Genomic DNA, 57,671 nt, shown 5'->3' on the forward strand with positions numbered 1-57,671 from the left:
TGCCAACTTGTAATCAATTTCTTCGTTTGCCATCATAAAATAAACTATGTCTTACTACTTTTATTGTAGCCTGACACAGTTTACTTTACACTCTCAGATTAATATCAATTCTAATATACACATACAGAATTCACTAAAATAAACAAAATATACCACTAAATGATTGGAGGATATCAATTTTCTTGTCGTTTATCATATCAGGAAAGGATATCTTCCATTTTAATTTGAAAATAAGAACAGCACTAAAAAACATTTCTATTATCATGAAACATAATAAAGATATTAACTTATTTAGAAGCATCCTGATAAGTTTGGTGATTCTTGTACATATCGTAAACTTCGGCCACATATATCCATCTGTAAAGAGTTCTATCTTATCGTTCTTGATGCCTGCCTTCATAATGCTAACTGGCTATTTAGTGAATATCAACAAATCAATAAAAGATTTTGCCCAATACATATTGAAAATATGGTTACCATATATGTTTTTTGTCATTGGCTATGCTATTCTATCACTACATCTTCCCGTTAGCGACGGAATAAAAATACTAGACACACCTACTATGTTGAATATTCTCTTCATAAAATCTATTGGCCCTTATTGGTTTTTTCATGTCATGATGGTTTGCGGAATCATATATTACAGTATATTCCGCCTTTTCCATAACTCCAACACCATAACCAAATATTCTTTATTTGCAACAGCAATCATCTTGATTTCATTTCTAACTCCATTTTTAAATATCAAAGCTGCTATTTATTATTTTATCGGAGTAGGAATAAAGCATTTTATTGGAGACTTCTCTCTAATATACAGAAAGAGTCTATGGCCGATTATTCCTTTTAGTCTATTGATTACAAGAACGGATTATCATGATTGGGGAACGATATCTGTTTTAGTATGCGTGATTTCATTCTTCTGTTTCTCATCCTTTTTCATTTCATTTCTAAAAGAAGGAAAAGTCAAGTCGCTATTAGAATATATAGGAAGGAACACATTCCCTATTTATGTCTTCCATCCTATATTTACGATGCTATCTAAATTTTTATTACCAGTTTTCAGATTAGACTCTACAGGAATTATCCATGCCATATCTACGGTAGTGATTGGTATCATAGGAAGTCTTTGCATGGCGAGATGTCTAGATTTACTTCATATATCCTACTTATTAGGAAGAAAAAAGATATTAAGATAGATGCGGTTAACTTCGTTGGCTGACGCAGTTAACTTCGTATCCCTACGCGAATAACTTCGTAAGCGTATGCAGTTAACTGCGTCAGCCAACGAAGTTAACTGCATAAATCGCATATATTTTACTCAACAACAATCGGCTTATATTTAGGTACCAAGGCCTTCATAATACTCCAACCTAAAAGATAGGCTACAGAACATATACTAAACACGATCATATATGCTGCCGGTTTTCCGTTAAAGCCCATAAAAGTAAAAGCATCTCCCTGTGCAGCTGCCCAAGTAAAGAATGCACCAGAACCGCGATTGATCGCAAAAGAGCCTAGACCACCTGCCATTGCTCCTATACCCGTGATTGAGGCGATGGTGGACTTTGGAAACATATCACCAATTGTGGAATATAAATTTGCTGACCATGCTTGATGGCCGGCACCTAATAGACCAATGATGATGGCCGGCCACCATGCACTATACTGACCAAGGGGTTGTGCTAACAATCCTAAAACCGGGAAACAGGCAAAGATAAGCATAGCACGCATCCTGCCTATATATGGATTCATACCTTTCTTATCTACAAAATAAGTTGGAAGATATCCTCCTCCAATAGACAAAACTGTCACAATAACGTAAAGGGTGAAAATAAGAGCTATCCCCATCAGAGAATCTGATGTATATCCATACTGGTCTGAGAAATATGCTGGGGCCCAGAAGAGAAAAAACCACCATACACCGTCTGTAAACAGTTTACCAACGATAAAAGACCAAGTCTGTCGGAAGGTAAAACACTTGAGGAGTCCAATGGTTTTCTCTTCACATTCTTCCTTTTTTGCTACTTCTTCCGGATTTTCTGTAGTCTCATCCTGGTATATATAATTCAACTCGGCCTCGTTAACGTATTTACTACTATAAGGATGATCATAAAGAACTATCCAGAACCCCATCCACACGAAACCTAAAACACCGATGATGACAAACGCCATCTCCCATCCACATACACGGGCCAGCAATGGGATGACCGCAGGAGCCGCTAAAGCGCCAACAGAGGCTCCACTATTAAAGATGGATGTAGCAAATGCGCGGTCTTTCTTTGGGAAATATTCTGCTGTAACCTTAATGGCTGCGGGAAAGTTACCGGCTTCACCGACAGCAAGCACAAGACGACAAGATAGAAATAAGAATACACTAATCGTGGCAATAGCTACTGCTGCATCAGAGCCTGCACGAACCATACGTAGTGCCTCCAGCGAATCATAGCCTTCCACTTGCATAGCAACCCATCCACAACCGGCATGAAGACAGGCACCTAATGACCATACGAATATGGCGATAAGATAGCCTTTTTTTGTTCCCATCCAATCAATAAACTTACCGGCAAAAAGGTTGGCTACGGCATAGAATATAGAGAACCATGCTGTGATTATTCCATAATGTTCATCCGTCCAATGGAACTCTGGGGATATAAAATCTTTCCATGTCAAGGAAAGAACTTGACGATCCATATAATTGACAGTTGTCGCTAAAAATAACAGTGCACAAATCACCCAACGGAATTTGGACATACGAGAATGTCGAATAGTATTATTCATGGTTTACTTCTCTTAAGTTTTGATTTATTTTATATTAGTAGTTTTTATATAGATTTGTTGCAAATATACTGATTTTTTCTTAAATGGCAATAAGTTTGTAGTAAGTTTTGCTTCTTCTTAAAATAAAAATAAGGCGAAAGAAATCTTTCTTCCGCCTTATACTATACTGTTACTTTTAATTAGTCTTGAAAGTAAATTCGCTTTACTCGATTGCTAATACCTGTCATAACTTCATAAGGTATAGTTTCTAAAATATCACTAAGTACGGTCACTGGTAGATGATCTCCAAAGATTTCTACGCTATCACCTTCCTTACAGTCAATACCCGTAACGTCTATCATACAGACATCCATACAGATATTACCTACATATTCTGCTTTCTTACCATTTACTAGGCAATAGCCATGACGATTGCCTAGATGACGGTTCAAACCATCTGCATATCCTATTGGTATAGCTGCTATCACACTATCTTTACCCAATATTGTCTTTCTGCTATATCCAATGCTATCACCAGCAGGGACATTTCGCAGCTGGAGAATCGTGGTCTTCAATGTACTTACATTATGGATGGTTTCATTATTACGGGAATTAATTCCATAAAGACCGAGTCCTAATCGACACATATCCAACTGACGCTCTGGGAAATGCTCTATACCTGCGGAATTATCTATATGACGAATTATCTTATGCTCAAAGGCTGATTGTAACTTCTTGCTGCCTTCATCGAAAAGCGCAAACTGCTTTGCTGAGAACTCATCAAAGTCGTCACTGTCACTTCCTACGAAATGAGAGAATACTGAACGAGGAATGATGGCATTCTGGTGCTTCAATCGATCTATAAGTTTATCCATATCGTTCTTTGGATCGAATCCCAATCGATGCATACCTGTATCTAACTTAATATGGACTGGGAATCCTGTGATACCTTCCTTCTCAGCGGCCTTTATCAAGGCTTCTAATAAACGGAAGGAATAAACCTCTGGCTCAAGGTCATAATCAAACATGGTCTTGAAGGCTGTCATCTCAGGATTCATAATCATGATATTTGATGTAATACCATTTCTACGAAGAGTTGCGCCTTCATCTGCTACAGCCACAGCAAGATAGTCCACACGATGATCTTGTAATGTCTTTGCTATCTCTACGGCACCCGCACCATAACCATCGGCCTTGATCATACAAACCAGTTTGGTATCTGGTTTCATGAAAGAACGATAATAGTTCAAATTCTTAACAACTGCATTTAGGTTTACCTCAAGTGTTGTCTCGTGTACTTTCTGTACCAGAAGTTCTGTTATCTGATCAAAACCGAACTGACGGGCGCCCTTTAAAAGGATTACTTCATCGCGCAAAGACTGGAAAACTTCGCTATGAATAAACTGCTCTACACTCTTGAAGAAGAACTTCTCTGCAATCTGTATCTGAGCACTTTGAGCTGAAATCTCAGAACCAATTCCTATAAACTTGACGACTCCACGTTTACGTGCTAAGTTGGAAACTTCGGCATAGAGTTGTTCGGCTGATTCTCCACTCTGCTGAATATCACTTAAAATTAAAGTATGTCGGCAGCCTTTATGGTCTGGACGACGATTCATAAAGTCAAGTGCAATATCAAGAGAATTGATGTCAGAATTATAACTGTCGTTAATCAGTGTACAACCATGCTGACCAACTTTAACCTCTAGGCGCATTGCTATAGGCTCCAACTGTTGCATACGCTTATTAAGTTCTTCAGCACTCAATCCGAGTTTTAGAGCTACTATGGCACAGACTATTGAATTGGAAACAGAAGCCTCATCTATAAAAGGAATAACATATTCTGATTCCTCCCCACCTTTATAGATGTATTTGATCTGGGTCTGGGTTTCTTTCTTCTCTATCGACTTAATGAACATTGCCGATTTTTTATCTTGAAGAGACCATCCTAGGCGCTCCTGTACTTCACCATTAGGCAACACCTCGTCGACCTTTTCTAATTCATTTCGAATAATCTCATCATCTGCATTATAAACAACAGTCTGTGCATCATGGAAAAGGACTAACTTTTCTCTGCATTTTTCTGCCTTCGATTCAAAGTTGCGCTGATGAGCTTCACCTATATTTGTTAATATAGCTATCGTTGGCTGAATGATATCGCGCAAGGCCAACATCTCGCCAGGCATGCTAATACCAGCCTCAAAGACTCCCACCTGAGTTTGTTCTGTCATCAACCAAACAGATAGAGGTACACCAATCTGTGAATTGTAGCTACGAGGACTACGGGTGACATACAGACTTGATGACAGCAACTGATACAACCACTCTTTGACCATAGTTTTTCCATTGGAGCCTGTTATACCAACAATAGGAATGTTAAATTCATCACGATGGCGTTCTGCAAGACGCTGCAATGCTTCTAAAGTATTTACTACTTTCAAGAAATTTGCCTCAGGATAATCAGAAGCATATCCCTTAGGAACATCTGTCACTACAAAGTTCTTTACACCACGGCGATATAACTCTGGTATGTAATTATGACCATCATTACGCTCTGACTTCAAAGCAAAAAAGAGAGTTTCCTCAGGGAAACATAAGGAGCGGCTATCGGTTAAAATGAAACCGATATTGGCATCCCTATCACCATAACGACGCGCACCTATCAGTGTGGTTACTTTTTCGATAGTATATATCATTTCTTTGTTTTTATTTTCTTGAATGCAAAGGTAGGGTATTTTTTCGAAAGTGCCTCTACTTTTAACATGGTTTTAGTCATAAACATCTTATATTCTTCCGAATCAGGATTGAAAGGTTTATGCCCCAATGCTTCTTTTATAGGCTTCCACTCTTTCAAAAAATTCAGTGTTTCTTTCCCAAAGTAAACTTCTGAGAAGCGCTGCCAGATATACTCTACGGCTTGATCCGATGGATGAAGCATATCTTCTTTGTAGAATCTATAGTCACGTAATTCATCATTTATGATTTCATAAGCGGGGAAATAGGTTACTACTCCATCAAATGCTTTTACCAGTTTATCTGTAGCTAGCATTAATATTGCCTTAGAGAGTTGACTCTCATGATAACCATATTTGCGATATCTAATCGGACTTACCGTGACAATGACATGAACATCGGCATTTTCTGCCTTTAGTTCCATGACGGCTTGCTTTAGGTAATCGAAACTTTCTTCTATCGTTAGTTTCTTTTCTTCAAACAATTTTTGAGGACGCTTCGCACAGTTGTCAACAATCTTTCCTGTTTCTTTTAATATATACACATGATTAGTTCCTAATGTAAAGATTGCTACATTAGGTTTTTCTTCCTTGACCTTGTGTACTGTATGTAATATACTCGCAGGATTGTACATTACCCCGAAAGGATTTACTGTTGCTTGGAATTGTTCTTCACAAAAACGACGTCCTAAGTTATCAGCAAAGCAACTTCCTACCAAAAGCATCTTCTCGCACGGAGGTATCTGGAAACAAGACTTGGGAATATCAACGATTGTTCTGAACTCCATAATACTATTTTTCTCTTATACAATAAAAACTCGTCTCCACCATATTGGCGAAGACGAGACTATCATTCGTCAAAGTTGTATGCTAACTCAAACTTCTATACTTATTTCTCAACTGCTTCTATACTTTTCTTCTTTTTCTTCCATTCTGTATAGCATGCAAATAGCACAAGAAGTATCAGAACCAAATAACCGACATAAGCTACAGTCTCGGTTTCTGCTACTGAAGATGGATGGAAGTCAAGAATGACCTCGTGTTTTCCTGCCGTTATATTGAGAGCTCGAAGTACGTAATTTACACGACCTAATTCTACCTTCTTCCCATCTACAGTTGCTGTCCAACCTGGATAATAGATTTCTGAGAATACGACGACACCTCCTTGATTCGAACTTACCTTATAGGTCAAGTGATTAGGTTTATAGTCTGTTATCTGTACGATAGAATTGTTCGTCTGTTTCTTTGCTTGTCCCAATATGTTTTCAAACTTCTTATCTGCTACTGCTGCATGACGGAGATCTATCTTACCAAGTTGCTCCAATTCCTCATTGGCATTATTCACATAGGTAATATGGTCTACTAACCAAGCATTTCCATAAACATAAGGATTCTGTATAGGAACAGTCTGTCCACCCTGCAATGGGAAAATAAAATACTTGGCATTCAGCATGTTCAGTATTGGGAACACGTCATTACCATCTACCTTGGTCATATCTCCACCAGCCTCTGAAACAGCCTTCATGGTCTTCTGCATTTCAGGAGAGATATAAGCTTCTATCAGTTCTTGATATCGGCGTAACTTTGCTGCATGATATCCACCTATACTCTTATGATAATAAGAGGTCTCATTTTCATTGAATGTATTCGAAGCTAAATTCAAGACACGATAATCCAAACTCTTATCACGTAAGATTTGCTTATCTGTTTGCGTCATAGGCTGAGCTTGCTCACGTACACTGGCTTCTACAAACATATCGTCATTCAGATAACGTTTATCAACTTGCCACATGTCGATAAGACAAAGAACAGAAACCGCTGCTACCATATACTCTGCCTTAAGACGCTTGGCTTTATAGAGTAACACAAATACAGAACCGATAAGAATAATCCAGAAGGAACGCCAACAATCAGCTGTAAACATAGCGATTCGCATCTCACGAAGATTATTCAGCAATGGGCCTAAGTATTCTTGTGGTATCTGCTTCAGAGCCTGCATCTCACTAGAAGATACGAAATCGCTAAAGAATACATTTGGCATCAAAGCAAAGAGCACACATATACCGGCTGTCATGGCGAAACTTGCATAAAAGCATTTCATCTTCTTCGAAAGTACTTCTGGATGATCTACCACTTCCTTTAGTGCCATCATCGCAAGTAATGGTATTGTGAATTCTGCTATTACAAGAATTGATGCTACAGTTCTGAACTTGGCATACATCGGGATATAATCTAGGAAGAAATCTGTGAATGGCATGAAATTTCTTCCCCATGACAACAGTATCGATAATACAGTTGCTGCTAAAAGTGCCCACTTCATAGGTCCTTTCACAATAAAGAGACCAAGAATGAATAGCATCAGAACAAAAGCACCTACATATACAGGACCTGATGTACCTGGTTGTTCTCCCCAATATTGTCCCAACTGTTGATATATCTGCATAAACTGTGGATCTGCTTTCGACATTGCTGTCTCATTCTGTGCGATAGGCACAGAGGCTCCACCCTTTGTATTTGGTACTAACAGAGTCCATGTTTCATCAATACCATAACTCCACTGTGTAATGTAATCACGATCGAGTCCACTACTTGTTTGATTAGCAGAATTCTTCTTGATAAGTTCGCTTTTTCCGCGCATACTCTCTTGAGAATACTGCCATGTATGATATAGGTTTGATAAGTTAAGAGCAATTGCGATTGCTGCACCAGCAACACATACTCCCGTAGCTTTAAAGAATCTGTCCACCTTTTTCTCTTTGATAGCCTGTACCAAATAGGCCAGGATCATAAAGAAGATAACAAACAGATAGTAATAAGTCATCTGCACATGATTGGCTCTCACCTCAAAAGCAGAAAAGACCGCGGTGAGCAACAATCCCCATAAATATTTACCGCGATAAGCCATCACTATACCCGCGATCATTGGTGGCAGATAAGCCAAGGCCATCACTTTCCAAATATGACCTGCTGCAATAATAATCAGGAAATAACTGGAGAATGCCCATATTATAGAACCTAACACTGCAAGGGAACGACGGAAATCAAATGCACGCAATAATATATAAAATCCCAAAAGATAAGTAAATAAATACCACACATTCTCAGGTAACCATAAATGGTATGCGTTCATGACCTGATCCAATATCGATGCACTTTTATATGACGGAGACATCTGATAAGTTGGCATTCCACTAAACACAGAATTAGTCCAACGAGAATGCTCTCCTGTCTGTTGTTGGAAGAGTGCTGTTTCCTGTCCTGCTCCAACACCTGCTGAACTATCATGACGATACAAAATACGGCCATCCATATCAGCTGGCATAAAATAGGCAAAAGAAATTACAATAAAAACAAATACTGCCAGTATATCCAACAGATATTTCTTGAATGCTTTCATATATTATAAACGTTTATATTTCTAAAATTCAAACGCAAAGATAGTGTAATTCCAAGACAATACAAAATAATTTTTGTAATTTTGCATCCAAATAACATAAAGCATTATGAAAATTGGTATTATTGTTGCGATGGATAAGGAATTCGCACAACTAAAGACTCTTCTTGACGATTCTCGAACAGAACGTCACAACCATAAAGATTTCGTTATCGGAGAAATTGGCAACAACGAAATCATTATGCAGCAATGCGGTATTGGCAAAGTAAACAGTACCATCGGTGCTGTAGAAATGATAGATAATTATCATCCTGATCTTGTCATCTCTACTGGTGTTGCCGGCGGTGCCAACAAAGAACTGAATCCGCTTGATATTGTTGTCGCTTCAGAATGCGTATATCATGACGCATACTGTGGAGACGAAGTAGAATTCGGACAAATCATGGGGATGCCTGCACGATTTAAAGCTCCAAAAGAGCTTATCGAAAAAGCTAAAGAAACAGAGCCAAACATTCACATTGGCCTTACCGTAAGTGGTGAATGGTTTGTAAACTCTAAAGAAAAGATGCAAGAAATTCTCAACCATTTTCCAAATGCTATGGCTGTTGACATGGAGAGTTGCTCTATAGCTCAGACATGTCATATATACAAGACTCCTTTTATTTCATTCAGAATTATCAGTGATGTACCTCTGAAAGATAATAAGGCACAGATGTATTTCGACTTTTGGAATAAAATGGCAGAAGGAAGTTTCAATGCTACTAAAAAATTTTTAGAAGCTTTATAATAAAACGATAATATCTATTAGAATTATGAATAAGATTCCTAGCTTCACTATCAACCACGAGAAGTTACTCCGCGGTATTTATGTAAGTCGTAAAGACGAGGTTGGCAATGATATCATTACAACTTTTGATATCAGAATGAAAGAGCCTAATCGCGAGCCTGTTCTTCACAATGGTGCTATCCACACTATAGAGCATTTGGCAGCAACATATTTGCGCAATGATGCGGAATGGAAGGATCGTGTCATTTATTGGGGGCCAATGGGATGTCTTACAGGAAACTACCTTTTATTAAAGGGTGATTTGGAAAGTAAGGATATTGTAGAACTCATGAAACGTACTTTTAAATTCGTAGCTGACTTCGATGGCGAGATTCCTGGTGCCGCTGCAAAAGACTGTGGTAATTACTTACTGCATGATCTTCCTATGGCAAAGTATGAGGCTAAAAAGTTTCTTGAGGAGGTGCTCAATAATATCACTGAAGCAAATTTGGTTTATCCAGAATAATAAATTCCACCAAACATAGTAAAGGCTGCACCTTCTTGGCACAGCCTTTATTATATTGATCAATATTATAAATCAAATTTATATCCCACCGTAAAGAAAAAAGCTTTATTCTTTACTTTCTCTGAAATATCCATTGTAGCATAATTACCTAAATCTATATTGTAACGTGCATCAAGTACTACATTCTGGTATTCATAAGAAACTCCAACAGGTATTGACACACTCAAATTTTTCAAAGTGTTCTTGACATTCTGATTCACTTTATAGTGATTCAGCAATTCACCCTCTTTGTTCTTATCAAAGTTTATAGTCTTCTCATTTGTTTCCTTATTTGTTATTTCTGTAAAGGAAGTTTGCTCGTACTTATAATGTGCAGAAGTAAGAATTCCCAATTGAATACCAGTATTTACAGAAAATCCTTTAGCAACATAAAGATGAGCAACTAAAGGTATATTAAGATAATCAACATCTTTATAAGCATTTTCAATAAGTTCTACCCACGTAACATTTTCCTCTTGGGGGTATTCTTCAGCGTCATCTGTATATTTACATCCTTGACGAGTATAGAAAGCACCTAACGAAATAGCCACTTTATCAAGAATTTGGTATTGTGCATCAACACCCACTATAAAATCGGAATTATACTTAGAACTGATTTTATGTTCTGGAACACCATCTAGCAAAGACACTTTATAATAATCTTGTCCCGTCATGTTAGCAATACAAACTCCCACACGTGGTATAATAGAGAATGTACCCACTCTGTTCTGAGCATCAATTCTCAAAACAAACACTATTAATGCTATTAATAAAAAAAGACGTTTCATAAGAATCTAGTTTTTCTTACAAAACGTCTTTAAGTATTGTTTATTGTGTCAAATTAATCCTTATTTGAACGTTTACGCTCCAAATGATCAAGAACAATCTTGCGCATACGCATATTCTCAGGAGTAACTTCAACATACTCATCTTCCTTAATGTACTCCAAGCACTCCTCCAGACTCATCTCTACCTTAGGGATCACACGAGCCTTCTCATCAGAACCTGAAGCACGGACATTAGTAAGCTGCTTAGCCTTAGTTACATTGATAACCAAATCATTATCATGAACATGCTCGCCAACGACCTCACCAGCATAAACTTCCTCTCCTGGATCAATAAAGAACTTACCACGATCCTGAAGTTTATCGATAGAGTAAGCATAAGCAGTACCTGTCTCCATAGCTATCATACTACCATTTGTACGACGTACGATCTCACCCTTATAAGGTTGGTACTCCTTGAAACGGTGAGCCATAATAGCCTCACCCTGGGATGCTGTCAACACATTGGTACGCAAACCGATAATACCACGAGAAGGAATCTCGAAAGTGATATTCACACGATCACCCTCTGTATCCATACCGATAAGATCACCCTTACGACGGGTAACCATATCTACCATTTTACTGCTGAATTCCTGAGGTACGTTAATTGTCAACTCCTCTATAGGCTCGCACTTCTGACCATCAATCTCCTTATAGATAACCTGAGGCTGACCTACCTGAAGTTCATAACCCTCACGACGCATAGTCTCGATAAGTACAGAAAGATGAAGCACACCACGTCCACTAACGATCCAACGATCTGTATATCCCTCAACAGGACGAACACGAAGCGCAATATTCTTTTCAAGCTCCTTATCCAAACGCTCTTGAATATGACGGCTAGTACAGAACTTACCCTCACGACCAAAGAATGGAGAATCGTTAATAGTGAAAAGCATACTCATAGTAGGCTCATCAACAGCAATAGGAGGAAGAGCTTCTGGATTTTCCCAATCAGCAATAGTATCACCGATTTCGAAATTCTCCAAACCGATTACAGCACAAATATCACCAGACATTACAGAATCGGTCTTCTTATGTCCCATACCCTCAAATGTATGGAGCTCCTTAATCTTAGTTCTTTCCTTAGAACCATCGCGATGACAGATTGTGATATTCATACCATCCTTCAAAACACCACGATGAACTCGTCCTACAGCGATACGACCTGTATAACTAGAATAATCCAAAGAAGTGATCAACATCTGAGGTGTACCTTCAAGAATCTTTGGAGCAGGAATTTTCTCAATGATTTCATCAAGAAGATACTCTATATTGTCTGTAGGAGTCTTCCAATCTGCCGACATCCAACCATTCTTTGCAGAACCATAGACTACAGGGAAATCAAGTTGCTCCTCAGTAGCATTTAAGTCGCACATCAAATCGAAGACCATCTCATAGACCTCTTCAGGACGACAGTTAGGCTTATCCACCTTGTTTACAACAACAATAGGTTTCAAACCTAATTGCAGAGCCTTCTGAAGCACGAAACGTGTCTGAGGCATAGGTCCCTCGAAAGCATCTACGAGCAACAAGCAACCATCAGCCATATTAAGAACACGCTCAACCTCACCACCGAAGTCAGAGTGTCCAGGAGTATCAAGTATATTGATTTTTACACCTTTCCAATTGATAGACACATTCTTTGAAAGAATGGTTATTCCTCGCTCACGCTCCAAATCATTGGAGTCAAGAACTTCGCCACTGTTATCCTGTCCCTCACGGAAGAGCTTACCAGCGAGCATCATTTTGTCGACCAATGTTGTTTTACCGTGGTCGACGTGTGCAATAACTGCAATGTTTCTAATGTCTTGCATTTGTTTTTTACCTTAAAAGCCTTTATTTTGGGTGCAAAGATACAAATAATATTGGAAATATTTGCATAATAAGAAGAAAATAAGTACCTTTGCAGCGCATTTTCGGAAAATCCGATGCATTCGACAGCGTAAATCAGTTGTGATTAAGGCTGACAAGCGCCCGAAGGATGTAATTTGCAAACAATTATTTAATCAATTTTATTATGTATTTAGACAACGCAAAAAAAGAAGAGATCTTCGGTAAGTATGGTAAGTCAACAAAGGATACTGGTTCTGCAGAAAGCCAGATCGCATTGTTCACATTCCGTATCAAGCACCTTACAGAGCATGTAAAGAAGAACCACAAGGACTTCGTTACTACTCGTTCACTTACTCAGCTTGTTGGTAAGCGTCGTGCTCTCCTTGATTATCTTTACGATCGTGACATTGAGCGCTATCGTGCTATCATCAAGGCTCTTGGTCTTCGTAAGTAATCTCTTTAGAGATAAGGAATTAAAAATCCCGGTATCATTTGATATCGGGATTTTTTTTATTAATATAAGAATTATTCTTACTCGTTTGGATATATTTCCTTCAAAGGAGTCATTACGAAGTCACGCTCATACATCAACGGATGAGGAATCTTCAAATCTGGCTGATCAATATGTAGGTCATCATACAACAAAATATCTATATCGATAATTCGATCTTCATATTGTCCATCATGACTTTTGTTCAGTCGTCCTAACGAGCGTTCTATCTTTTGTGTAGTTTCCAACAACTGCTGTGGTGCCAACACCGTCTCCACAAGGACACAACAATTCAAGAACTCATTAGGAGAATCAAAACCCCATGGCTCTGTTTCATAAAGAGTTGACTGGCGAACAACAACACCAATCAACTCCCCTATTTTTTCGATGGCTTCATGTATGATTCTCTTGCGATTACCAATATTTGAGCCAAGACTAAGATATACTTTATGCATTAATCGTTAACGATTAGCAAGCTGTCGCCATAACAACCGAACTTGTATCCATTCTTCACAGCCAACTTATAGCATTCCATAACGGCATCATATCCTCCAAAAGCAGCTGTACTCATCAACAAGGTAGACTCCGGATGATAGAAATTAGCAACCATTGAATCAGCAAAACCAAAATCATATGGAGGGAAGATAAACTTATTTGTCCATCCCTCAAATTCCTTCAACAATCCATCTGTACCAACAGCGGTTTCTGTAGCCTTTACGACACTACATCCAACAGCACAGATATGATGCCCCTTCTTCTTTGTATCATTTACGATATCGCACGCTTCTTTGGTAACAAACATCTGCTCAGAATCCATCTTATGCTTTGTCAAATCTTCCACTTCTATTTCATGGAAATTTCCTAAGCCACAATGTAAAGTAATGAAAGCAGAATTCACACCTTTAATTTCCATACGTTTCAGCAACTCACGACTGAAGTGTAAACCTGTAGAAGGTGCTGTAACAGCTCCCTCATTCTTAGCATAGACACATTGGAACTGTTCCAAGTCTTCTTCTGTAGCATGATGATCTTCACGATTGTCTATGATATAGCGTGGCAGCGGAGCTTCACCAAGTGCGAACAGGTTGTTCTTGAATTCCTCATGAGGACTATCATAAAGGAATCTTAGAGTGCGGCCACGAGATGTTGTGTTATCAATAACCTCAGCAACCATAGAACTCGTATCATCAAAGAAAAGTTTATTTCCAATTCGAATCTTACGAGCAGGTTCTACCAACACATCCCAAAGACGCATCTCCTCATTCAATTCACGGAGAAGGAAAACTTCTATCTTAGCATCTGTCTTTTCTTTTGTTCCATAAAGACGAACAGGAGAAACCTTAGTATCATTGAAGACAAAAGTATCACCTTCATCAAAATAATCTATCACATTACGGAATTCCAGAAACTCTCCTTCAATAGGATTACCATCAGCATCCTTTTTGAACATTTCAATTTCTCCAGACTTCTTATGCAATACCATCAGACGTGCCTCATCACGACGAGTAACACAGAATGTTTGCTTTGTGCCATCAGATCTTTCGATGGTATGCTCTACACTATGTGGATACAATGCCACTTGATCTAAAGGCAATTTGAATTTAAATTGTGATAGTTTCATATTATATAAGTCTCCTTTCAAGTAAATTGCTTATGTTTATAAATTTTCTTCTAACCACTGTTCAAACTGATCGTATACAATACAGTTTTCTACTTTAACCTCGCCGACTCGAGTCCTACGCAGAGCTGTAAGATAGGCTCCGCTTTTAAGAGCACGACCAATATCGCGAGCCAAAGCTCTTATATATGTGCCTTTTCCACATTCCACCCGAATACTCATCTGCATGGTATCAGGATTGAAATCGGTAAGTTCTATATCTTCAATATGCACCGTTTTAGGCTTAAGCTTGACATCTTCACCAGCACGTCGCAAAGCGTAAGCTCGCTCTCCACCCACCTTTACAGCACTATAGGTAGGAGGCACTTGCTCTATATCACCTATAAACGATTTAAGCACATCAAGTATTCTCTCTCTTGTAATCTGTTCTGTAGGGAAGAGCTCATTCACAGGATGTTCCATATCATAGCTTACGGTTGTCGCCCCAAGTTGCAATGTAGCAGTATATTCCTTGGAATGATATTGCAAGCGTTCTATCTGTTTGGTCATTTTGCCCGTACAGAGTATAAGCACTCCTGTAGCCAAAGGATCGAGAGTACCTGCGTGTCCTATTTTTACCTTATGGTCAAGTCGCTTCGACAATACATATCTAATATGTGCCAAAGCCTTAAAACTTGTAATCTGATAAGGCTTATCGATGGCTATAATTTCTCCGTTGATGAAATCCATGCGAAAGAATTAAAATGAGCAAGCTATGGTTATCATACCCAAAATTGCACAATAAATAGCAAAGTATATCAATTTCCCCTTCTTCACAAGATTTATCATCCACTTACAGGCAAAGCAACCAGATACAAAAGCAGCTATAAAACCTATGCTAAGTGCAAATACCGAGATATCACCGGCAGCGACCTGAGCACCATGCTTCACAGCCTTCAACACATCTAGCAATGCCTCACCAAGGATTGGCGGAATAACCATCAAGAATGAGAACTGAGCTAATTTTGCCTTATTATTTCCTAGTAGAATACCAGTAGCTATCGTACTACCAGAACGAGAAAGACCTGGCATTACAGCACATGCTTGCGCTATACCGATAATAAAAGCATCTTTCATACTGATTTTCTCTTTCTGACGAGGACGTGCGTAAAAAGAGAATGCCAATATTATTGCTGTAAGCAAAAGCATTGCACCGACAATGGCAAGACCAGAACCAAATATCTCTTCAACATAATCCTTGAAGAATACTCCTACGATACCAACAGGTATCATTGATATTATAATGTTCACAGTATATTTGGTCTCCTCATTCCACTGGAACTTAACGAGTCCCTTGAATATCCAAGAGATTTCCTTCCAAAGAATAACCAATGTGCTCAATACTGTAGCGACATGAACCGCTACTGTAAAAGTCAAATTATCATCAGCATTTACACCAATAAGATAAGAAGCAATGGTAAGATGCCCACTACTACTTACTGGCAGATATTCTGTAAGTCCCTGAATCAATCCAAGGATCAAAGCTTGTAACCAATCCATAATTAATCTTCGTTCTTGTCTTTTGGTTTACGAATAATAGCGTAGATAATAGATGCAAAGCCTAAGAATGTAACCACAGGTGCAACCTTAATACGCATAGTACTGAAAATATCAAGATCAAAAGTTTTCTCACTTGACCCCGAACCACTCATCAGGACGAATCCAATGATGACGATAGCCATACCGACTGCCAACAAGATGAAGTTGACCTTATCAAACGCTAAATTCTTCTTATCCATGTTCTTAAATTTTATATAATTCACTAGCCTTCATCTTCAAGAATTTGTTTACCGAGATATTTGCACAGATCGCAGTAATAACAATTCCAAAGAAGAACACCGAAGCCGCAGTAATAGCCATCTCCTTCCAAGTAACAATAGTTACGATATCTGGCTCAAAGCGATAAAGTGCATAAATGCAAACCGCAAGAACGATGCAGGCCAATAATGCGGCAACAATACCAATGCATATCGTACGATTTACGAAAGGACGACGGATGAAACTCCATGAAGCCCCTACCAATTTCATCGTATGGATAGAGAAACGTCGAGCATATATACCCAAACGCACTGTATTACTAATCAAAGAGAATGACACAAATGTCAACAATACAGCCAATACCAATAATATCACACTGATCTTAGCAATATTCTGATTCACCTGTTCTACCAAATCTTTCTGATAACTGATTTCGCTCACTTTAGGAAATGCCTTCAACTCTCTAGAGATCCATTGCAATGAATCATTATTTGCATAATCTGCCTTCACAGTAATCTCTACTGAAGACAAGAAAGGATTGACGCCCGCAAATTCTCTAGGGTCAGCACCCAACTCTTTCATACCTTCTTTCAAGGCCTGTTCCTTACTGATATATTGAAGACTATTGACAAATGGGCGTGTCTTAAGCTTCTTACAAATCTGTTGAGCCTCATTAGGTGTCATATCTTGCTGCAGCATCATCTGCACAACAAGGTTCTGCTTAACATACGAAGAAAGATTCCTCGCAGTAAGTGTAGAGAACACGACCATACCCAATAAAATTAGCACCATAGCAGTGCTTATACATAGTGTTACGACCTGTAAGCCATGACGGCTACTAGTCTTCTTACGTTTCTTTGCCATTATTATAAAAGGTATTATATATGCAGTATTTACCTAATTTGATGCAAAAGTAACAAAAAACAAATGAATAAACAACCCTTTAACGTGTATTAACGCGGAAATGCTATTTTCTAATTATATTTTTTCTACTTTTGTGATACAAAAATTATCAAATATGAGTACTGTAATTTATCCTTCTCCAATCTTCGGCCCTATTCATAGCCGTCGACTCGGTATTTCTCTTGGAATAAACCTTATGCCGTCTGACGGAAAGGTGTGTTCTTTCGACTGTATCTATTGTGAATGTGGATTTAATAAGGATCACATTCCGCACCTAAAGCGACCTACACGCGAAGAAGTTGCCAAGGCACTAAAAGCCAAACTGATAGAAATGCATGAAAAGGGTGAACATCCAGACGTACTTACTTTCGCTGGAAATGGTGAGCCTACGGGGCATCCTGACTTTCCGGAAATCATTAATGACACCATTAAACTACGTGACAAATATTGTCCGAAGGCTAAAGTAAGTGTGTTAAGCAACAGTACTTTCATCAATCGCCCTCTTGTACATGCTGCCTTAATGAAGGTTGACAACAACATTCTAAAACTCGATACTGTAGACCCTGAATACATTAGGATGGTAGATCGCCCGACAAGCAAAAACTATCATGTAAACAATATCATAGAAGACCTAAAGAGTTTCTATGGTCATGTTATCATTCAGACCATGTTTATGAAGGGAAAGGTCGGAGATATTGATGTCGACAATACTGGTGATAAATTTGTCAAGCCATGGCTTAAGGCTATTATCGACATACAACCACGCGAGGTAATGGTATATACCATCGACAGAGAAACTCCTGATAAGAACCTGCAGAAAGCAACTCACGAGGAATTGGATCGCATAAAAGATATGGTACAAAAAGAGGGTATCTTGTGTACTGCTTCCTATTGATTATCTCTATTATGAGATGCATATAACAACATCGGCTTACACAGTTAACTGCATCGGCTTACGAAGTTAACTGCGTTGGTGCACGTAGTTAACTGCGTAAATTCATCCATATAACTACAAATAGAAAGGGTCAGTTCACATGACCGACCCTTTATCATATAGACAAGAACTATTTTCTCTATATCATTTCATTTTTCCGATGATACCAGCTTTAGTAGCATTAATAAAGTTCACAATACTACGAATTTGCGGTCCATCAGGTACCTGAGCGTTTATCTGGATAACAGCATCAAAGACACTATTCTGACCATGAAACACAAGGCGATATGCATTAGCAATATGCTTCTGTATTTTCTCATCAATTCCATAGGCTGTCATCATCGTATTGTTAGGACCACTATAAGCAACTGGTTTTCCACCGGCAATGATGTAAGGTGGTACATCCTTTGAGAATGTAGTACCCGCCTGAACCATAGCACCCTCACCAACTCTTGTGCCAGCATTCTCGATAACAGAAGATGAGAAGATTACGCCATTTCCAATCTCACAATCACCGGCAATCTTTGTACCATAGCCAAACACGCAATGGTCACCAACTTTGGTATCATGAGAGATGTGAGCACCTTCCATCAAGAAGTTAAAACTACCAATAACGGTCTGACCGCCTGTATGCGTAGCACGATTGATAACAACATTCTCACGAATAAGATTCTTATCACCAATGATAAGTTCGGTTTCTTCGCCACAGAAATTAAAATCCTGAGGCAAGGCACCTATTACAGCTCCTTGATGAATCTTATTACCATTACCCATACGGGTACCATTCAAGATACTTACAAATGGATATATGACACAATTATCGCCAATCACCACATCGTCTTCAATATAGACAAAAGGGTAAATCTTACAGTTGTCTCCTATCTTTGCTTTAGGAGAAACCTCTGCTTTAGGACTTATATCGCTTGCCATAATAATTTATTCTTAAATAATTGATTGATATATTACTTAGCTCCACCACCAAGTGCATAATAGAGATTTACCACAGCCTGCATCTTAGAGAAGTCGTCACTAACCTTACTAAGTTCTGTATTAAGAAGACTGCTCTGGGCACTTATAACTTCCAGATAAGTACTACCTGCACTTGCCATCAGTGCTTTAGTATCTTCAACATTATGTTTCAGCACTTCGATTTTCTTTTTCTCAATCTTACTCTTTGCATCAGAAGCATTATAGAGAACGAGTGCGTTACTTACCTCACTACCTGCTGAAAGAACTTTATTTTGCCAAGTGTTGAATGCTTGCTTATACTGAGCTTCTGCTACGCGGAGACCTGCTACAAGTTGGCCCTTCATGAAGATAGGTTGAGTAAGAGATGCTACTGCAGAAAGCAACCAACTTCCTGGATTCGTGATGCCAACACCACCGCTATTCGTAAAGGCACCTGTAGCGGCAATAGTAAGATTTGGATAGAACTTACTACGCGCTGTCTCTACATTATAGAAGCACTGAGCAAGATTCATCTCTGCAGCATGAACGTCAGCACGATTCTTCAACAACTGGATACCTATACCTGTTGAAAAATTAGTAGGAAGGCTCTGCTTGTCCAAACGCCCACGGGCGATGGTCTGTGCCTGCTGACCAATAAGGAGGGAGAGCGAATTCTCTGTTTCACGAATTTGTCGCTTGATATCTTCCTTCTGAGTAAGCACAGAATAATAATTTGCTTCTGCACTCTGTACAGCAGTAGAACGTACACCAACAACTGCATCCTTCTGCAACTTCATGATCTCCCATGTATCCTTGGTAAGTTTTTCCATATCACCAATAACTTCCATCTGCTTGTCAAGCATCAATAGAGTGTAATACATGTTAGCAATATTAGCTATGATGTTGGTCTTCACTGAAACTTGATAATCTTGACTCTGAAGCAAAGCTACTTGAGCAGCGCGCTTCTGTGACAGAAGATTACCAAAGAGGTCTACATTCCAACTCGCATTGATAGGCAGTTGGTATGTTTTCGTTGCTTTTCCTCCATCCCAAGAGGCAATGGTACCTTGTGGAGAGAATGTAAACGACGGAAGGAAAGACAACTTTGCTGCCTTCAACTGAGCCTCAGCCATCTGCACATTCAAAGCTGCGTTCAGTAAGTCTGGATTGTTGTCCAAACCTTTCTGAATCAACGATTGTAATTGAGGATCTGTAAAGACACTTCGCCATGGAATGTTCGCAAAAGAGCTTGTGTCACGAACAGCAAGTGTATCACTGGCTGAAACAGAATCACGAAACAAGCCAGAAGTCTTAACTTCCGGACGCTCATACTGTCCATAAAGACTCTTGCAGCCAGTCAAAAAGACTGCTGCGAGAGTTAATATTATAATTGACTTAAACTTCATATCCTTAGTCCTCATCATTCTTTGTTTTCTTTATTTTTTGATGTATATGCAGTTAATGTATGGGCATATTGTGCCAATTCGGCTGCTGCTTCAGGATTTTCTTCATCCTCAAAGGTAAGTGGAGTAAACTTCTCCTGCAACCATTCAAATGCAACAAACAAAGCTGGAACCACAAAAATCTGGCATATGGTACCAATTAACATACCACCAACAGCTGCTGCTCCTAGAGTCTGGTTACCATTCTTGCCTACTCCACTGGCAAACATCAAAGGTAGCAAACCGATGATCATCGCTAATGATGTCATCAAGATAGGACGAAGTCGAGCTGCGGCACCAAGAATCGCACTATATTTAATAGCCATACCCATACGGCGACGCTCCAACGCGAACTGTACGATAAGAATAGCATTCTTTGCCAAAAGTCCAATCAACATAATCAACGAAATCTGCATATAGATATCGTTTGAATGCCCAAAGATTTGTGTGAAGACAAAGGCTCCTGCCAAACCAAATGGAATTGACAAAATAACAGACAATGGCAACAAATAACTCTCATACTGTGCACTCAAAATCAAGTATACGAAAACAAGACAGAGTACAAAGACAAGGGCCGTAGAGTTACTACTTTCTGCCTCTGAACGAGTCAGACCTGAATATTCATAACCATATCCCTGAGGTAATGTATTCTTGGCGACCTCAGCAATTGCCTGCATGGCCTGACCTGTAGAATATCCATCCGCAGGAGTCACACTGACATTGATAGCCGTAAACAAGTTGAAACGTGCAATATTAGAAGGGCCATATACCTTCTTTAAGGTACAGAACTCTGATACTGGAGCCATCTCGCCACTAGCCGTACGGACATAAATATTGCTCAACTGGTCTGGACGCATTCGATCATTAGGAGCGGCCTGTATCATTACACGGAACAATTTACCATATGCATTGAAGTTAGATGAATACATACCACCCAAATAACCTTGAAGAGTTGACAATACCACTGTAGGAGAGATTCCAGCCTGCTTCGTCTTAGCAACATCTACATCTACCATATATTGTGGATAATTAGGATTGTATGATGTCATCGCAGTAGTGATTTCTTCACGCTTATTCAACTCTTTCAAGAAGTCTTGAGTAACACTGAAGAATTTGTTCAAGTCTCCACCGGTCTTATCCTGCATGGTCATGGTAATACCGTTCTGAACAGAGAAACCTGGAATCATTGGAGGACCGAACGCAAGTATCTGTGCATCCTTTATAGATGCTGTCTGCTTGTAGATCATACCCAGAACAGAATTTGCTTCCAAAGGATTAACAAATAAAGCCATTGGGTCACCCTGAGTAATAGCATTCTTGATACGAGCGATGAAACCACCCTGTCGTTCTTCGAAAGGCTTCAACTTAATAATAAAGGTAGCTTGATCGGAACCCTGACCCGCAATGAAGTTGTATCCTAAGATACCTTCACGACGCTGAATAGCTGGGTTACCTTTCAACATATCATCAACCTCATGCAGAATTTGTCGTGTACGCGACTGGCTTGTACCTGGATCTGCAGATATTGTGATAAACAAAGTACCTGTATCTTCATCAGGAACCAATCCTGTCTTTGTAGTAGCCATAGTTATAGCTAATGCGATGACACCAACCACAATAGAAACACCTGCTATCAGTTTGTGATTCATTACACGCTCTACACCTTTTTTATATTTGTTGGTCACCTTATCAAACATGCGGTTGAAATTCTCATGGAATCGACCGATAAAGGTTTTACGCTCTGGTGTCTTCTCATCCTGATGAGGTTTCAACAGTACAGCACAAAGTGCAGGAGACAATGTCAACGCATTCAATGCTGAGATAATGATAGATATGGCCATCGTAACACCAAACTCACGATAGAAGGTACCTGATGTTCCTCCAAGGAATGATACTGGAACGAATACGGCCGACATCACAAGTGTAATAGAGATGATAGCACCAGAAATTTCATTCATTGCGTCGATTGATGCTGTCAACGCACTGTCGTATCCTTGATCAAGTTTTGCATGAACAGCTTCCACAACCACAATAGCATCATCGACAACAATCGCAATTGCCAGCAACAATGCCGAAAGTACCAACAGGTTTACCGAGAAGCCAAATACCCACAAGAAGAAGAATGTACCTATCAATGCCACAGGAACGGCAATCAGCGGTATAAGCGTAGAACGCATATCCTGCAAGAATACATATACAACTAGGAATACAAGTGCCAAGGTGATGAACAGGGTCATGATAACCTCTTCGATAGATGCGAAAAGGAACTCTGTAATATCCTGCTCTATTGTAAACTCCATACCAGGAGGGAAGCTCTTGCTTGCTTCCTCAAGAGCAGCCTTCACGTCGGTTGCAATCTGAGTCGCATTAGAACCCGCAATCTGGTTTACCATACCCATTACGGCTGGATTACCATTATTAATCAGGCTTACATTGTACATCAATGAACCTAATTCTATATCGGCAACATCTTTCAGTCGTAATGTCTGACCAGTAGTATTACTTGTAATCAAGATATTCTCGAATTCGCGCGCACTCTTCAAGCGACCCTTATAACGAAGCGCATATTCAAAAGACATATCACTGTTCTCGCCTAATGAACCTGGAGCAGCTTCTATATTCTGCTCTGCAAGAACTGAAGAAATATCAGATGGAACTAGACCATACTGTTTCATCTTATCAGGCTTCAGCCATATACGCATTGAATAATTGGCTGTAGATGGACTCTGCACATCACCTACACCGGTGATACGCTTCAACTGTGGAATAATATTAATATTATTGTAGTTGGTCAGAAATTGTCCATCATAACGACCATCCTCAGAAGTCAGAGAGTACATGATTACATTAGAACTCTGACGTTTGGTAACAGTTACACCAACACGTGTTACTTCGGCTGGCAACAATGCCTGAGCCTGTTGAACACGGTTCTGAACATTAACCGCAGCCATGTTTGGATCTGATCCCTGTTTGAAGTAAACAGTAATCATCGCAGTACCAGAATTGGTAGCTGTTGATGACATATACGTCATATTCTCAACACCATTGATACTCTCCTCAAGAGGGGTAACAACAGAATTCAATACAGTCTGAGCATCAGCACCCGTATACGTTGTCGATACGACAATCGTTGGAGGAGCAATATTAGGATATTGCTCGATAGGCAATGACACCAATCCAATCGTACCCAGCAAAACGAAGAAGATAGACACTACCGTCGAAAGTACCGGGCGTTTGATAAAGTTTGTAAAAGTCATATTTCTACTTTTATTATCTTTTTAACTTTTTCTGACCAAGGATTATTTTCCTTTCATTGCACTAATAAAGCCACTTGCCGTACCTTGCTTTTCTGCAAGTTTGGCTGCTTGATCAAGATTCTTCTGATATTGTGCTGCTGTGATTGGCTTTATCAACATACCATCCGTAAGTTTGGCAAGTCCTTTGGTTACGATACGATCTCCAACAGAGAGTCCTGAAGTAACCACGTAAGTCTTACCATCATTGTCTGGATTTACCTTAATCTCAGTATATTTTACCTTATTATCAGAACCAACCTTATATACGAAATACTTATCTTGTACAGAAGATGTCGCCTCTTGTGGAATTACGATTGCATTCTTTGCCTGACGTGGAATAATAATCTGACCAGCGCCACCACTCTTCAAAAGTTTTTCTGGGTTAGCAAAATGTGCAATAAGTGAATAAGCGCCAGTAGAAGCATCGATGACACCACTCATTTTAACCACTTTACCTGGATGAGCATAAATTGTACCATCTGCCAACTGCAATTTCACAGCTGGGAAATCCTTTATTGCAGCATTTACACTACCTGCTGTTTTAGAGAGATTCAATATCTCACTTTCTGCCATAGAGAAGAACACCTCTATAGTACTGATATTAGAGACCGTTGTCAAAGGTTCTACAGAAGATGCACTTACTAAAGCACCAACCTTAAAAGGAAGACTACCTACAACACCTGCTGCCGGACTCTTAACCTGACACCAACTTAGTGTTTCCTGTGCAGAAGCCAAAGATGCTTGAGCCTGAGCGAGATTAGCTTGAGCTGTAGCATATGCATTCTGAGCAGAAGATAGTTCATATTGACCAATTACATGCTTATCAAACAACTTCTTATTATTCTGATAAGTAAGACGAGCTGTACTCAACTGAGCCCTTGCTGTATTTACACCTGCCTGAGCCTGTCGAACCGCTGCTTGATAGGTTTCGCTATCGATAGTAAACAACAATTGACCGGCGGCAACAGTCTCTCCTTCATGTACAAGAACCTTGGTTATAAAACCAGAAACTTTAGGACGAACTTCAACATCCTGAATACCCTTTATTGTGGCAGGATAGGTTGTCTGCATTGATGCCTCTGATGAACCAATGACTTCAACAGGAAATTGATCGTCACCAAACTTAGGTGCACCACTACCTCCACAAGATGAAAGTGTTGCAGCAACTACAACCACAAACAAACATTTTCTAATATTCATACCTATATTCCTATATATTATATTTATTACTCTATTATCTTTTGCAAGTTGAAAACCCCAAACACATTATTAGGTTTTCAATTTGCAAAAATAATAATAAACGGAAATAAAACAAGCTTTAACTCTAATATTTTTAACAAAGTTTCTATATTGTTTTTGAAAAATTTCAATATAAAAACATTTAGCATAGTCCCATATCGTGGGCTTTCTTCATGAGAAGCTGCATTAAAGGCTCTCTCTCGTTCTCTACCTTATTATCAAGTACAGCATCCTTCAAGGTCTGCTTCAACATACCAACCTCTCGACAAGGTGTAAGATGAAACATCTCCATTATTTCATTTCCATCAATACATGGCTGGAGCAATCGCTTATAATCACGATCCTTCAAATCCTTGAGTTTCTCTCTTACGATTTTAAAGTTATCAAGGAAGCGTTGCTTTCTTTGCGCGTTCTTACTTGTAATATCAGCCTCACATAGTGTCATCAGGTCGTCGATGTCGTCACCGGCATCATTCATCAAGCGACGTACAGCACTATCCGTGACTTCTTCATCTGCAATAACGATAGGACGCATGTGCAAATCTACCATTTTCTGAACATACTTCATCTTAGCATCCAATGGCAGTTTCATACGACGGAATATTTCCGGAACCATCTTTGCACCCAGATAATTATGATTATGGAACGTCCATCCCAAAGCTGGGTCCCATCGCTTACTCTTTGTTTTACCGATATCATGAAGTAAAGCAGCCCATCTCAGCCACAGTTTATGGTCTTTATCAAGTTCCTTATTTTCCTGAGCTTTGCATACATTCTCCAAAACCTCCAAAGTATGATTATAATTATTCTTATGCGCTCTTCCGTTACGCGTCTCAACAATATCCAATGCCGTTAATTCAGGAAGGATAATCTGCAGAAGACCAGACTCACGCAGATAATAGAAGCCAATACTAGGATGAGGAGAAAGCATAATCTTATTCATCTCATCTGCAATACGTTCACCACTAATGATTTTTAATCGCTCCGAGTTTCGTACGAGAGCCTCACGGGTTTCGTCCTCTATCTCGAAATTCAACTGAGTGGCAAAGCGCACGCATCTCAACATTCTCAACGGGTCATCAGAGAATGTAATATCAGGATCAAGAGGAGTCGCAATAATTCTATCCTCCATATCCATTACTCCTCCAAAAGGATCTACCAATTCGCCGAAACGTTCCTTATTCAGACACACAGCAAGTGCATTGATAGTAAAATCTCTACGATTCTGATCATCCTCAAGCGTACCATCTTCAACATGAGGTTTACGACTGTCATGGCTATAGCTCTCTTTACGAGCGCCAACAAACTCCACCTCAATATTTTTATATTTTACCTGTGCTGTACCGAAATTACGGAAAACTGAAATATGAGCTCTCTTACCAAGTTTTTTCTTCAAAGCATCAGCGACACGTATTCCACTGCCAACAACGACAACATCTATATCGTTAGAAGGCCTTTCCAAGAATAAATCTCTAACATAACCTCCCACCACGTAACATTCCAAATGAAGAGAATCTGCAGCTTCTGATATTTTATGAAAGATGTCCTGATCTAGCAGCTCTGCAAGCTGTGCATTGGTAAGTTTTCTCATTATTATTCTAAATTACAATCAGCAAAATTGATTTGTGGTTGCAAAGATACAAAAAACTTTTTAGACTCATTATATATTAGATAGGTAAATTATTTGGTTATATCACAAGAAATAATTAAATTTGCACCCGATTATGGCAAAGAATTCTTTAAACACAGAAGAGCAATTCCAAAGCATAATGGCAGAATGCCATGCGCTTTTTGAAAAGAAGTTACACGACTACGGAGCTTCATGGCGAATACTCCGTCCATCATCGCTTACTGACCAGTTGTTCATTAAGGCCAAGCGCATTCGTTCTCTTGAAATAAAGAAGGAATCACTTGTTGGTGAAGGAATTCGTCCTGAATTTATCGCACTCATCAATTATGGTATAATTGGTCTTATTCAATTAGAAAAAGGATTTGCTGATTCCGTAGACATAACAAATTCTGAAGCTCTCACCTTGTATGAGGAACATACTAAGGAAGCTTACGAATTGATGCTCAAGAAGAACCATGATTATGGAGAAGCCTGGAGAGACATGCGAGTAAGTAGTTATACAGACTTTATCCTTACCAAAATAGAACGCATAAAGGAAATCGAAGACATTCAGGGTCAGACACTTGTAAGTGAAGGTATTGATTCCAACTACATGGATATCATTAACTATGCTGTATTCGGAGCTATAAAACTTGGAGAAGATTAAAATCATACTGAGCAATTTATGCCGCATCGTCTTGGCTATAACATTTATCTTCTCAGGATATGTGAAAGCCATCGACCCTATGGGCACCCAATATAAGATCGAGGACTATCTCGAGGCTATTAGCTTACAGAATATCTTTCCCGATTGGTTGACGCTCACTACATCCATATTGTTATCGGCATTAGAATTCTCTTTGGGAATCTTCATGTTATTTGCAATCAGAAGAAGAATATGTTCTAAGATTATTTTGTTCTTCATGATAGCAATGATGGCAATATCACTTTGGCTTGTTATAGCCAACCCTATACAGGATTGCGGATGCTTTGGTGATGCTATAAAACTAACAAACAATCAAACACTTTGCAAGAATGTCATTCTTTTGACATGTGCCCTCGTAGTAGCAAAATGGCCATTAGATTTAGTCAGGTTCATATCAAAGTCGAACCAATGGATAGTGATCAACTACACCATTATCTTCATTCTGATTTCAAGTGGGCTTAGCTTATATGGATTACCACAATTCGATTTTCGTCCATATCATATTGGGGCAAATCTCAAACAAGAGATGACTATACCGAAAGGAGCCCCTCAACCAGAATTTGAGACCACCTTCCTCCTGAGAAAGAACGGAGTAACCAAGGAATTCACTATCGACAATTATCCCGACAGCACATGGGAATATGTTGATCGAAAGACTGTCCAAACTCAAAAAGGGTATGAACCTCCGATTCACGATTTCTCGATTACGACAATAGAGAGGGGCCACAAAGGCGAAGACATTACAAATAGAATACTTGATGATCCAGGATACACATTCCTGTTGATTGCGCCACATCTGGAGACTGCTGACGACAGCAGATTTGGAGACATAGAACAAATATATGAATTTGCAGAGAATCACGACTATGGTTTCTACTGTCTTACGGCAAGTAATCAAGGCGGCATCAAGAGATGGCAGGATCTTACCGGAGCAGAATACGAATTTTGCACAACCGATGAGACTACCCTTAAAACGATAATAAGGAGTAACCCAGGACTTCTGCTCATCAAGCATGGAGTTATCATCAACAAATGGAGTCATAACAGTCTTCCCAACCAGAAAGAACTGGAGAAGCCTCTAGAAGAAAGTTCATTAGGGAAGTTAGAAAAGAATAGTATTCCCAAGAAGATTCTGGAAATCATCTTATGGTTCATACTGCCTCTCATACTCCTAACTATAGCAGACCGCCTATGGGCTTGGTCTAAGTATGTAAGAGAGAAGGTAAATCAAGGAGAACAGAAAATAAAGAAAATAGAATTAGATTGTATAACAACTTCTAAAAAAGAAAAGAAAAATGAGAAAGAAAATCGTAGCAGGTAACTGGAAAATGAATGAGAACCTGCAAGAAGGTGTTGCTCTTGCAAAAGAGATCAACGACGTATTAGCAGCAGACAAACCAAACTGCGGTGTTATCATCTGTACACCATTCATCCACTTGGCTAAGGTAGCTGATGTTTTGGATCAGAATGTTGTAGCTCTTGGTGCAGAGAACTGCGCTGACAAAGAAAAGGGTGCTTACACAGGTGAAGTTTCTGCAGCTATGGTTAAGTCTACAGGTGCACAATATGTCATCTTAGGTCACTCAGAGCGTCGTCAGTATTATGGTGAGACTGCAGAAATCCTGAAGGAGAAAGTTCAGTTGGCTCTTGCTAACGGTTTGAAGGTAATCTTCTGCTGTGGTGAGACTCTTGAGGAGCGTGAGGCTAACAAGCAGAACGATGTTGTAAAGGCTGAACTTGAAGGTTCTGTTTTCAACTTGACAGCAGAAGAGTGGAAGAATATCGTATTAGCTTATGAGCCAATTTGGGCTATCGGTACCGGTAAAACCGCTACATCTGATCAGGCTGAGGAGATGTTAGCATACATCCGTTCTATCGTTGCAGAGAAGTACGGAAAAGAAGCTGCAGAGGATACAACTATCCTTTACGGTGGTAGCTGCAAGCCTAGCAACGCTGCTGAACTCTTCGCAAAACCTGACATCGATGGAGGCTTGATCGGTGGTGCTTCTTTGAAGGCTGCTGATTTCAAGGGTATCATTGATGCTTGGAAGAAGTAATTGATATTTAATGATGATATGACGGGAGAACTTATGTCCTCCTGTCATATTTCTTTTAGAATTGACTATTTAGTAAAATGAAACAATTCGTCATTATTCTATTTGTAGCACTATGTTCTGCCGTAAACATTAACGCACAGACCTACCTTGAACATATTCAGAAGAAAGTTCAGGGAGAAGGAACCGTGACTGTATCTCAAAGCAAGGAGATTGACGAACTTATAAACGGCAGTCATCCACAACAGCAAAACAACAGTCACCCCCAACAACAACCTACTAAGACTTCTACAGACCATACAAAACATATAGAAACTCCTGTCAACAAGAATGTATCCAATAACAACATTCATAAAGAGCCTATTGTCAGTAAAGAGACAAATCACGAAAACAAGGTATCAAGAGATAACGTACAGGAAAACAAGAAAGAACGCGAATCCAAAGACGAAGAATTCGATATACCAACCGTGAATCTGCGCAAAAAGGTAATGCGCGGAAGTTACAAAGTAACAGGTTATCGTGTACAGGCATTTGCAGGAGGAAACTCTAGAGTTGACCGACAAAAAGCCGAAAGCATCGGCAATGCTATAAAGATGAAATTCCCAGAACAACCAGTATATGTACATTTCTACTCTCCACGTTGGATATGCCGCGTAGGAAACTTCCGAAGCTATTCTCAAGCAGAATGGATGCTAAAGGAAATAAGAAAGATGGGATACCACTCTGCATGTTTGGTAAAGGGAAAGATAACAGTTCAGAAATAACGATATGAATCCAGAAACAGAATTTCGCGATGGCCTTGACGAATTGGCCGCACATTATAAAGAGGTATTAAAGCTTCTTGGTGAAGATCCAGAACGAGAAGGACTACAAAAGACGCCTATGCGCGTAGCAAAAGCTATGCAGATTCTGACACGTGGCTATACACAAGATCCTCACAAGGTATTAACAGATGCTTTATTCAAAGAAGACTATAACCAGATGGTTATCGTAAAGGATATTGATGTATATTCTCTTTGTGAGCATCACATGCTCCCTTTTTATGGCAAATGTCATGTAGCTTATATTCCTAACGGATATATCACAGGATTAAGTAAAATTGCCAGAGTTGTTGATATCTTCAGCCATCGCTTACAAGTACAAGAGCGACTAACCCAACAAATCAAGGAATGCATTCAGGAGACCTTGAAACCTCAGGGTGTGATGGTAGTAATCGAAGCCAAGCATATGTGTATGCAGATGCGTGGTGTTGAAAAGCAGAATTCTATAACAACCACAAGCGATTATTGTGGAGTATTCGATGACCTCACCACACGACAGGAATTCATGAGTTTACTACGGGGTGAATCTAAACGCATATAAGATATGAAATTTATATCATGGAACGTGAATGGTCTCAGAGCCTGTATGAAGCCTAAGACCGATGACAATGACAAAGTAATAAGCGAAGGATTTGAATATTACTTCAATCAACTAGATGCCGATTTCTTTTGCCTGCAGGAAACGAAGATGCAAGCAGGACAATTGGATTTGAATTTCCCTGGGTATCACGCTTATTGGAACTATGCAGACAAGAAAGGATATAGCGGTACAGCAATATTCAGCAAGCATGAACCTATAAACGTTACTTATGGCATTGGAATTGATGAACACGACCATGAAGGTAGAGTTATCACATTAGAATTTGAAAATTTCTATCTAGTAACGGTATACACTCCTAACTCACAAGACGGTTTACGCCGTCTGGACTATCGCATGACATGGGAGGACGATTTCCAGAACTACCTACACCAGTTGGATGCTACCAAACCCGTTATTGTTTGTGGGGACATGAATGTAGCCCACCAAGAGATTGATATCAAAAATCCTAAGTCAAACCGAAGGAATGCAGGTTTTACCGATGAAGAGCGCGAAAAGATGACTCAACTACTAAGCAATGGATTCACCGATTCCTTCAGATACAAATATCCAGACCAGATAACTTACAGCTGGTGGAGCTATCGTTTTCATGCGAGAGAGAAAAATGCAGGATGGAGAATAGACTATTTTCTATTATCCAACCGACTAAGAGAGTTCATGACAGATGCACAGATACATACCGAGATTTTTGGAAGCGACCATTGCCCTGTCGAACTAGACATAAACTTATAACAAAACATCCTTAGATAAGATAAAGGTTAATACACCTATATATATAAGCAAAGCAGCACTCCTCCCGGAGTGCTGCTTTCGTCATTGTGGTATTCAACAAAAATTTAATTTATAAGAGAGATTTTATTAATATTCTTTTTAAAGCAGAGATTTAATTTCTGAAAGAGGTTTCTTCTCCATTGAACCGTCCTTATGAGTAATCATAAAGTAATTGTGAACAGACTTACCGCCTACGAACTGGATAACAGCAACACCACCATCACGCATCTGCAATGTGAAGTAACCTTCACGCTTACCGTTTACATAGTTTCCGTGCCATTTCTCCTTACCATTAATATAATAGGTGGTAACCTCACCATTCAAAATGGTATTGGCATCATTGCCAAGGTCTACGAAGCTATATCCACCTTCAGCTTTCAGATTTCCATTCATATAAAAATCCTGGAAGACATCCTCTTTATGAATTCCTTGACCAGTCGTCATCAACAGTCTGTAATAACTAGCTTGATCAGCAGATGCTACATTCATCATATTTGCAGCATAATATATTGTATCAGCAACTACAGTTGCATTTTCAACATGCTTACGACCAAAACTTGCGATGGTCATCAAAGCCATAACTGATATCAAAAGTATACGTTTCATGATTGTACGTTTTTAGTTTATAATCTGTTATTATGTTTTTATTTCTACTGCAAATATAATGTATAAATCTTATATATAAAAACTTTTTTAACACTATTTTATATAATATTTTTCACGCAGAAAAAGTTATAATTGCAAATACACCTTTCAATTTAAAACTTAATGAAAATCGGGCATAAAACTTACACTTTGAAAAACGACAAGTTTACAAATAGCAGAAAACAGCCCCACCACATTACATTTTGTCAACAAGTGCTATCAATACCTGCTGTTACCGCACACAGCGTTTTACCATCATCTTTCAGTTCAAATTAGCATACATTGTAAACATTTTATCATTATAACAAATGAAAGAGAAATCGCTTGATATATATCAAATCGATACATATCAAGCGATTTCTAAAAGCAAATAGTAAACTTATTCTATTTTAGTCTTACACTAATTGGGAAAACGCAAAAACATCTCACTGCTTTCCCATTTACTTTTGCAGGATTCCACTTAGGCATCAACGCAAATTTATCTATTATAGCTCTTTCCACTTCCGGATCACAAGGAATAATAGATCTCATATTACTCAAGGAGCCATCCTTTTCGACAACAAAAGAAAATCCACACTTAAATTTATCAGCATACTTAATAAACGGTATCGGAAAATCCAGTCCTTCTTTTAAATAAGAATCAAGTGGCTGTGACAGGTTAGGCTCAGGCAAAACATCTACTTCTGTGTAAACCATATCGGTATCACCATCAAAGGTATTTTGCGGTATTCCATGTACTGAGATCTTAGGAATATCGCAGCCAACAAGCTTCTTTACCGGTTTGGAAAGAATGTTCAACTTATCCTTAAAAGGTATTGTAGCCCGAGAAGAAAAGACACCAGTCTCTTGAGAATATAATGTATAATAAAACACCATTCCATACTTACTTAACACGGCATCATAAATCATTCTCTCAACCCCATTGTTTTGAATCGGAGATTCTGAATTAACGAGTATCGCCATCGCTAGTTCATTTCTTACATTCTCGCTATTTTTTATTTTAAACGGGTTCAAGACATCCCTAACCATCAGTATTTTATCGTTTATCATGTCGTAAGTAAAATAACAGAGTAGGTTCTGTTTCTTCATCTTCGAGGAATCTTGAGGCACAACGTTCTTACTTAAACTATAGGAAATATAGCGCCCAAAACTATAGCCGACAACATGAAGTTTGACATCAATATAGCAAAACTTAGAATCATCCGGTACGGAATGAAGTTGACCATTAACCAAGTTACCAAAGCTCGACAGGTATTTTCGGCACGATTCTTGATAAGATGTATCATTATTATCGAAGACTATCTGATTGAGATATCTTTGCAAAACCGGCTCTGAAGAGAAGTTCAGATATTCTGGCCACTCCAAATCCAAATCCACAACATTAGCCTCATCATCCTTCAAATATAAACCATGGTAATGCTTATATGATATGCTATAAGATAAGGATGCAGATTGACCAAAAGTGGCAATAAAGGAACATAAACTTAAAACTATAAGAATTGACTTTTTCATACTTTATTAAATTATACTGCTGATTCCATAAAAACCAACATGGTTACGACACTAACAACTGCAAAATTACAAAACGTTTTTGTAATAACAACACAGAAGGCATCGTTTTATTCTCTTAAAGTCGTTCCTTCTAGTTCTGATATATTTGTATCTATCTATCGAATAATCTCGGCGTACGTAAGAAGCGCCCAGAAATGTTAATATTGCTTTTCATTCCTTAATTTCCACCTAACAAAAGATACTCATAATTCGTGAATTCATTTTTGCTCACCGCATAATTTTGAATATCAAAAGCACATAGCTTTTTACAACTTATTCTTTATCAGTCAATTACAGAAACTCACACATCATATTTTTATCTTTACGCCCTCAATATTACCATTTTATCACCTAATACACATAACTACATCGACTCACGCAGTTAACTGCGTAGCCATACGCAGTTAACTGCGTTGACAAACACATATAACAAAAGCCCCCGATAATACATTTTTGAGAAGAAAAACTGATATTTTTAAAAGCTAAAAGACAACCAAATTCTCTAGATGACGAAAAAAGTCAGCATGCTTTATTTTAACATTTACAGTTCTAATGTTAAATCTATTAACCTAATCAAAATAGGCATGGTGTACACACGAAAAGCTACTTAACAAATATTAACCGAGGGTTAAGAACTATAATTTGGCATATTCATCGAATTGTAGTATTTTTGCAAATATGTAATAAGGTAAGTAATGAAGAATTATATCAATATAGCATTTCTATTATTCTCACTGACATTCGTGGGATGTAGTAGTGAAAAAGAAATAGAAAGCTACTACAATGCCAGCAACTTCACAAAAGAGATTGATCTCAACTATGATCAAGATAGAGATCGTGATACCAATATTACAGACAACTACAGATACCAGCTTCCTGTAATATTCCATATCTTCTATTTCAAAGACCCTGACAACTACAATTTGAACAAAATCAAGAGCACCTATAACATCTCACGTATAGCCTTTATCCTTCAAAATGTCAACGATTTGTGGAAAGGGCTTTACGACTCAGAATCAATAGGAAAAGATATGGGTGTAGATTTCGTTTTGGCTACACATAACGAGAAGGGTGAAAAACTTAAATACCCAGGCATCGAATATGTAGAATGGGCGGGTGACTCCATCAACCCTCAGGAATTCATGAAATGGAACAAAAAAGGGAGAAGTCCATACACCAGTTACATCTGGGAACCTAATGACTATATCAATATCATGGTTTATCCTTTCAAGTCTGACAGCAAAGACAATACTATAACTTTAGGAATCTCTCATCTACCATACAACGCAAGCGAACATGAATTGGAAGGCCTTAAAGCCACGGATAAAACTTTTATAACCAAATCAAATCTTGCCTTCCCTTACTGTATATCCATCAACGAATGCTATGCTAGTGCCGACTATGATTCCAAGCGTTATACAGCATTTTTAGGAAAAGACAGATACAATTCCAGTATGGTTGACGTAAGTTCTACATTAGCCCACGAACTGGGACATTACCTCGGTTTACTTCATGTCTTTGCGGAAAAAGACAATGGAGAATATGCAGATGATTGCAAAGATACCGATCATTGCGAAGATACGCCGTCGTATAATAAACTTGAATACGAAAAATGGCTTACAGAATATCTGAAAGCACCGGAGATATCATTCTCAAAGGCTATAAAACGAACAAACTGCGAAGGAGAAGAATTCAATTCGCATAACATAATGGATTATTCTGTAACCTGTGCAGACAGGATTTCAGAAGATCAGTACAAACGCATCAGAAACGTTCTATACTATAGTCCTCTCATCCCAGGGCCAAAGAAGAACAGTAAGACATCTACTGAGACAAGAGCATCTTACAATGATGAAATCATCAATTTACCAATAACGATTAGAAAATAGAAATGACATATACTATCACAGCACCAGAGCAGATTAATACAACTATTAAATTACCCGCATCAAAAAGTATTAGTAATCGAGCTCTCATCATACATGCGATTGCCAAAGGAAAAATCATACCACAAAATCTCAGCAATTGTGATGACACAGAAGTGATTATCAACGCTCTGAAAAATATGCCCGAGGTCATAGATATCAAAGCGGCTGGAACAGCAATGAGATTTACTACAGCTTATCTGGCCACAAAGGTTGGCGAAGAGCATATCATCACCGGAACAGAAAGAATGAAACACCGTCCTATAGCGATATTGGTAGATGCGTTACGATATCTTGGTGCTGAAATAGAATACACAGGAGAGGAAGGTTTTCCCCCACTCCGTATCAAAGGTAAGAAACTGGAAGGTGGACATCTTGAGGTCCCTGGAAACATCAGTTCTCAATTTATATCTGCCTTATTAATGATCGGACCTGTCTTAGAGAATGGACTTGAACTGAAATTAACGGGAGATATCATCTCACGCCCATACATCGATTTGACATTATGGACAATGAGAGAGTTTGGTGCTGAGGCAGACTGGACAGATGTCGACACCGTTACCATCAAACCAACTCCATATCAAGACCGGGAATATCTCATAGAGAATGACTGGAGTGCTGCTTCTTATTGGTATGAAATACTGGCTCTTTCCAACGATACGAATTCTTGTATAAAACTGGAAGGTTTGATGGATGGCTCTAAGCAAGGAGATTCTGTGCTGAGATACATTTTCAGTCTTCTCGGCATAAAGACGACTTTTGCAAGTAAACAGCAAGGGAAACCAACGACCGTTACACTTAAGAAGCATAAGTGTATGTTGCCAAGACTCGATTACGATTTTACAGGTTCTCCGGATCTTGCTCAAACCTTCGTCGTATGTTGTTGCGAGATGGGAATACCATTCAAATTCACAGGTTTGGCAACTCTAAAGATCAAAGAGACTGACAGAATTGAAGCGTTGAAAAATGAATTAAAGAAACTGGGATTCGTCATTCATGATGAGAACAACAACACACTTTTCTGGGATGGTGAGAGATGTACTCCTACCAATCAACCTATAGAAACGTATGAAGACCATCGTATGGCATTGGCCTTTGCTCCTACAGCCTTCCATCATCAAGGACTGGAAATCAACCATCCTGAGGTAGTAAGTAAATCGTATCCGCAATATTGGGAGGATTTGGAAAAGGCTGGATTCATAATAAATAAGAAATAACATGTTATATCTCGTTATAGCAATTATTGTTCTAGGATTAGTTACAGCCATCATCGGTCTGTTCTCTTCAAAGAAGAATGGAGAGCCAGATGTTGTACACGCATCAACATCTGACTGCGCGACATGCAATGGAACGGATGCCAAATGTGAACAGGAATGTATGATGGAGGCTTCGGTCAAGGAAATAGAGTATTATGATGATGAAGAGTTAGACGCCTTTATTGGTCGTCCTTCTGATTCATATACGGAAGAGGAAGTGGAGAAATTCTCCGAAGTCTTATATACAATGAAACAGGAAGATGTTGCAGGTTGGAACAGGAGTTTGTTGCTAAGAGGCATCAACATCCCTGACCAACTAAAGGATGAACTTGTTATGCTAATAAATGGATAGAGACGATGATAGACATCCTACAATACACATTTTTTCAGAATGCACTTATTGGCTCATTGATGGCTAGTATCCTATGTGGCTTCATAGGTACATATATCGTAACCCGCCGACTGGTATTCATCAGCGGAGGAATAACCCATGCTTCTTTCGGAGGCATTGGCTTAGGAGTATATTTTGGAATCAATCCTATCTTCTCGGGGATGTTATTCTCTGTACTAAGTGCTTTCGGCATCCAATGGATATCACACCATGGCGATATCCGAGAAGACTCTGCTATCGCCGTATTCTGGACCTTAGGAATGAGCATCGGTATCATCTGCTGTTTCATGTCACCGGAATTCATTCCCGACCTTCCGTCTTTTCTTTTTGGAAGTATCCTGACGATAGAAAAAGCCGACTTATGGATTCTCGGCATACTCACAATCGTAGTAGCTCTGACGTTCTGCTTCTTCCTGAGACCTATTCAAAGCATCGCCTTTGACGAAACTTTTGCGCGGTCACAGAAGTTACCGGTCACTTTCATAGAATACGCTATGATGGCATTCATCGCATTATCTATAGTTTCTACTTTAAGAATGGTCGGCATCGTACTCGCCATCAGCCTTCTTACGATTCCACAGATGACGGCAAACTTGTTCACTTTCTCGTGGAAGAGAATGATTTCTCTAAGTATTCTTATCGGATGGATTGACTGTCTACTGGGCTTGTCTGTCAGCTATCAACTGGATGTGCCGTCGGGAGCTTCTATCATCTTCTGTAGCGTCGTCGTATACTCCATCTGTAAATTAGTACAAAAAATATCCATTAAGCGACCATCTTGAGAAGCAACAGTCTTTTAAATCTATTACTACCTGTGTTTATCGGAGGTCTGATTATATCAGGTTGTTCTACGCAGAAAAATACTGCGCAAAGCCGGTGGTGGCATTCCTTCATGACGAAGTATAATACCTATTACAACGGAAAGGTTGCTTATATTGACGGTTCGTTGGAAAAGGAGGACGGCAACAAGGATAACTTCACAGAACTTCTGCCGCTTTATACCGTTAATAATAAAAATAGCAAGTCGCTGGGGGCATCGAATTTCCAAAAAGCTATAGAAAAAAGTCAAAAGGCAATACAGCAGCACAGCATCCATCGCCGACCGATATGGAACAAGAACAGAAAGAAAAGCGTCAAAGACAAAGAATGGCTCAACAGAAAGGAATATAATCCTTTCTTATGGAAAGCATGGATGCTTATGGGGCGGTCACAATTCCACATGGGAGCTTTCGAGGATGCTGCTTCTACATTCTCATATATGAGTCGTCTATATGCCACCCAACCTGCCATCTATGGAAAAGCTCGTGCATGGCTTGCAAAATCATACGTAGAACAAGGACTGATGTATGATGCCGAAGATGTCATCAAAGATATGTACAGAGATTCTATTGATTGGCGTGCCAAAAAGGAATGGGATTACACTTTGGCTGATTACTATATTCACACAGGCGAATTTACAAAAGCCATTCCGTATATGAGAAAGGTTGTGGCTCACGAAATGAGAAACAAACAGAAGGCTCGCGAATGGTTTATTATCGGTCAGTTGGAAGCAGCTCTATCGCATCATCAGGAAGCATATAAGGCATTCAAGCATGTTATCAAGCTGAACCCTCCATACGAATTGGAGTTCAATGCACGTATCGCAATGACCGAAGTTTTGGCCTCAAGTCAGACCTCAAGGATGACAAATAAATTATATCGGATGGCTGAATCTGATAACAACAAGGAATACCTCGACCAGATCTATTATGCCATTGGAAATATATTTCTTGCCAAAAGAGATACGGTAAAGGCCATCCAAGCCTATGAACTGGGTAACACTTCTTCGGTAAGAAACGGTATCGAGAAGGGAACCCTTCTACTCCATTTGGGTAATCTATATTGGACAAAAGAAGAATATAGTGATGCTAGGAGATGCTTTCGGGATGCTTTCGGGATGTTAGACCAAGAACATCCTGAATATGAGAAGATTTCGGATAGATCTAGAATTCTGGATGCGTTAGTTCCTTATATTGAGGCAATACACCTTCAGGATTCTATACAGGGATTAGCTGCTATGTCTGAAAAGGACCGGAATGCAGCTATCGACCGCGTAATTGCGGAATATAAGAAGAATGCAAAGAGTCATGAAGAGGAGATGCCTACTATTCTCCCAACAAACAATATGAGCGATTTATCTGCCCAGAGCATTGGACAAAAACAAGAGAACAACAGATTATGGTACTTTTACAACCCAACAGCCGTTGCACAGGGAAAGATAACATTCCAGAAAATATGGGGTAAAAGAGAGAACACAGATCATTGGCAACGTTCGAACACGACTGTCGTTAGCACTGATTCTGTGATCCAAAACAAACAGGACGAACTGGCTGTTTATCAAAACAGTCAGGAGACGATTCGTAAGAACAATATCAAGAACGATTCTCTTAATCCGCTCAAACGTGCATATTATCTGGCTCTGATTCCATTTAGTAAGGAACAAAAAGAAGCAAGTAATAAGATTATAGAAGATGCTCTCTATCATGCAGGTATCATCTTCAAAGACGAACTCAACAATCTTAACCGGAGCGAGAAATATCTGGTCAGACTTGTTTCTGATTATCCTAAATATGAAAAAATCGATGATGCATACTATAATTTATTCCTACTATATTCGCTAAAGAAGGAGAACGCGAAAGCTCGTTATTATTCTGATGCTTTAAAGCGCAACTGTCCAAAGAGTGTCTGGGCTGAGATTCTCTCTAACCCCAACTATATTCAGAATGCCAAAATGGAAATGCAGTTGGAAGATTCTCTTTATGCAGCTACATACAATGCCTTCAAGGAAAGCAGATATCAGGAGGTGACTTCTAATGAGGAAATCAGTAAGAAGAAATATCCATTAGGGGCTAATCGCGATAAGTTTATCTTCATCGCCGGACTGAACAAGCTCCATTTCGGAGACTTGAAGGGTTGCATGAATGACATGAAAGTCATCGTAGAGACTTATCCAAACAGTAGGATTAGTGAAATTGCGGGGATGATCATCAACGGCGTAGATGAGGGAAGAACTTTGAAAGGTGGTAAATTCGACATGAATTCGATCTGGAAGTATCGGTCTGAAACGACAAGCGACAGCGACTCCATCACGAAACAGACATTCATCAACAGCCGGGACATTGAACATCTGTCTGTCATGGTCTACGATCCTGATTCCATTAACGAGAACCAGTTATTATTCGAGGTCGCAAAATTCAACTTCACAACTTATTTGGTCAGAAACTTTAATATCAGCATCAAACCTGACAGGGGAATGCACAGAATGATCATAGATGGTTTCCAGAACTTCGATGAAGCTCTCCAGTATACAAGGGCTTTACGTCGTCATCAGAACATCATGAGTCTGCTAAAGAATAGTGACCTCTTGGTCATCAGCAGAAAGAATCTGGACTTGATTGGGCCATCGCTGAGCTACGAAGATTATAAAAGGTATTACACAAAGCACTTTGCTCCTCTGAAGATCAGCACTTTCAATCTGCTCACAGAACCAACGGAGATCATAACGAATGACAAAGTTGATACGAAACAACCTACTGTTGAGGATGTTGACCGTATTCTTGATGACGATATCTTCATTGGTATCCCCAAGAGTTCTGGCGTAAACAATAAAATAGACAAGAACAAGAAAGATGTAAAGTCAACAACCAGCAGTACAAAGGAGAAAGAGAAAGAAGTAACAAATAATATCGATGACGAATACTACGATTTGGAAGGATTTTAGATATGAGTAATGGTTTAATTTTATGGGTAGATGATGAAGTCGAATTACTCAGGGCCCACATCATATTCCTTGAAAAGAAAGGATATCACATCACGACATCCAGTAATGGACCTGATGCCATAGAACTTTGTAGGCATCAGACCTTTGATTTGGTGTTATTAGACGAGATGATGCCAGGACTTGATGGACTGGAGACTCTACAGCGGATTAAGGAGATTCAACCATCTACTCCAATTGTCATGTGCACAAAGAGTGAGGAGGAAAATATTATGGAGCGGGCAATAGGTTCTAAAATTGCTGACTATCTTATCAAACCTGTCAACCCTAGTCAAGTTCTTCTTAGTCTCAAGAAAAATATTCATCGGAAGGAAATTATAACTGAGGTTACCCAAACTAGTTATCAACAAAGTTATCAACAGATTGCTCAGAAGATAAACTGTTGCAACAATTATCGTGACTGGATGAGTCTGTATAAGCAGCTGGTACATTGGGAACTTGAATTGAGCGATACGAATAGTCCTATGACAGAAATGCTCAAGATGCAGAAAGAAGAGGCTAACATCGGTTTCGCTAAATATATCAAAAACAATTATGAACATTGGATTGAAGAGCAAACGGCATCACAGGAAAATGAAAGCCGTCCTCTCATGAGTCCGGACATTTTCAAGAGAAAGATTTTCCCTCTCATGGACCATGGAGAAAAAGTCAACCTCGTTGTCGTTGATAATTTCAGATATGATCAATGGAAAGTATTATCTCAAGAAATTGCTGACTTATTCGAAATAGAGGAAGATATGTATATGAGTATCTTGCCAACAGCTACTCAATATGCCCGCAATGCCATATTCAGCGGCCTTATGCCAAAGAGGATAGCTGATATCTTCCCTGATTTCTGGGTAGACGAAAATCAGGAAGAGGGTAAGAACCTGAACGAGGAAAGTCTCATACAAACATTATTTGACAGATATAGGAAGAAATATACTTTCAGCTATCATAAAATAAATGACTCTATTGCTGCGGACAAACTTATTGAGCATATCAGGGATCTGGAAAATAATGATCTCAACGTCATCGTTATCAACTTCATCGATATGCTTAGTCATGCACGAACAGAATCTAAAATGGTAAGAGAACTTGCCAATAACGAATCTGCATATCGTAGTATTACAAAAAGCTGGTTTCAGCACTCTGCCATTGCTGACTTATTCGCTTTTTTGTCACAATCTAAACATAAGGTTATCTTTACTACTGACCATGGCTGTATCAGGGTAACAAGACCTATAAAAATCATAGGTGACAGAAATACGAATACAAACTTAAGGTATAAATTCGGAAAGAATCTCAATTATAAGACAAAGGATATCTATGCTATCAAGAATCCGGAGAAGGTGCTACTGCCTTCACCTAATATCAGTACTTCTTATGTATTTGCTACCGGGGATTATTTCTTAACATATCCTAACAACTATAATTACTATGTATCTTATTATAAGGATACTTTTCAACATGGAGGTGTTTCCATGGAAGAGATGCTAATTCCATTAATTACATTGACTGCAAAAAATAAAAATAGGAAAATATGAAAATTAAAATCGATTCATTAGACAACATCCATGTTGCTGCAAAGCAGTTTATTGAAAACATGGGCAACGGTAAAGTATTTGCTTTTTATGGAAAAATGGGAGCTGGTAAGACTACGTTCATAAAGGCTCTATGCGAAGAATTTGGTGTTCAGGATGTGATAACATCACCTACATTTGCGTTGGTCAACGAATACACTTCTGGAAATGGAGATCCTATATACCACTTTGATTTCTATAGGATAAAGAAATTGGAAGAGGTATATGACATGGGATATGAGGACTATTTCTATAGCGGAAACTTGTGTTTCTTGGAATGGCCTGAACTAATAGAGGAAATACTCCCTGAGGATGCTACCAAAGTAACCATTACTGAAGAGAACAATTGTAGAGTTCTGGAATTCTGAAAATAATAAATCCCGCTATCACATGATAGCGGGATTTTTAATATCTTTTTTGGAAGATTAAAGCAGAGCTTTGAACTTTTCCTCTATTGTATCCTTTGATGCTGCACCAACAAACTTGTCAACAAGTTGTCCGTCTTTGAAGAACAGAATTGTTGGGATGTTACGAACTCCAAACTCCATAGCAATGTCATCATTCTCTTCAACATCGCACTTACCTACAACAATCTTTCCATCATAATCATTGGCCAACTCTGAAATAATTGGACCTATCATACGACATGGTCCACACCATGTAGCCCATAAATCTACTACTAGAGGCTTATCGCCATTCTTATAACTTTCGAAATTGTCTGTTGTAATTGTTACTTCCATTGTATTCTCACTTATTTGTAATTTTATTGCAAATATAGCTAATAAATTGATAATATGCAAAGAATAGCGATACTAATTTATACGAAAATTCAATGCTGGGTTGGATTCCAAATAATTCACGATTGTCTTACCTACTGTCACGGTGACGTCTTTTGACCTTAGCGTCACTGTTGTATGCGACTCGTCGTATTTTATCTGAATGAATACTTGTGTTTGACCAGGGCTCTCTACAAATAGCGTATTTAAGTCATTGACTACTGTATCATTTATTTCTTTGCTGTCTACTGATATTGTGATCTTTTCTATTCTGTTATTCTTAATGTCATCGAGGAACTCAACATTCTGTACTTTGATTTCATATGAATTTGAATTTCTAAACCTTTGTACACTCTTTGCCGTGATACATACAGTATTTCCCACGCTCAGGCGTCCTTGCCAATTGCTCCAATCTTCTCCGAATAATGCAATTTCGCCCGGACCTTCATAATCTTCTATTGTCACAAAGCCATAAGGTTTGTTAGTCTTAGCAGAGAACCCTGATTTAACATTTGTAATGATTCCTCCAAGTACCAATTCATTACGCTCTGCCAATGCTTGTTTGTCGGCATCACGTCCTAATTCCATACAGTGTGTATTACACATACACTTCAATACCACAGAATAATCATCCAAAGGGTGACCTGAAAGATATATACCAACCAAATCACGCTCTTTATTCAACTTTTCTATCGTTCCCCACTCTTCTACAGTTTTTGGAACAACAGGCTTGGCTATATCCACTGCATCAAAAGCTCCGAAAAGTGAGTTTTGCTGTTCCAACTTATCTTGTTGGTATTTCTGTCCATAACGAACTAACTGATCCAAAAAGACTTCTCCCTTGGTATTTACTCCGAAATATTGCTCTCTTCGAATACCAAAACTATCAAAGCCTCCACTTAACGCAAGACTTTCAAAGGCTTTTCTATTTACATTACTGAAGTCTACACGTTCCGCAAAATCATAAATATCTTTATATGGTCCATGCTTTTCTCTCTCGTTCACTATGGCCTCTGCAGCTCCTGTACCCATTCCTTTGATTGCAGACAAGCCAAATCGAATTTCTCCCTTTTCGTTCACACCGAAATGCGACTTACTTTCGTTTACATCAGGTCCTAGTGTTTTGATCTTAAGACTCTGACATTCTTCCATCAATTTGGTGATTTCCGTAATCTGACTGAATCGACGAGTCATCAAAGCAGCCATATATTCTGCTGGGAAGTGGGCCTTCAGATAGGCTGTCTGATAAGCTACCCAACTATAACAGGTGGCATGGGACTTGTTAAAAGCATATGATGCAAACTTCTCCCAATCCGCCCATATCTTTTCAAGAATCTTAGGATCATGTCCGTTATCAGCTCCTTGCTTAAGGAACTTAGGTTTCATGGCATCTACAATAGCTTTCTTCTTCTTACCCATTGCCTTACGCAGAGCATCACTCTCGCCTCGAGTAAAACTTGCTAGTTGTCGACTAAGCAACATCACTTGCTCCTGATATACGGTAATACCATAGGTATCCTTCAGATATTTCTCCATACAAGGAATATCATAAGTCACCAGCGATGGATCATGCTTACGTCTAATGAAATCAGGAATATAATCCATAGGTCCTGGACGATACAAGGCGTTCATCGCAATCAAATCCTCAAAAACTGTAGGATGTAATTCCTTCAGATATTTCTGCATACCAGGAGATTCGAACTGGAATGTTCCTATGGTTCGTCCCTCTTGATAGAGTTTATAAGTCAATTCGTCATCTATAGGTATATGATCCAAATCTACATCTATACCTCTTGTTTCCTTGATAACTTTGCAGGCTTCCTTTTCCTCTGAGAGAGTCTTCAATCCAAGGAAGTCCATCTTAATCAATCCTGTAGACTCGATAACGTGCCCGTCATACTGCGTAACAGCACATTTCAACTCTGGGAAATCAGGGTCTGGAGCTGTTGAAACAGGAACCCAGTTACTGATAGGATCTCGACAAATGATAAAGCCACATGCGTGGATACCTGTACCACGAATGGTTCCTTCCAGCATCTTGGCATATTTAATCGTATTACGCTCACGAGGATCTGTAGAGACTTCGGCTTCCTGCAATTCTGGTGTACACTTGATCGCATTTGCCAAATTCATCTTCATACCATCAGGCAAACGCTCCGGTATTGATTTCTTCAAGAAATTGGAACGATCCAGAGGAAGTTTCTCAACACGAGCAACATCTGCAATGGAATTCTTTGTTGCCATGGTACCATACGTGATAATATGGGCACAGTTTTCATGTCCATACTTATCCATAACCCATCGCAAGACTTTTCCACGACCATCATCATCAAAGTCGGTATCAATATCCGGAAGGTTTACACGGTCCGGATTCAGGAAACGCTCAAACAGCAAATCATATTTCAATGGATCTATCTTTGTAATTCCCAAGCAATATGCGACAACGGAACCTGCTGCAGATCCACGACCTGGACCTACCCACACTCCTAATTCCTTACGAGCTGAGTTAATAAAGTCTTGCACGATAAGGAAGTAGCCCGGGAAACCCATCGTCTTCATTACATGCAACTCGAAATTAATATGCTCCCGCACATTATCAGAAAGAGGGTCTCCATATCTTTCTTTGGCACCATCATATGCCAACTTCGCGAGATAATCAGCTTCAAACTTTATTCGATATATTTTATCATATCCTCCCAATCGGTCTATCACTTTCTGACCTTCCTCCGGCGAAAGTTGATTCTCTCCATTCTCATCAGAAGTAAACTCATCATAAAGCTGTTGCTCTGAGATCTTTTGTCTCCATTCCTCTTCTGTTCCGAAAGATTCCGGAATTGGGAAGAATGGCATAATTGGACCATGCTCTATGCTATAGGTCTCCACCTTATCAAGTATCTCAAGTGTATTTGACAATGCCTCTGGTATATCAGAGAACACCTCATTCATCTCCTCTCGTGTCTTAAACCATTCTTGTTTAGAATAGCGCATTCGGTTAGGATCATCAAGATCCTTACCTGTAGACAAGCATAAAAGGTGATCATGAGCCTCTGCTGTTTCCTTATCTTCAAAGTGACAATCGTTTGTGCATACCAGTTTTATACCGTATTCCTTCGCGAACTCTATAAGAACCTTATTAGCCTTTTCCTGAAGAGGATAGGTTTCACGATTAGCAACAACACTAGGATCCGTAACCTTATGTCGCTGCAACTCTAGATAATAATCATCACCGAAGACACGATGATACCATTCACAAGCTTCCCTTGCTCCCTCCAAATCTCCTTTTAATATTTTACTAGGAACTTCACCTGCGATACATGCTGAGCAGACGATGAGATCTTCATGATACTTTTCCAAATCTTCACGATCTGTACGAGGTCGCATATAATATCCATCAACCCATGCTCGACTAACCAACTTGATAAGATTTTTATAACCATTATAATTCTTAGCAAGAACTATAAGATGGTAACCTCCCATATCACCACGCTCTTTGACCTTTTCTTCTTTCTTATGATGGGCAACATACATCTCACAGCCGAAAATAGGTTTAAAAGGTTCCAAGCCCTCTTTCTTCCTCTTTTTATTTATTCCAGCGCAATAATCGGCAAATTCTTTGATACCAAACATTACGCCGTGATCGGTTATAGCCATACCCTTCATCCCATCTTTTATAGCCTTGTCTACAAGGTGATTGATTTTAGACAGACCATCTAATATGGAATAATGTGTATGTACGTGTAGATGTATAAAATCTTCCATGTGAATAATAAAATTATGTGATTTGGGAATGTAAAGTTACGTCTATTTTTCGAGAACACCAAAAGAATAGAACGAAAAATTTGCAAAAATCGATAAAAAGGACTAACTTTGCACCGATATAATGGAAGTAAAAATCCTACTATGGGACAGAGAATAAAGAAAATTAAAAAAATTAGAATACATCGCGAGGGTGTTGAGCAGTTAGTTTGTGGTGCTATCGGCATTGTTGCTATTGCAACTTTGCTATGGTATTTTTTTGAAACAAAGATTCCTTTCTGGAGTTTTGTTGTCGTCTTTGGTACCATCTACGGCATTGTATTGAATTTCTACCGTTGCCCTATCCGATACATCAATATAGAAAACACAAATAAATTGGTAGTTGCGCCTGCCGATGGAAAGATTGTTGTTATCGAAGAAGTTGAGGAAAATGAATATTTCCACGACAAGCGATTAATGATTTCTATCTTTATGAGCCTTTGGAATGTACATGCCAACTGGTTTCCTGTAGATGGTAAGGTCAAATTTGTTCAGCACAAAAACGGAAACTATCACAAAGCGTGGTTACCTAAAGCGAGTGAAGAGAACGAACATGCTGATGTTATGATTACAACAGAAGATGGAACAGACATTCTGTGCCGTCAGATTGCCGGTGCTGTTGCCCGTCGAATCGTAACTTATGCAAAAGAAGGAGAAGATTGCTATATTGATGAGCACTTAGGTTTTATCAAACTAGGTTCGCGCGTTGATGTTTATCTTCCTATTGGCTCTGAGGTTTGTGTCAAGATGGGACAAGCAACAACAGGAGACCAGACAATTCTTGCTAAATTGAAATAATGAGTATTAAAAAACATATTCCTAACACGATTACGTGCTGCAACCTGGTATCTGGCTGTATCGCAACAACATTCGCCTTTTGTGGTAATCTCCAGATGGCACTTTTCTGGATTATCATGGGTGCAGTTTTTGATTTCTTTGATGGCATGAGTGCCAGATTATTAAAGGTATCATCACCAATTGGTAAAGAATTAGACTCTTTGGCCGATGACATTACCTTTGGACTTGCTCCATCAACAATTGTCTTTTGGTTATTGGGAGTAGTAGAATATCCGGCTTTCCTTGAGCCATACAGAAACATCATCCCATTCTTTGCATTTGTAATGGCTGCTTTTTCTGCATTGAGATTAGCTAAATTCAATTTGGATGAAAGACAAACCACTAGCTTCATTGGCTTGCCTACTCCTGCCAATGCTTTGTTTTGGGGAGCATTAATCGTCTCTAACCCATCATGGCTTATTCATGGCTCATATGCATTATTCATCATATTAGCTATGGTATGCATCAGTAGTTATCTGTTGATTAGTGAACTTCCTATGTTTGCTTTGAAATTCAAACAATGGGGATGGAAAGGTAATGAAATAAAATATTACTTCATAGCTCTTTCCATCATACTGTTCTTCGTTTTGGGTATCTGGGAAGCATGGGCAGTTATCATTGCATGCTATGTTTTAATTTCAATCTTCATGTTTTTAAGAAAGCATTAATTTAAAATTTTATAGAAACTCGTTTACCCGTATAGTCAACGCTTTTAGCAGACCCATCAGGTAAGTTAATTATAAATTTGCAAATATGTCTCATATTTGCAAATTTTCCTTTTTGCCTATTAATGACAAAGGTACGATTACTGTCATTCCATTCAAGAAGTATCGTAGAATACTCACCCTTCTCATAATCATAATTCATACCATCATCATCATACAATAAGAATTTTGCATCACCACCAGGATATATACGAATTTCCATAGGCTTATCAGAGTTCTCCGTTGAATATTGTCTGTTAGGTCCTAAAGGAAGGATAGAACCAGCACGGGCAAAAACAGGTATATACGATTTAGCAACTGGGATATCTACATATTGTGCACTAGAATAATACTGATTGGTCTTGATGTCATACCAACCAGAAGTATTCTTAGGTAAATATACTTTAGCTTTCTTGACTCCTTTTTCTAAGATTGGAGAAACCAACAAAGATTTACCAAACATATATTCTGTCGATTGTTTCAAAGCCTCTTCATCATCAGAGAAATCAAAGACAAGAGGCCTCATCAGAGTAGAACCATTATATGTTATTTCTGCAGCATTACTATATATATAAGGTAGAAGACGATAACGCCAATTTATATTATCAAGGATAATAGTCTCAGCTTCGGAACCATATCGCCATGGCTCTGTATCACTCATATAACCGTGAACACGCATCAATGGCAGATAAACACCGACCTCTATCCATCTAAGCATACGCTCTATATAATCCTGATTCGTATATTGATCATAAGGTCGGAAGAAACCACCGGCATCAAATGTCCACCATGGCATACCAGAAGCAGCCATTCCCAATCCTGCAACAATCTGATGATGCAAGGTTTTCCAATCGTTACCGACATCACCACTCCACATGGCAGCTCCATATCGTTGAATGCCAGGATATCCACAACGAGTAAGTATCATTGACCTACGTTGGTTATCATCTTTACGCAAACCTTCATAAACAGTCTTATTTACCAAAAGTGGATATACATTTCGAAAGACCTCACCATGATACTTACCATTCATAACCATCCGGCCCATAAGATCGTCATTCTCTGGTTCTGTTGCATCTTGCCACCAAGCATCAATACCAATCGGCCTCAGCAAACGTTTACTGAAATTATTCCAATAACTCTCTGCAGCTTTAGGATTAAAGAAATCTATCCATTGTGTCCCCGGTATATAATAACCACTCTGGCCCATTTGCTTACCTATCTCAGAATTAGGATCTATCTTTGACCATACAGAAACCATCAAGCGCATATTCATATTGTGAAGACTATCAACCATCACCTTAGGGTTAGGATAATCCTTTTCATCGAAACGCATTGAATTCCAACCATATCTTCCCCAATACTGCCAATCTTGAACCATCATGTCAACAGGAATACTTTTCTGACGGAATGTATTTGCAACATTCAACAATTCGTGCTGACTATGAAAACGCTCACGACAATGAATATATCCCAATGCCCACTTCGGCATTAATGGAGCACGTCCTGTGACGGTACGGAAGTTCTCAATGATTTGATCTGCAGAACCGACAAAGACCGTAAAATCTACATCTTCGCTTACCGGAGAACGGAATATGGTATATTCTTTATCCCTATCAGATTGGTTTCCGATACTCTTTACATAAACAACAGGCTTATCATTCTGTTCCAATTCTGCATCAATGACATGTTTACCAGCCGTCAAATGTACAATCGTAGATGCAGTTGGTGGAAGCCATAGATTATTTAAATCAATGACGACTTTTCCATCGATAGACAGTTGATGTCGTCTAGCCATCTTCTGACCAACGTCCAACAACAAAGAATAGTCTCCTGCTTTATCTATGTTTATTTGACCATTAAAGACATTCTTACGTCTTACCTCTTCCTTACCTCCTTCTGTAGAAGTAACTTGAACGACCTCCTCTTTTTCATTTCCATTAGTGCGATACAAGTTTATACATGAATCTCCAGGATTAAATTCTGTCAAACCATAGTTATTCCATAGCAATCCATAGCCTAAATTAGATATCAACATTGGTATGGATATCTGTGTATTAACCTGTGTCAACCTTCGGCTCAACCCCTTTATATTAGTATAGCCATCCTGGAATTGTCCTAATCCATAAAGATATTCATGCCGAGGAGACAGTATCCTTAATTGTGAAATATAAGTTGGTTCTGAATAGATTGAAGAAGCTTGTAAGCTAATCTGGTCCGCATAAAAAACTCGTTTTCCTCTATCATCAAAGATTTCAACGAGACCTTGCTTCCCATCAATAAAAATGTTCATATCTGAAGTTGAAATCTTAGCACCAGACTTCGTCTTACGAACTTTACATCTTACATGTTCTTTACAAGGGACATATACATAATCTGGTAATATCGGATTAGTTTTTTCTAAGTATCTAAATCGAACAGACCTATTCGTCAATAGAGAAATCTGCAGACTACCCTTTCCAAAAGGAAAGGACATCGCATCAACAGACAGAACAACTAATAATACAAGAAATACAAAAAAAGAGCGCCTCATATTTTTATTTTTTATCAATAATTACATAGTTACCACTAAGATGCATAAAGGCAAACAAACGTAAAAGCCCATCATAATAAGCATCAAAATATCCATCTTGTCCCACTTCATGCTTAGCATTCCAAAGAGCATCAACAAACTCTTTGCGTTTCTGATGCTCACACATCTGTGAAGCGGCAGCCAAAGTAGCGACAAGTCCTATAGAATGTCGAAGTTTCTTTGGGAATGTCCCAGCAGCAATCATCTCATCTTCGGAAGGCAAACTACCATCAACATTATATTGATCAACATACTGCTTTAATCCCTTAGAATAAAAGAAGTTTTGTATTTTCTCTCCATAAGAGCGCTGCCACAAAGAATCTACTCCAGACCATTCGTAATCCAAAGCAACATTCATAGGAACACGCCAAGAATCATATCTGAAAGTCTGCATCTTATGATTACGGAATTCCAGCAGACTACCATCATAGTTGTTTATATCCGGATTAAGCCCCGTTATCTGATTTACCGACTTATGAAGATATTCTCTTGCCTTACTCGCCATCTGGAGATAATAAGACTGTCTACCATCATCTGCATACTTCGCCCAGACCTCATAAAAGGCCGGAATATGATAAGATGGGTCTGTAAATCTACCACCAAACTTGTCTGGAGTAAATGTTATCAGTTTCGTTTTACGATCAATCAAAGGCATAACACCTGAATTGCCTTTCTTCTCGAAAGAGCAATTCAAGATGTTCTGAGCCTCCTTTTTATAATCTATTCCAGTATGGTCTCCCCAACGGTTTGAAGCAAAAAGAAGAGAGGTTATATAATACAGTTCGCCATCCGATGCCGACCCCTCTGCATTTCGTGTACCATCTACTTTACAACTCCAAGCAAAATATCCCTTGCGTGGACCTGTCTGATGCTGCATATACTTTTTGCTCCAGCGCCAAATACGGTCGAAGATATCCTTCTTATTAAGTTCTACCGCAATCATCATCCCATACGACATACCTTCTGTTCGTACATCAGCATTCTTTATATCACTAATATACCCCAAACTATCACCAATTTCAAAGTATACCTTATTGGGACCATAGAATACATCATAGAATACTTGATCTAATTTTCGTGATACCTCATCGGGAGGATATCCCAATTTCACAAACAAATTCGTACTCTTTTTCGCATGACAGACTCCAAATGCCACTACAAGGAGAAGTGTTGATAATATTTTTCTGGTATTCATCGTATAGAGTTTCTATGCATTATATAATGATTAATTGTATCTAAAGAAATCAACATCTACATATCCCCCATTCTGTTTGGTAGCATAATTGAAAATGGCAAAACGTGTACCCATAAAGAAACGACGATAATCAAAGATCATTCTATAATCATTTCCTATCTTTTTCCATTCCTTGTTATCTACACTATAATAGAAGTTGGCGATATCCTTACCAAGATTGAAGTCGGCGATAATCTTCAAATAGATTTTATCACCCTTGATTCTTACAGTCTCTTTGATGACCTGCTTGACATCCGTAACGGCTTTTTCTTGCTCCGTAAGATTTACCGACTCTTCACTCATGGTAAGAATCTTTTTCTTACCATTCTTAGAAATCGTCAATATACCTGAATCACCATTGAAGGCTGCAACACCTGCCTTATCACCATCTTTCATACCGCTCAAATCCAAACAAACGACACCTGAACACATTGGACCTCCCATTCTCTGAGAAATCGTATTAGGAGCCTCGAAGATATTATTAACGATACGACTGGTCTTCAAGCGAAGATACCCTGGGCGTTCTGTCAGCGACCAAGCACCATCTATTGGATTATGATTCCATTGCCAGTCTAACTTCAACTTATCCTGATCAAATTCATCACTCGAGATAATACTTTTTGCAGGACATCCTTTAACAGGTTTATCCATCATCATTGGCACATTACCGAATTCATCCCCTAGAATAGGCCAACCATCTACCCATCTACAAGGTTCAAGTGTCGGAACACGACCTACACCACCACGGTCTTGGAAAACAAATCCATACCAGTCACCTTTAGGAGTATCTATGATGGTACCTTGTCCGACACCACCAAATCCAGCGAACAAAGTTTCCAAGACGACCTTCTTCTCATACTTTCCATGAATACTGTCTGCACGGAAACATACCTCACGACGTGGGTGACCAGCTGTCCAAGAAATCATCAGCAAATAATACTTACCATTATGCTTAATCATTCTACTACCTTCCAAAAGTCCTTTTTCTTCTGAATCACGTTCGAACAATTTCACATCAGTACCTTCTTTTACACCACTGAGATCTGATTTCAACTCACATATCTGACCTGTTCCATAAATAACATACACGCGGTCATCATCATCAAAGAATAATGTCGCATCATGGAAATGACGCATTCTTGACACCAGATTCCATTTGCCGGCCGGATTACTCGTTGAATAGATATATGTTTCACCTCCTGGATTATCATTAGGAGCAAAGAGCGCATAGAACTTGCCCTTATGATATTTCAAAGATGTAGCCCATTGTCCACGACCATATACAGTACCCTCCTTCATATCATATTTAGGAGAATCTGTCAACTTATCAAAGATATAACCTATCGTTTCCCAGTTCACAAGATCCTTTGATCGCATGATTGGCGCACCAGGCATCAAATGCATCGTCGTACTGACAAGATAAAAGTACTCGCCTACTCTTATCACATCAGGATCAGGCACATCTGCCCATAGCACAGGATTAGAAAATCTATTCTGAGTCTGCTCCGATACATACTGCAACGCATTTACCAAGGCTGGTTTCCAATAATCCCAGTTATGTGCTCCGGAACGAACTCTAAGTTCATAATTAATATGCTTCTCACGCAACGATTTCACAAAGTCCATATTTCCGTCCAAAGTAAAATCCTGATCTCCACAGTCGATGAACCATTTCACACTTCTCCAGTTTTTCACCTGTTCATCATTAGCTGTGTTGACCATCTTTATAGGATTGTTACGCTCAACATCTTGTTGTCTCCATTCTCCCAATGGGTCGTTCTTAAGGAAATCCAATGGTTGGCGACGTAAATATGCACTCATGGCATAAACGACATTAAACATCTCCGGATGGTGGAGGCCATAACCGACACTACCACCGCCTCCCATTGAGAAACCGGCAACAGAGCGCATCCCTGGCTGACGATTCACACGATATTTCGTCTCTATATATGGAATCATCTCATGAAAGAAATAATCCTCAAATTTCCACTCTGGTTCCTTAAACCAGATCATTCGTCCTCCCTGATTTGCCTCCGGACAAACGATGATCATTTTCTGCATTTTACCTGCTGCCACCAGACTGTCTACAACTTGTTGAAGTCCACCAAACTGTGCCCAGTCTGTATTAGAGCATCCACCTCCATGAAGTAGATACAGAACAGGATACTTCTCCTGAGATTTCTCATAACCATCTGGTAGACAAATCGTATACTCTCGTTCTGAGATACCGGGAAGTATAGAACAAGGCATTTTCTTGTGCTCAACCTTACATCCTGCCATACTTTCCACCGGAGAGGATAAGGCTAACAGAGCAGAAATTCCGATAAGGAAATGTTTCATATATCTTTTTTCCATATTAAATTACTTCACTAATAGCCATCCACCATTCTTCGGGATCGTTACGGTAACCTTTCGGGTCTTAGAAATCTTTATTTGCTTCAAACTGCCTTCCAACTTTGCGTTGTCTGAATACAAACGATAATTTTTACCACCTTCCAACATCGGGAGATTGATTTCCTTCTTCAATGTCTTATTCTGGGCGTTGATACCAGCAACATACCACTTATCACCACATCGACGTGCTATCACGACATACTTACCTGGATAACCATCAATAAACTTAATATCATCCCATGTCGTTGGAACTTCTTTCATAAAGTCCATTGCCCATTTAGGAGCATCCTGAAGATTATTAGGAGCTAATGCGAAATGCTGGTCTGCGCTCTGGAACAACACAGCTGTAGCCAGCGCATAGACATCAGAAGTTACTCGGGTTGTACCATGTACATTATCACGGCCATAGTGTTTGTTCAGAGCACTTCCACCAAAATCCATGCTTCCCACGGTATTGCGGATAAATGGATGCAGACAGCCATTGAAGGCCTCATTATCACAGCTACCCTGACCGAAGTGTAAATTCTCGCTGGCAAGGACAGCTTCACTTGCTACATAGTTAGGATACATACGTTCCCATCCTCGTGGCAATGTACAACCGTGGAATATACATTCTATTCCATAATCATTGGCATCAGAAAGTATCTCTTCATATACCTTCATCATAGCTTGCTTGTCACCACCGAAGAAGTCGACCTTGATGCCTCGTATACCAATACTTTGCATCCACTTCATCTCTTTACGGCGAGCTATCACATTATCCATGATGCCACGTGGTCCCTGTGGAGCATCATTCCAAGCTCCATTGGAATTATACCACAAGAAAAGAGATACATTCTTTGAAGCGCCATAGCGAGCTAAGGCTGCGATACTGTCACGACCAATCTGGGTATCCCAAAGGGCATCGATCAATACGGTCTTATATCCCATTGCTGCAGCAAAATCGATATATCGTTTTTGTTCTGGATAGGTGGTATATCCATCCATCTGTATGATCCAACTCCAAACTCCCTTACCATATTGATAATCTCTTGAGGCATCATACTTAGGACTTACAAGGTCGAAAGGTACTGTCGTCTCTACAATTGGCTTCAATGTGGTGCCAAGAGTTATTGTTCTCCATGGTGTTGTTGCAGGAAGGCCTACAGCCGGAGATACACTTCCCTGTCCATTCATCTCTCCTACCTGAGGGAAACCTATGGTATAAGTACCATCAGGTTTTCCCATCAGTCTACTTGCACAATAATTTCCATCAACACCAGTTTCTGATATCAAGACCCATCCCTTTGAACTATTCTTGAAAAGACAAGGGAAAGTATATCCTTCTCCCCATCCATTCTTACCGATTGCATCATCTACGGTATATGGAGTTTCATAACTTGGTGATGTACTTGCAAATCCATGCATCGGAGTGGCTTGTGGACAAAGAAAACTTGTAGAACCTTCTGGTAATACAAAACTTGATTTTTCTTCTTTGACTACACAACGGAGTCTTTCTCCTTTAGGATAAATTCGATAGCAGAATGCTACATCATTATCACTTACACGGAATATGATATCAAGCACCTTTTTATCTTCTTTCTTAAAGCTGCATGTCAACTCATTAGCTTCATAGTCGACATGGCTACGCTTTATTGTTTTCAAACTATAGCTATCGCTGATCTTCTTTACTGTTCCGTTCTCTGTCAACGACAACCCAGAAGATAAATCACTTGCGTCTGTGACCAATCCTAATGGAGAGGTCTTGATGAACTCTACTCCACCTAAAGTTACCTGATAAGAGGGAGTACCTCCATCATCTTTTACTGTAACAACGATCTTGCCATTAGGACTACTTATCTGTTTCTCTGCTGCAAATGAAGGCATAGCCATCAAAGCAGCAAGGAATGCAAAACATATTTTTTTCATATCGTAATTTTCTTATATCGCTTAAAACATTATTATTTCATTTCCCACCAATTGAAGTTCATCAGCTTTCTACCTTTCTGACCTCTGAAGGCAAAGATAATATCATGTACGCCAGAAGGACAATTACGTAGTTCAGAATTCAGTACGGTCCAGTATTCCCAACCACCAGTCTTAGCAACTGGAATAACTGTCAGAGGAGTT

Annotated in this window: 44 protein-coding genes and 1 pseudogene (1 of these 45 running past the window's edge); 19 read left to right on the plus strand and 26 right to left on the minus strand. The window is 39.1% G+C overall.

Translation table 11 applies throughout. The annotated features are described in order from the left end of the window. The first annotated feature begins 263 nt into the window (after positions 1 to 263). Entirely contained in the window at positions 264 to 1,196 is a 933-nt protein-coding gene (locus tag K333_RS0105155; protein ID WP_024989636.1) for an acyltransferase family protein, read from the plus strand. A 118-nt stretch (positions 1,197 to 1,314) separates the two neighbouring features. Here K333_RS0105155 and K333_RS0105160 read toward each other — a convergent pair whose 3' ends face one another. The 4 genes from K333_RS0105160 to K333_RS0105175 all read right to left on the minus strand — a co-directional run bounded on the left by K333_RS0105160 (position 1,315) and on the right by K333_RS0105175 (position 8,886). After that, complete coding sequence (locus K333_RS0105160; RefSeq protein WP_024989637.1) at positions 1,315 to 2,778, minus strand: MFS transporter; 1,464 nt, start codon at positions 2,776 to 2,778, stop codon at positions 1,315 to 1,317. Positions 2,779 to 2,957: 179 nt separating this feature from the next. Next, complete coding sequence (locus K333_RS0105165; protein ID WP_027452416.1) at positions 2,958 to 5,453, minus strand: bifunctional UDP-N-acetylmuramoyl-tripeptide:D-alanyl-D-alanine ligase/alanine racemase; 2,496 nt, start codon at positions 5,451 to 5,453, stop codon at positions 2,958 to 2,960. Continuing rightward, positions 5,450 to 6,277 (minus strand): GSCFA domain-containing protein, encoded by an 828-nt coding sequence (locus K333_RS0105170; protein WP_024989638.1) that lies wholly within the window; start codon positions 6,275 to 6,277, stop codon positions 5,450 to 5,452. Before K333_RS0105170 ends, K333_RS0105165 begins: the two co-directional genes overlap by 4 nt. Before the next feature lie 101 nt (positions 6,278 to 6,378). Further along, on the minus strand, positions 6,379 to 8,886 hold the full coding sequence (locus tag K333_RS0105175) for a YfhO family protein (RefSeq protein WP_027452417.1): 2,508 nt from the start codon (positions 8,884 to 8,886) through the stop codon (positions 6,379 to 6,381). A 106-nt stretch (positions 8,887 to 8,992) separates the two neighbouring features. Here K333_RS0105175 and K333_RS0105180 point away from each other — a divergent pair, with 106 nt between their 5' ends. Beyond that, positions 8,993 to 9,670, plus strand: coding sequence for a 5'-methylthioadenosine/adenosylhomocysteine nucleosidase (locus tag K333_RS0105180; protein ID WP_024989639.1), 678 nt, complete (start codon positions 8,993 to 8,995; stop codon positions 9,668 to 9,670). A 25-nt stretch (positions 9,671 to 9,695) separates the two neighbouring features. Beyond that, positions 9,696 to 10,175, plus strand: coding sequence for an S-ribosylhomocysteine lyase (locus K333_RS0105185; protein ID WP_024989640.1), 480 nt, complete (start codon positions 9,696 to 9,698; stop codon positions 10,173 to 10,175). 65 nt (positions 10,176 to 10,240) lie between these two features. Here the strand turns inward: K333_RS0105185 and K333_RS0105190 are convergent, their stop codons facing one another. Together K333_RS0105190 and typA are read right to left on the minus strand one after the other, a co-directional pair. Continuing rightward, positions 10,241 to 11,002, minus strand: a complete 762-nt coding sequence (locus tag K333_RS0105190) for a porin family protein (RefSeq protein ID WP_024989641.1) — start codon at positions 11,000 to 11,002, stop codon at positions 10,241 to 10,243. 53 nt (positions 11,003 to 11,055) lie between these two features. Further along, complete coding sequence (gene typA, locus K333_RS0105195; protein ID WP_024989642.1) at positions 11,056 to 12,858, minus strand: translational GTPase TypA; 1,803 nt, start codon at positions 12,856 to 12,858, stop codon at positions 11,056 to 11,058. A gap of 203 nt (positions 12,859 to 13,061) precedes the next feature. Between typA and rpsO the strand changes: the two genes are divergently transcribed. Further along, the gene (gene rpsO / locus K333_RS0105200; RefSeq protein WP_024989643.1) at positions 13,062 to 13,331 is read left to right on the plus strand and encodes a 30S ribosomal protein S15; all 270 of its coding nucleotides are present in this window, start codon (positions 13,062 to 13,064) and stop codon (positions 13,329 to 13,331) included. A gap of 77 nt (positions 13,332 to 13,408) precedes the next feature. Here the strand turns inward: rpsO and folK are convergent, their stop codons facing one another. Genes folK through K333_RS0105230 form a run of 6 tightly spaced genes read right to left on the minus strand, consistent with a single transcriptional unit; the run spans position 13,409 to position 17,646 of the window. After that, entirely contained in the window at positions 13,409 to 13,822 is a 414-nt protein-coding gene (gene folK / locus K333_RS0105205) for a 2-amino-4-hydroxy-6-hydroxymethyldihydropteridine diphosphokinase (protein ID WP_024989644.1), read from the minus strand. Then, positions 13,822 to 14,988, minus strand: coding sequence for a tRNA preQ1(34) S-adenosylmethionine ribosyltransferase-isomerase QueA (queA, locus tag K333_RS0105210; RefSeq protein WP_024989645.1), 1,167 nt, complete (start codon positions 14,986 to 14,988; stop codon positions 13,822 to 13,824). The genes folK and queA overlap by 1 nt, the downstream gene beginning before the upstream one ends. Before the next feature lie 36 nt (positions 14,989 to 15,024). Next, positions 15,025 to 15,714, minus strand: coding sequence for a tRNA pseudouridine(55) synthase TruB (truB, locus tag K333_RS0105215; RefSeq protein ID WP_024989646.1), 690 nt, complete (start codon positions 15,712 to 15,714; stop codon positions 15,025 to 15,027). A gap of 9 nt (positions 15,715 to 15,723) precedes the next feature. Further along, a complete protein-coding gene (locus K333_RS0105220) occupies positions 15,724 to 16,524 on the minus strand; it encodes an undecaprenyl-diphosphate phosphatase (RefSeq protein ID WP_024989647.1) in 801 nt (266 codons plus the stop codon). A gap of 2 nt (positions 16,525 to 16,526) precedes the next feature. Continuing rightward, positions 16,527 to 16,763: a DUF3098 domain-containing protein gene (locus K333_RS0105225; RefSeq protein WP_024989648.1), complete on the minus strand. Its 237-nt coding sequence runs from the start codon at positions 16,761 to 16,763 to the stop codon at positions 16,527 to 16,529. A 4-nt stretch (positions 16,764 to 16,767) separates the two neighbouring features. Next, entirely contained in the window at positions 16,768 to 17,646 is an 879-nt protein-coding gene (locus K333_RS0105230) for a cell division protein FtsX (RefSeq protein ID WP_027452418.1), read from the minus strand. A 154-nt stretch (positions 17,647 to 17,800) separates the two neighbouring features. Between K333_RS0105230 and K333_RS0105235 the strand changes: the two genes are divergently transcribed. After that, the gene (locus tag K333_RS0105235; RefSeq protein WP_027452419.1) at positions 17,801 to 18,580 is read left to right on the plus strand and encodes a radical SAM protein; all 780 of its coding nucleotides are present in this window, start codon (positions 17,801 to 17,803) and stop codon (positions 18,578 to 18,580) included. A gap of 183 nt (positions 18,581 to 18,763) precedes the next feature. Here K333_RS0105235 and lpxA read toward each other — a convergent pair whose 3' ends face one another. The 5 genes from lpxA to K333_RS0105260 form a co-directional block, all read right to left on the minus strand. Next, positions 18,764 to 19,549 (minus strand): acyl-ACP--UDP-N-acetylglucosamine O-acyltransferase, encoded by a 786-nt coding sequence (gene lpxA, locus K333_RS0105240; RefSeq protein ID WP_024989649.1) that lies wholly within the window; start codon positions 19,547 to 19,549, stop codon positions 18,764 to 18,766. Between the two features lie 32 nt (positions 19,550 to 19,581). Beyond that, positions 19,582 to 20,991: an efflux transporter outer membrane subunit gene (locus K333_RS0105245; protein ID WP_036886117.1), complete on the minus strand. Its 1,410-nt coding sequence runs from the start codon at positions 20,989 to 20,991 to the stop codon at positions 19,582 to 19,584. Further along, positions 20,988 to 24,266 (minus strand): efflux RND transporter permease subunit, encoded by a 3,279-nt coding sequence (locus tag K333_RS0105250; RefSeq protein WP_024989651.1) that lies wholly within the window; start codon positions 24,264 to 24,266, stop codon positions 20,988 to 20,990. Before K333_RS0105250 ends, K333_RS0105245 begins: the two co-directional genes overlap by 4 nt. 42 nt (positions 24,267 to 24,308) lie before the next feature. Then, positions 24,309 to 25,505 (minus strand): efflux RND transporter periplasmic adaptor subunit, encoded by a 1,197-nt coding sequence (locus tag K333_RS0105255; RefSeq protein ID WP_024989652.1) that lies wholly within the window; start codon positions 25,503 to 25,505, stop codon positions 24,309 to 24,311. Between the two features lie 181 nt (positions 25,506 to 25,686). Then, positions 25,687 to 27,135, minus strand: coding sequence for a CCA tRNA nucleotidyltransferase (locus K333_RS0105260; RefSeq protein WP_024989653.1), 1,449 nt, complete (start codon positions 27,133 to 27,135; stop codon positions 25,687 to 25,689). 133 nt (positions 27,136 to 27,268) lie between these two features. On the opposite strand from K333_RS0105260, the gene K333_RS0105265 reads away from it, so the two are divergent. The 5 genes and pseudogenes from K333_RS0105265 (at position 27,269) to K333_RS0105290 (ending at position 32,064) form a co-directional block, all read left to right on the plus strand. Next, complete coding sequence (locus K333_RS0105265) at positions 27,269 to 27,820, plus strand: DUF1599 domain-containing protein (protein ID WP_024989654.1); 552 nt, start codon at positions 27,269 to 27,271, stop codon at positions 27,818 to 27,820. Beyond that, positions 27,807 to 29,916, plus strand: a pseudogene (locus K333_RS0105270) (BT_3928 family protein). Before K333_RS0105265 ends, K333_RS0105270 begins: the two are co-directional and overlap by 14 nt. A 77-nt stretch (positions 29,917 to 29,993) precedes the next feature. Further along, positions 29,994 to 30,677, plus strand: a complete 684-nt coding sequence (locus K333_RS0105280; protein WP_024989657.1) for an SPOR domain-containing protein — start codon at positions 29,994 to 29,996, stop codon at positions 30,675 to 30,677. A gap of 4 nt (positions 30,678 to 30,681) precedes the next feature. Then, on the plus strand, positions 30,682 to 31,275 hold the full coding sequence (gene folE / locus K333_RS0105285) for a GTP cyclohydrolase I FolE (protein ID WP_024989658.1): 594 nt from the start codon (positions 30,682 to 30,684) through the stop codon (positions 31,273 to 31,275). Between the two features lie 3 nt (positions 31,276 to 31,278). Next, on the plus strand, positions 31,279 to 32,064 hold the full coding sequence (locus K333_RS0105290) for an exodeoxyribonuclease III (RefSeq protein ID WP_024989659.1): 786 nt from the start codon (positions 31,279 to 31,281) through the stop codon (positions 32,062 to 32,064). Positions 32,065 to 32,202: 138 nt separating this feature from the next. On the opposite strand, the gene K333_RS0105295 is transcribed toward K333_RS0105290, so the two are convergent. Together K333_RS0105295 and K333_RS0105300 are read right to left on the minus strand one after the other, a co-directional pair. Further along, a complete protein-coding gene (locus tag K333_RS0105295) occupies positions 32,203 to 32,709 on the minus strand; it encodes a toxin-antitoxin system YwqK family antitoxin (RefSeq protein WP_024989660.1) in 507 nt (168 codons plus the stop codon). 423 nt (positions 32,710 to 33,132) lie between these two features. Continuing rightward, positions 33,133 to 34,260, minus strand: a complete 1,128-nt coding sequence (locus tag K333_RS0105300; protein ID WP_024989661.1) for an energy transducer TonB — start codon at positions 34,258 to 34,260, stop codon at positions 33,133 to 33,135. Between the two features lie 734 nt (positions 34,261 to 34,994). Between K333_RS0105300 and K333_RS0105305 the strand changes: the two genes are divergently transcribed. From K333_RS0105305 to tsaE, 7 genes are read left to right on the plus strand one after another with little or no spacing between them, the layout of a single operon-like run. Then, positions 34,995 to 36,188, plus strand: coding sequence for a zinc-dependent metalloproteinase lipoprotein (locus K333_RS0105305; RefSeq protein ID WP_024989662.1), 1,194 nt, complete (start codon positions 34,995 to 34,997; stop codon positions 36,186 to 36,188). A 2-nt stretch (positions 36,189 to 36,190) separates the two neighbouring features. Next, the gene (locus K333_RS0105310; RefSeq protein ID WP_027452420.1) at positions 36,191 to 37,441 is read left to right on the plus strand and encodes a 3-phosphoshikimate 1-carboxyvinyltransferase; all 1,251 of its coding nucleotides are present in this window, start codon (positions 36,191 to 36,193) and stop codon (positions 37,439 to 37,441) included. Position 37,442: 1 nt separating this feature from the next. Further along, positions 37,443 to 37,832, plus strand: a complete 390-nt coding sequence (locus tag K333_RS0105315; protein ID WP_024989663.1) for a hypothetical protein — start codon at positions 37,443 to 37,445, stop codon at positions 37,830 to 37,832. A 5-nt stretch (positions 37,833 to 37,837) separates the two neighbouring features. After that, positions 37,838 to 38,653: a metal ABC transporter permease gene (locus K333_RS0105320; RefSeq protein WP_036886121.1), complete on the plus strand. Its 816-nt coding sequence runs from the start codon at positions 37,838 to 37,840 to the stop codon at positions 38,651 to 38,653. Positions 38,654 to 38,685: 32 nt separating this feature from the next. Continuing rightward, positions 38,686 to 41,631, plus strand: a complete 2,946-nt coding sequence (gene porW, locus K333_RS0105325) for a type IX secretion system periplasmic lipoprotein PorW/SprE (protein ID WP_450097606.1) — start codon at positions 38,686 to 38,688, stop codon at positions 41,629 to 41,631. A 2-nt stretch (positions 41,632 to 41,633) separates the two neighbouring features. Next, the gene (porX, locus tag K333_RS0105330; RefSeq protein ID WP_027452422.1) at positions 41,634 to 43,214 is read left to right on the plus strand and encodes a T9SS response regulator signal transducer PorX; all 1,581 of its coding nucleotides are present in this window, start codon (positions 41,634 to 41,636) and stop codon (positions 43,212 to 43,214) included. After that, a complete protein-coding gene (tsaE, locus tag K333_RS0105335; RefSeq protein WP_024989665.1) occupies positions 43,211 to 43,618 on the plus strand; it encodes a tRNA (adenosine(37)-N6)-threonylcarbamoyltransferase complex ATPase subunit type 1 TsaE in 408 nt (135 codons plus the stop codon). Before porX ends, tsaE begins: the two co-directional genes overlap by 4 nt. Positions 43,619 to 43,675: 57 nt before the next feature. Here tsaE and trxA read toward each other — a convergent pair whose 3' ends face one another. Together trxA and dnaE are read right to left on the minus strand one after the other, a co-directional pair. Next, a complete protein-coding gene (gene trxA / locus K333_RS0105340) occupies positions 43,676 to 43,990 on the minus strand; it encodes a thioredoxin (protein WP_024989666.1) in 315 nt (104 codons plus the stop codon). A gap of 72 nt (positions 43,991 to 44,062) precedes the next feature. Next, positions 44,063 to 47,785 (minus strand): DNA polymerase III subunit alpha, encoded by a 3,723-nt coding sequence (gene dnaE, locus K333_RS0105345; protein ID WP_024989667.1) that lies wholly within the window; start codon positions 47,783 to 47,785, stop codon positions 44,063 to 44,065. Between the two features lie 141 nt (positions 47,786 to 47,926). On the opposite strand from dnaE, the gene K333_RS0105350 reads away from it, so the two are divergent. Together K333_RS0105350 and pssA are read left to right on the plus strand one after the other, a co-directional pair. Next, entirely contained in the window at positions 47,927 to 48,619 is a 693-nt protein-coding gene (locus K333_RS0105350) for a phosphatidylserine decarboxylase family protein (RefSeq protein WP_024989668.1), read from the plus strand. Then, positions 48,619 to 49,326, plus strand: coding sequence for a CDP-diacylglycerol--serine O-phosphatidyltransferase (gene pssA, locus K333_RS0105355; RefSeq protein ID WP_024989669.1), 708 nt, complete (start codon positions 48,619 to 48,621; stop codon positions 49,324 to 49,326). The genes K333_RS0105350 and pssA overlap by 1 nt, the downstream gene beginning before the upstream one ends. Position 49,327: 1 nt before the next feature. Here pssA and K333_RS0105360 read toward each other — a convergent pair whose 3' ends face one another. The 5 genes in view from K333_RS0105360 to K333_RS0105380 are tightly spaced (at most 32 nt apart) and all read right to left on the minus strand, a layout consistent with a single transcriptional unit that may run on beyond the window. Beyond that, positions 49,328 to 51,895: a glycoside hydrolase family 31 protein gene (locus K333_RS0105360; RefSeq protein WP_027452423.1), complete on the minus strand. Its 2,568-nt coding sequence runs from the start codon at positions 51,893 to 51,895 to the stop codon at positions 49,328 to 49,330. Positions 51,896 to 51,899: 4 nt separating this feature from the next. Beyond that, positions 51,900 to 53,129, minus strand: coding sequence for a glycosyl hydrolase family 8 (locus tag K333_RS0105365; RefSeq protein ID WP_024989671.1), 1,230 nt, complete (start codon positions 53,127 to 53,129; stop codon positions 51,900 to 51,902). 30 nt (positions 53,130 to 53,159) lie between these two features. Next, complete coding sequence (locus tag K333_RS13665; protein ID WP_024989672.1) at positions 53,160 to 55,523, minus strand: family 43 glycosylhydrolase; 2,364 nt, start codon at positions 55,521 to 55,523, stop codon at positions 53,160 to 53,162. Positions 55,524 to 55,529: 6 nt separating this feature from the next. Then, positions 55,530 to 57,470: a glycoside hydrolase family 97 protein gene (locus K333_RS0105375; RefSeq protein ID WP_027452424.1), complete on the minus strand. Its 1,941-nt coding sequence runs from the start codon at positions 57,468 to 57,470 to the stop codon at positions 55,530 to 55,532. 32 nt (positions 57,471 to 57,502) lie between these two features. Next, on the minus strand, positions 57,503 to 57,671 hold the 3' end of the coding sequence (locus K333_RS0105380) for a glycoside hydrolase family 43 protein (RefSeq protein WP_027452425.1). It continues 1,196 nt past the right edge of the window; 169 of the gene's 1,365 nt are visible here — the last part of the coding sequence; its start codon lies off the right edge, out of view; the stop codon is at positions 57,503 to 57,505.

The sequence above is a fragment of the Segatella albensis DSM 11370 = JCM 12258 genome, from assembly GCF_000426565.1.
In the GTDB taxonomy this organism is placed as follows: Bacteria; Bacteroidota; Bacteroidia; order Bacteroidales; family Bacteroidaceae; genus Prevotella; species Prevotella albensis.

Excerpts from the sequence above, each read along its gene's own strand:
- tsaE (WP_024989665.1), top strand. The coding sequence starts at position 43,211 with ATGAAAATTAAAATCGATTCATTAGACAACATCCATGTTGCTGCAAAG.
- folE (WP_024989658.1), top strand. The coding sequence starts at position 30,682 with ATGAATCCAGAAACAGAATTTCGCGATGGCCTTGACGAATTGGCCGCA.
- K333_RS0105180 (WP_024989639.1), top strand. The coding sequence starts at position 8,993 with ATGAAAATTGGTATTATTGTTGCGATGGATAAGGAATTCGCACAACTA.
- K333_RS0105185 (WP_024989640.1), top strand. The coding sequence starts at position 9,696 with ATGAATAAGATTCCTAGCTTCACTATCAACCACGAGAAGTTACTCCGC.
- porX (WP_027452422.1), top strand. The coding sequence starts at position 41,634 with ATGAGTAATGGTTTAATTTTATGGGTAGATGATGAAGTCGAATTACTC.
- K333_RS0105320 (WP_036886121.1), top strand. The coding sequence starts at position 37,838 with ATGATAGACATCCTACAATACACATTTTTTCAGAATGCACTTATTGGC.
- K333_RS0105160 (WP_024989637.1), bottom strand. The coding sequence starts at position 2,778 with ATGAATAATACTATTCGACATTCTCGTATGTCCAAATTCCGTTGGGTG.
- K333_RS0105255 (WP_024989652.1), bottom strand. The coding sequence starts at position 25,505 with ATGAATATTAGAAAATGTTTGTTTGTGGTTGTAGTTGCTGCAACACTT.
- K333_RS0105350 (WP_024989668.1), top strand. The coding sequence starts at position 47,927 with ATGGGACAGAGAATAAAGAAAATTAAAAAAATTAGAATACATCGCGAG.
- K333_RS0105365 (WP_024989671.1), bottom strand. The coding sequence starts at position 53,129 with ATGAATACCAGAAAAATATTATCAACACTTCTCCTTGTAGTGGCATTT.
- K333_RS0105280 (WP_024989657.1), top strand. The coding sequence starts at position 29,994 with ATGAAACAATTCGTCATTATTCTATTTGTAGCACTATGTTCTGCCGTA.
- queA (WP_024989645.1), bottom strand. The coding sequence starts at position 14,988 with ATGAAACTATCACAATTTAAATTCAAATTGCCTTTAGATCAAGTGGCA.
- K333_RS0105250 (WP_024989651.1), bottom strand. The coding sequence starts at position 24,266 with ATGACTTTTACAAACTTTATCAAACGCCCGGTACTTTCGACGGTAGTG.
- K333_RS0105310 (WP_027452420.1), top strand. The coding sequence starts at position 36,191 with ATGACATATACTATCACAGCACCAGAGCAGATTAATACAACTATTAAA.
- K333_RS0105225 (WP_024989648.1), bottom strand. The coding sequence starts at position 16,763 with ATGGATAAGAAGAATTTAGCGTTTGATAAGGTCAACTTCATCTTGTTG.
- K333_RS0105155 (WP_024989636.1), top strand. The coding sequence starts at position 264 with ATGAAACATAATAAAGATATTAACTTATTTAGAAGCATCCTGATAAGT.
- K333_RS0105245 (WP_036886117.1), bottom strand. The coding sequence starts at position 20,991 with ATGATGAGGACTAAGGATATGAAGTTTAAGTCAATTATAATATTAACT.
- rpsO (WP_024989643.1), top strand. The coding sequence starts at position 13,062 with ATGTATTTAGACAACGCAAAAAAAGAAGAGATCTTCGGTAAGTATGGT.
- K333_RS0105260 (WP_024989653.1), bottom strand. The coding sequence starts at position 27,135 with ATGAGAAAACTTACCAATGCACAGCTTGCAGAGCTGCTAGATCAGGAC.
- K333_RS0105360 (WP_027452423.1), bottom strand. The coding sequence starts at position 51,895 with ATGAGGCGCTCTTTTTTTGTATTTCTTGTATTATTAGTTGTTCTGTCT.
- lpxA (WP_024989649.1), bottom strand. The coding sequence starts at position 19,549 with ATGGCAAGCGATATAAGTCCTAAAGCAGAGGTTTCTCCTAAAGCAAAG.
- K333_RS0105190 (WP_024989641.1), bottom strand. The coding sequence starts at position 11,002 with ATGAAACGTCTTTTTTTATTAATAGCATTAATAGTGTTTGTTTTGAGA.
- dnaE (WP_024989667.1), bottom strand. The coding sequence starts at position 47,785 with ATGGAAGATTTTATACATCTACACGTACATACACATTATTCCATATTA.
- K333_RS0105235 (WP_027452419.1), top strand. The coding sequence starts at position 17,801 with ATGAGTACTGTAATTTATCCTTCTCCAATCTTCGGCCCTATTCATAGC.
- K333_RS13665 (WP_024989672.1), bottom strand. The coding sequence starts at position 55,523 with ATGGAAAAAAGATATATGAAACATTTCCTTATCGGAATTTCTGCTCTG.
- K333_RS0105295 (WP_024989660.1), bottom strand. The coding sequence starts at position 32,709 with ATGAAACGTATACTTTTGATATCAGTTATGGCTTTGATGACCATCGCA.
- K333_RS0105265 (WP_024989654.1), top strand. The coding sequence starts at position 27,269 with ATGGCAAAGAATTCTTTAAACACAGAAGAGCAATTCCAAAGCATAATG.
- K333_RS0105170 (WP_024989638.1), bottom strand. The coding sequence starts at position 6,277 with ATGGAGTTCAGAACAATCGTTGATATTCCCAAGTCTTGTTTCCAGATA.
- K333_RS0105165 (WP_027452416.1), bottom strand. The coding sequence starts at position 5,453 with ATGATATATACTATCGAAAAAGTAACCACACTGATAGGTGCGCGTCGT.
- trxA (WP_024989666.1), bottom strand. The coding sequence starts at position 43,990 with ATGGAAGTAACAATTACAACAGACAATTTCGAAAGTTATAAGAATGGC.
- pssA (WP_024989669.1), top strand. The coding sequence starts at position 48,619 with ATGAGTATTAAAAAACATATTCCTAACACGATTACGTGCTGCAACCTG.
- K333_RS0105375 (WP_027452424.1), bottom strand. The coding sequence starts at position 57,470 with ATGAAAAAAATATGTTTTGCATTCCTTGCTGCTTTGATGGCTATGCCT.
- K333_RS0105305 (WP_024989662.1), top strand. The coding sequence starts at position 34,995 with ATGAAGAATTATATCAATATAGCATTTCTATTATTCTCACTGACATTC.
- K333_RS0105175 (WP_027452417.1), bottom strand. The coding sequence starts at position 8,886 with ATGAAAGCATTCAAGAAATATCTGTTGGATATACTGGCAGTATTTGTT.
- typA (WP_024989642.1), bottom strand. The coding sequence starts at position 12,858 with ATGCAAGACATTAGAAACATTGCAGTTATTGCACACGTCGACCACGGT.
- K333_RS0105230 (WP_027452418.1), bottom strand. The coding sequence starts at position 17,646 with ATGGCAAAGAAACGTAAGAAGACTAGTAGCCGTCATGGCTTACAGGTC.
- K333_RS0105220 (WP_024989647.1), bottom strand. The coding sequence starts at position 16,524 with ATGGATTGGTTACAAGCTTTGATCCTTGGATTGATTCAGGGACTTACA.
- K333_RS0105315 (WP_024989663.1), top strand. The coding sequence starts at position 37,443 with ATGTTATATCTCGTTATAGCAATTATTGTTCTAGGATTAGTTACAGCC.
- K333_RS0105290 (WP_024989659.1), top strand. The coding sequence starts at position 31,279 with ATGAAATTTATATCATGGAACGTGAATGGTCTCAGAGCCTGTATGAAG.
- K333_RS0105300 (WP_024989661.1), bottom strand. The coding sequence starts at position 34,260 with ATGAAAAAGTCAATTCTTATAGTTTTAAGTTTATGTTCCTTTATTGCC.
- truB (WP_024989646.1), bottom strand. The coding sequence starts at position 15,714 with ATGGATTTCATCAACGGAGAAATTATAGCCATCGATAAGCCTTATCAG.
- folK (WP_024989644.1), bottom strand. The coding sequence starts at position 13,822 with ATGCATAAAGTATATCTTAGTCTTGGCTCAAATATTGGTAATCGCAAG.